This is a genomic window from Desulfuromonas sp. TF, assembly GCF_000472285.1.
Classification (GTDB): domain Bacteria; phylum Desulfobacterota; class Desulfuromonadia; order Desulfuromonadales; family ATBO01; genus ATBO01.
Window position 1 is genome coordinate 153,094 of sequence record NZ_KI421428.1, and the last position, 55,663, is coordinate 208,756.

Below are 55,663 nucleotides of genomic sequence, written 5' to 3' on the forward strand. Positions count from 1 at the left end.
CTGGTGGGGAAGAAGCAGCGGGGGGAGATCAAGAAGGGAAGGGGGAGGGTGGAGGACTGAATTTTTGGTGATAGAATAAGACTCCACTCATTTTCTCCCCGCGGAGGTGAGATGAAGTCGTTTTCCATCCCGGAAGATTTCCCCGACCGCCTGGTGAACAGCCTGGGTGAGTGCCGGCGGCTTTTCGGGCCCGCAATCGGACAGGATGGCGTCTGCCGGCTGACGCTGGCCGAGGAATGGAAAGAGCTGTCCCCCGCAGCCATCCCCCTCATCCCGCCCAAGAAAATGCTCCTGCCGCCCAATGATCCCCTTTGGACCCTGACCGAAGACATCTACCGCTCTCCCGCTCCTCCCGAACCGGCCGCCCTGATCGGCATCCCCCCCTGCGACCTCTACGGACTGGCCTACCTGGACCTCGCCTTCGCCGAAGATCCCCTCTACACGCGGCGCCGCGAAGCCCTTCTGCTGGTGGGCGCAGCCTGCACCCCCGGCCCCGAATGCTTCTGTCCTCCGCGCCGGGAGCCTCCGCCCTTCGACCTCTTTCTGGATGATGGCCGGATCTGGAGCGGCTCCCCGGCCGGGGACGGGATTCTGGCGGCCCTGACGAAGGAGCTCGGCGAGCCGGAGGAGCTGCCGCTTCCGGACGGGGTCCTTGGCGGCGAAGGGGTCCGGCCTCCCGAGGATCTGGAGCGGATTTTTCACGCCTCGCTCCACGACCCCCTGTGGCGCGAGGTGGGAGCGCGCTGCGTCTCCTGCGGAGCCTGCTCGGCGGTCTGCCCCACCTGCTACTGCTACGACGCGGTGGACGAGGCGCTTCCCGGTGGGGAGGTGACCCGGATCCGGCAGTGGGACAACTGCTTTTTCCGAAATCATGCCCTGGTGGCGGGGGGGCACAACTTCCGGCCGACCCGCTCCGAGCGGCTGCGCTTCCGCTTCGAGCACAAGCTGCTCGGGTTCGGGACCCTTCGGGGAGTCTCCTCCTGCGTCGGCTGCGGCCGCTGCGGCAGGGCCTGCCCCGTGGACATCGACATCTCCGAGGTCCTTGCCCGTCTCGTTTCCGGGGAGGGGACATGATCGATTTCCTTCCGATACCGGCGGTCATCGAGCGGATCGACCGCACCATGCCCGACCATCTCTTCGACTTCCGCCTCGCCTCGCCCCTGGAGGCGGCGCCTGGACAGTTCGTGGAGCTCTCCGTTCCGGGTGTCGGCGCCTTTCCTGTCTCCACCGCCGCCTTCGGGCCGGACCGCCACCTCTTCCAGGCCTGCATCCGCCGGGCCGGCAAGGTGACCTCCGCCCTCTACCGGATGACGGAAGGGGACGAGGTGGGCCTGCGGGGACCCTTCGGCAACGGCTTCCCCCTGGCCGATTTTACGGGCCGGGATTTCCTCCTGGTGGCCGGCGGGCTGGGGATCGCTCCCCTGCGGGGGCTGCTGCAGGCCCTTCTGGCCCGGCGCGAGCGGATCGGGGAGATCATCCTCCTCTACGGCGCCCGCGAGCCCGAGACGATCCTCTTCAGGGAGGAGCTGGAAGATCTGGCCGATGCTGGGATGCTCCGCCTGAGCTTCTCCGTCGACTTCTCCTCCGAGCTTCCCTGGGCGGCGGATGCCTTCATCTGCAAGGTGGGGCTGGTCACCGAACTGCTGAAGAACCTGCGGTTCTCCCCGGAGAACACGGTGGCGGCGGTTTGCGGCCCTCCTTCCCTCTACAGCTGTGTCCCGGAGGAGCTCGCCTCGCTGGGGATCGCTCCCGAACGCATCTTTGCGACCCTTGAACGCCGGATGAAGTGCGGCGTCGGCGAGTGCTGCCACTGCGTGACCGCCGGGATCTACATCTGCCGGGAAGGGCCGGTCTTCACCCTGGAGCAGCTGCGGAGGATGGAAAATGCGATCTGAAAAACCTCTGCGCCTCGCCTACGTCCGCTTCACCTCCTGCTGCGGCTGCCAGCTCACCTTCCTCAACTGCGAACAGGAGCTGGCGCGGGTGGCCGAGGAATTCGAAATCGTCTCCTTTGACATGGCCTCCTCCCGCCCCGACGACGGCGGGCCGCTCGACGCCGTCCTGGTGGAGGGGTCGATCTCCCGCCCGGAGGAGCTCACCAGCCTGCTGGCGCTGCGCCGGCGGGCGAAGATCCTGGTGGCCGTGGGGGCCTGCGCCCTCACCGCCGGGGTGAACGCCCTCGCCGGAGGAGACCGGGCGCCGCTCTGCGAGGAGGTCTACGGAGAGACCGCCGTAGGCAAGACCACCTTTCCCCCTCAGCCCCTTTCGCTCTTCGTGCGGGTCGACCTGGAGATCGCCGGCTGCCCTCCCGAGCGCGGCGAGCACCTGAAGACCCTGGGCGCCCTGCTGCGCGGCGGCCTTCCTTCGTCCCTGCCGGAGTACGCCGTCTGCATGGAATGCCGACAGAGGGAGAACCTCTGCCTTCTGCTGGAAGGGAAACAGCCCTGCCTGGGGCCGGTGACCCGGGCGGGATGCAACGCCCTCTGCCCCTCCTTCGGGGTGATCTGCGAAGGGTGCCGGGGCATGGTGGCCGAGGCCGGCCGGGGGGAGGAGTTCCGCCTCCTCCTGGAGCTGGGGCTTTCGGAGCGGGAAGTGAAGGCGCGGATGCAGCGCTTTACGGGAGTCTTCGATGAGAACCGTTAGGATCGAGCCCCTCACCCGGGTGGAGGGTCACGGCCGCGTGGAGCTGCAGATCAGGGGAGGCCGGCTCGCCGGGGCGCGGATCGCCATCACCGAGTCGCCGCGTCTTTTCGAAGGGCTGCTCCTCGGCCGCAGCCTCTTTGAGGTGCCGGCGCTGATCTGCCGCATCTGCGCCATCTGCAGCGCCGTTCACCGGGTGGTCTCCTGCCAGGCCCTGGAGAAGGCTCTGGGAGTGACAATTCCCCCGCAGGCGGCGCGGATCCGGGAGCTCCTGGTTCTGGGGGGGCATATCGAGAGCCACGCCCTGCACCTTTTCTGCCTGATCCTGCCCGACCTGGAAGGGACAGCGAGCATTCTCGACCTGCTGCGCAAGGGCAGCGCCGTCGCCCGGGAGGGGCTGGCCCTCAAGTCCCTGGGGAACCGCATCCAGGAGGCGGCCGGCGGCCGCGTCATTCACCCGATAAACGTGGAGGTGGGGGGCGTCCTTCGGCGGCCGGACGAAGCCCGGATGTATGAACTCCTCGCGGACATGGAGAGCTGGAAGGAGCGCCTTTTCGCCGTTGCCGCCCCTTTCTCAGATGCCGCCCGCTTTCCCGCCTCTCCGAGGGCCGTCGGGACTCGGATCGCCGTGCGCGGCGACGCCGGCTTCTCCCTCATGGGGGAGGATCTGGCCCTCTCCGACGGCCGCATCATTCCGGTGGGTGAGTATCGGGAACTCCTTCGGGAATATCCGGTCCCCTACTCCAACGCCCGGCACTCGCGGGAGGGGGAGACCCCCTTTCTCGCCTCCGCCCTCTCCCGCCTGGAGCTTGCGGGTGACGGGGAATTCGCCGGCGGCATCCACGGCAACAACGCCGCCCAGGCCGCCGAGCTCTCCTGGGTCCTGGCGCGGGCGGGCAAGCTGATACGCGAGATCCTGGAGGAGAGGGAGGGGGAGTTGCGCGTTCCGGTTCAGCCCGGCCCCGGCATCGGCACCGCGGCCATCGAGGCCCCCCGCGGGCTGCTCATCCACCACTACGGTCTGGACGATATGGGGCGGGTCGCCGCCGCCGACATCGTCACGCCCACCGCCATCAACCAGGCCGCCATGGAGGCCCAGCTCCTCGCCGACCTCGAGGGCGTCGTCGACGAAGCCGAGCTCGAGGCCAGCGCCGAGCGCATCGTCCGCGCCTTCGATCCCTGCATCTCCTGCTCCGTCCACCTGCTGCGGCTCGGCTGAACTCGTCCCCCGTCATCGTTGACACCCTTTTCGCCTCTGGTACCTTTTAATGGAGACACCCACCGGAGGTTCAATGATATTCAATGATTTCGATCCCCTGAAAAACCAGAGACTGCAGATCCTTGCTCCTGACGGCACGGCCGACAGCACGCTCCTTCCGGAGATGGACGACGACACCCTGCGCCTCATCTTCCGCCGGATGCTGGCGGCGCGCCTGGTGGACCGCCACTGCGTCGCCCTCCAGCGCGAGGGACGCATGGGAACGTACGCGCCGGTGGAGGGGCAGGAGGCCTGCCAGGTCGGCAGCGTGCTGGCCCTCTCCGAGACCGACTGGATCGTCCCCTCTTTCCGGGAACTGGCCGCCGCCCTGAGCCGCGGCATACCGCTCGAACTCATTCTCCTGTACTGGATGGGGAGCGAAGAGGGGAGCCGCATCCCCCGCTCCTTCCGGGTGCTGCCGGTAGCGATTCCCGTCGGCACGCACACCCTGCACGCCGCCGGCATGGCCATGGCCATCCGCTACCGACGGCAGGAGGATGCCGTTCTCTGCTACTTCGGCGACGGGGCCACCAGCGAAGGGGATTTCCACGAGGCGCTGACCTTCGCCGGGGTAAGCCGGGCGCCGGTGATCTTCTTCTGCCAGAACAACGGCTGGGCCATTTCCGTTCCCCGCAAGATCCAGTGCGCCGCCGAGTCCCTGGCCCTCAAGGGGATGGGGTACGGCATGGCCGCCATCCAGATCGACGGCAACGATCCCTTCGCCGCCTATGCGGCGACGCGGGCTGCCCTGGAGCGGGCCAGAGCCGGGGAGGGTCCGACCTTCATCGAGGCGGTCACCTACCGGCTCGGTCCTCACACCACATCCGACGATCCTTTCCGCTACCGCGACCAGGCCGAAGTGGACCGCATGCGTCCCCTCGAACCGCTCGAGCGCTACCGGCGGTTCCTCGCAGCGCGCGGCCTGTGGAGCGAAGCGGAGGAGGAGAAGCTGACCGCCGAACTCGAGGAGTGGATCGACGATGCCGTCGCGAAGGCGGAGGAGCGTCCCGCCCCCGGCCCCGAGGAGGTTTTCGACCACATGTTCGCCGAGCTGCCGCCGCATCTGGCCGCCCAGAAGGCCGAGCTTCTAGCCGCTCTTGAGGAGGAGGGGTGAGATGGCGCAGATGAACATGGTGGAGGCCATCAACCTGGCTCTGAGGGAGGAGATGGAACGGGACGACGGGGTCGTTCTCCTGGGCGAGGATGTCGGCCGCGAGGGGGGGGTGTTCCGGGTCACCGAGGGGCTGCAGCAGACCTTCGGAGAGGAACGTTCCATCGACACTCCCCTGGCCGAGTCGGGGATCGCCGGCTGCGCCTATGGCATGGCCCTGATGGGGCTGCGGCCGGTGGCGGAGATTCAGTTCATGGGGTTTCTCTACCCCGCCTTCGACCAGATCATCTCCCATATCGGCCGCATCCGCAACCGCAGCCGCGGCGAATACAGCGCGCCGCTGGTCATCAGGATGCCCTACGGCGGCGGCATTCATGCCCCGGAGCACCACTCGGAGAGCACCGAGGCGATGCTGGTCCATACGCCGGGGATCAAGGTGGTCGTGCCGTCCACCCCCGCCGATGCCCACGGCCTGCTCAAAAGCGCCATCCGCGATCCCGACCCGGTTCTTTTCCTCGAACCCAAGCGCATCTACCGGGCCTTCAAGGAAGAGGTCGCCGGAGGCGAGCACTTGACACCGCTGGGCTGCGCCCGGCTGGTTTGCGAGGGGCGGGACGTCACCCTGATCGCCTGGGGGGCGATGGTTCGGGAGGCGCGGCAGGCCGCCGAACAGCTGGACCGCGAGGGGATTAAAGCCGAAATTCTCGATCTGCGCACCCTCTCGCCCCTGGATACCGGGGCGGTGATCGCCTCGGTGGCAAAGACCGGCCGCTGCGTGGTCATTCATGAAGCCCCCCGCACCTGCGGCCTGGGGGCCGAGATCTCGGCCCTGGTCATGGAACGGTGTCTTCTCGACCTCCGGGCGCCGGTGGAGCGGGTCACCGGCTTCGATACGGTGATGCCCCTCCCCAAGGGCGAGCACTTCTACCTCCCCGACGTGCGGCGGATTTTGAGGGGGGTGAGAAAGGTTTTGAATTTTTGATTTCGACATAGGTCCCATAGGACCTATAAGACGTATAAGACCTATGAAAGGCTGTTTATGATTGAATTCAAGTTCCCGGACGTCGGTGAAGGGATTGCGGAGGGGGAGATCGTCCGCTGGCTGGTGCGGGTCGGAGACACGGTCCGGGCCCATCAGCCCCTGGTGGAGATGGAAACGGACAAGGCGGTGGTAGAGCTTCCCGCCCCCCGCGGCGGAGTGGTCAGGGAACTGCGCGGCGAAGAGGGGGAGACGGTGCCGGTGGGGGCGGTTCTGGCGGTCATCGAGGAGAGCGGTGCCGGGACGGAGAAGGCTGAGGAGCGCAACCGGGCGCTGGGCGTGGTGGGAGAGCTGGAGGAAGCGCCGGAGGAAGAGGCGGCGCAGGCGGAAAAGCGGGGCAGACCGGCTGCCGGTCCGCAGGCCCTCCCCCGCGACCGCAAGCTGGCCGAAGAGCTGGGGGTCGATCTCGGCGCTCTGCACGGCAGCGGTCCGCAGGGGCGCATCACCGAGGCGGATATCCGCGGTGCGGCCGGTGCGGCGGAAGAACCTGCGGAAGAGCGGATCCCCCTCAGGGGGGTGCGAAGGGCCATGGCGAAGTCGATGACCGCCTCGGCCCGCAGCGCCGTTCACGTCACCATCATGGAACGGGCCGACGCCCAGAGCCTCCGCGATCTCAAGGAGCGGGAACATGCCCTGGCGGAAGGGAAGGGAGTCCGTCTCACCTATCTCCCCTTCATTGTCAAGTCCCTGACCCTTTCACTGGAGCGTTTCCCCCTGCTCAACAGCACTTTCGATGAATCCGCGGGCGAAATCGTTCTGCACAAAAAAATCAACATCGGCTTTGCCGTGGATACCCCCGAAGGTCTGCTGGTTCCGGTGATTCGCGATATCCGGTGCAGGAGCATCCTGGACCTTGCCGCCGCTCTTCAGGACCTCGCCATCCGAGCCCGGGAGCGCAAGATCACTCCGTCCGAACTCAAGGGAGGCACCTTTACCGTCAGCAATTACGGTGCGCTGGGGGGGGTGTGGGGGACCCCGATCACCAATCCCCCGGAAGTCGCCATCCTCGGGGTGGGGCGCATCGAAGAGACGGCGGTGGTCCGAGACGGGCAGGTGGTGGCGCGCCCCGTGGTTCCCCTCTCCCTGACCTTCGATCACCGGATCATTGACGGGGCGACCGCCCACCGCTTCCTCAATGGCTTGATCGATCACATCGAGAATCCCGACCTGATTCTTCTGGAAACGTGAGATGTGGGGCGAGGGACGCGGGACGAGGGACGTGAAAGGGCGTGAGGCGTGAGGCGCCGCCTTTGCAGGCGGCAACCAGCGAGGCAACGGTATGATCCCAAAACGCACCTTAGGCAAGACAGGCGTGGAGGTGACCCGGCTCGGCCTGGGCGGCGAGGGGGTGCTGCGCACCTACGGGCGGGAGAACGAAGCGCGGGCGGTCATCGCCCGGGCGCTGGAGCTGGGGATCACCTACTTCGAGTCCGCGCGGGCCTATTCGGGGAGCGAGTCCTATTACGGCCTCGCGCTGGGGGAGAGAAGAAGGGAGATCTTTCTGACCAGCAAGTCCCACGAGCGCGGCGCCGAAGGCGCCCGGCGGCACCTCGAAACCACCCTGGCCAATATGAAGACCGACTGGCTCGATCTGTGGCAGGTCCATGATCTGCGCACCGAAGAGGACCTGGACGAAGTCTTCGCGCCGGGCGGCTGTATCGAAACCTTCGAACGGGCCAGAAAAGATGGAAAGGTGCGCTTCGTCGGGGTGACCGGTCACCAGGACCCGGCGATTCTCGTCAAGGCCATGCAGATTTACGATTTCGACACGGTCCTGCTCCCGGTCAATCCCGCCGAGCCGGCCCACCTCAGTTTTATCGATTCGGTGCTCCCCGAGGCGCGGCGTCGGGGGATGGGGATCATCGGCATGAAGGTGCTCTGCCGGGGGCTGGGGCTGCAGGTTCCCGGACTGAACACGGTCGATCCCTGGATCCGTTACGCCCTCTCCCACGAGGTCTCGACCGTCGTCATCGGCTGCGACGACCCGCGGCAGGTGGAGCAGAACGTCGCCGCGGCTACGCTGCCGCCGATGTCCGCTGACGAGATGGAGGAGATGGAAAAAGCGGTTGAGGTCTACGCCCGGAATCTGATGTACTACAAGTAAAACTGATCTCAAAAGTCCTTATCCGCAGATGACGCAGATGAACGCAGATGAATCTAAAAATCTGCGAAAATCTGCGTCATCTGCGGATGATGCTTTTTAACAAAATAGGAGAATGCTATGAGCGAAGAGGCGATTGAGATCGTTCAGGGGGACATCACCCGCATGGAGGTCGACGCCATCGTCAATGCCGCCAACACTTCCCTGCTCGGAGGCGGAGGGGTTGACGGCGCCATACACCGGGCAGCGGGGCCGCAATTGCTGGCCGAGTGCCGGACCCTGGGGGGATGCCCCACCGGCGAGGCCAGGATCACCGGGGGATATGAGCTTCCGGCCAGGCACGTCATTCACACCGTCGGACCGGTATGGCACGGAGGCGACCGGCGCGAGGACGAGCTGCTGGTCGCCTGCTACCGCAACAGCCTGCTCCTTGCGGCGGAAAACGCAGTGGAGACGATCGCTTTTCCCTCGATCAGCACGGGCGCCTACCGTTTTCCCATCGAGCGGGCCGCCCGCATCGCCCTGCGGGAAAGTCAGGACTTTCTCCGCCGCGGCGCCACCTCGGTGCGGAAGGTGTATTTCGTCTGCTTTTCCGAAGGGGATGCCGAGGTCTACCGGGAGGCGTTGCGGGAAATGACGGGATGAAATCCAGCAAACTCTTATAGGACCTATGGGTCTTATAGGACCTATGAAGGTAATCTTAGCCGGTCGGGCGAAAGCGGGCCACGGCCAAGCCGAGCAGCAGGGCGCCGCCGGCGACGGCGAAGAGGGGAGAGAGTCCCGCCAGGTCGCCGACCACTCCGAGAATAAAAGAGCCCAGGAAGTTGCCGGCATCGATGGCTCCCGTGAAGATGCCGGTGGCTTTGCCGCGGACTTCGAAAGGCTCGCCGCGTACGGCCAGGGTGTTGAGAACGGGAAAGAGGAGGCCGTGCCCGCCGCCGGCCAGCAGCCCGGCCAGTGCCAGGGTGAAGCCTCCCGTCACCAGGGTCAGGGTGAGAATGCCGGCCGCCGAAACAACCAGCGCGTAGGGGAGCATCCTGCTTTCGCCGATACGGTCGGTCAGGCGCCCGCCGATCAGGCGTATGCCGATCGCGCCTGCCGAATAGGCCAGGAAGAAGATGGAAATGACGGGGATTCCCCGCTCCTCGGCCAGGGGGGCGACGAAGTTGCCGGTGGCCGCCAGTCCGAAGCCGAAAAGGAGGGAAAGGCCTGCGACGACCAGGAATTTGCGCTGCCGCAGCAGGGCGAAGAAGGAGTGCCGGCTGCGTATTTTTCCGGCCGGTTCCTTTTCCCTCAACGGCAGGACCAGGAAAAATGCGAGCCCTGCGAGGGCGGCGGAAAGCAGGAAAAAAGAGGGAAAGCCGAAACGGCGCAGGACCCCTTCGGCGAGCAGGGGGCCGATGGCGAATCCGGTCAGTCCGGAGATGCCGAAAATGCCGATTCCCTCGTTCAGCCGTTCGGGAGGAATGAGGTCGGCCACGTAGGTGAAGACGGCGGTGAAGCAGATGGCCAGCGCCACCCCGTGGGCGGCCCGCAGAAGGAGCAGGGGGGCATAGCTGATGCCGTTCAGAAAAGGGAGATAAGCCAGCGGGAGGGCCGCCATGAACAGGGCGCCGAGACAATAGCTCTTTTTGCGTCCGAAGCGGTCGATGAGCTCCGCCACCCAGGGTCGGCTGAGGGTCGAGGCGAGGGCGAAGACCCCCATCACCAGACCGATCTCCGCTTCGCCGCCGCCATGTTCGGTGATGAAAAGGGGAAAAAGGAAGAAGGCGGCAAAACTGGCCACCGTGGTCAGGTTGGCGGCGAAGAGAGCCCAGAAGGCCGGGGTATAGAGCATCGCTGAGGCTCCTTGGAGTTGGGCGGAAAGGCGAGTTTAAACCCCGGCGGCGGTACCGTCAAGGCCGAAGGCTTCTCTGGAGGAATCAAATTGATTGGTCGAAACGAGGGGATGGTGCTATGATGTTGCGCTGAATCCAGACGGGGGAAAGCGCATGAAGGAAAAACGAATTCTGGTCGTCGACAATGAATCGCAACGGCGGGACAATCTCAAACGGCTCCTTCAGGAGCAGGGGATGGAGACGCTTGAAGCCGCCTCCTGTGAAGAGGCGCTGGAGATTCTGGGAGTAGACGAAAGGATCGGTTTGGTCCTGACCGAAACGGAACTTCCGAGCATGAGCGGTCTCTTTCTGCTCAGGAGGGTGAAAGAGCTCCGTCCCGAAATCGAAGTCATTCTGATCACCCATAGTGCATCCTCCTACAATCTGCTGCAGGCGTTGCGCAGTGGAGCCTTCGATTTTATCGTCCGCCCCATCGACAGTGGCGAGATCCTCTTCAGCGCCCTGCTGAGGGCCTTCGATCACATGGCCCGGCGTCGGCGGGAAGCCGGTATGATCGAGATTCTGAAGAAAAAGAATCATTCGCTGCAGAGATCACTGAAACTGCAGAAGGCACTCAACGCCTCGGCCAGGCAGGTGGCGGCAACGAACGATATCGAGGAGCTGTTTCGCCTGCTGCTCACCTCCGCCATGCGTGAACTTGAAGCGCAACGCGGCTTTCTTGCCCTCTTTGATCGAGTCTCCGGACAGCTCGGTCTCAAGGTGTGCGAGGGGATTCCATCGGAGATATGCCGGAAGTATGCGGGAGCCCTGCCGGCCGGTTTCACCCGGGCGCTTGCTCAGCGGGGGAAGCCTGTAGCCATTCCGGACTTCCTGCCCGCCAAGCTGACGGAAATCTCGGCCCCGGATGAGCTTGAAAGCCTGCTGGCCTTTCCGGGCGTTTTGGCGGCGCCTCTGCGCCTGAAGGAACGGGTCGTCGGAGTCGTCGTCCTCTCCGGATGTCAGACCGGCCTACCCTACGGAGAGCATGAACTCAATTTCCTGGTCCAGCTTTCCCATCACGTGGCTCTGGCTCTGGAGAAGGCCGGTATCATTCATCAGCTCAAACGGGGGAAGGGGATTACGGCCGCGGCGCCGTGAATGCGAAATGACAGCGAAACTTACAGGAAAGGGCCCTCAGCTATGACGGGCCCTTTTCTTTTGATCGCCTCAGCCCTGCCCGGCCAGCGCGAGCCCAGGGTCGAAAGGTGTCTTGGGGGAGAAAACGATGATCCGGTTCCTGCCGGAGGACTTGGCCCGATAGAGAGCCTGGTCTGCACTGCCTACCAGCTCTTCCGGTGAGGAGGTGCGGTGTGCACGGCGGGCGGCCAGGCCGATGCTGGCGGTGATTTGGATCGTCTTTTGCTTTTTGTGAAAAACATGCTTTTCGATGCCGTGTCGGACGTGTTCGGCCGTCACCTTCGCTCCATCGAGGCCGGTATCCGGAAGAATGATGGCGAACTCCTCTCCGCCGTAACGGGCCACCAGATCGGTCCTTCTTACGATTCCGCGGATCAGGGAGGCGGTCTCCTTCAGGATGGTGTCGCCGCAAGGGTGGCCGTAAGTGTCGTTGATGTTCTTGAAATGATCGAGGTCGAGGAGGACGACGGCCATGTCCGCATCGTTGCGTTCGGCAAGATTATAATCGCGATGGAGGATCTCATAGAAGTAGCGGTGGTTGAAAAGCCCGGTCAGCCCGTCCCGGATGGAGCGCTCTTCCAGAATCCCGTTCAGACGCTCCAGCTCCCTGGCATGGGTGACCAGTTTCGCTTCGGCCTTGCGTCGCTCTTCGGCTTCCGCCATGGCCTGGTTGAGGGCCAGGCGATGGTTCCCGATGGCCTCGGTCAGGCTGGTGACATCCTGGATGGCGAACATCGCATCGAACGATTCTCCGTCTGCTCCGGGAACCGCGGTGACCACCGTATATTGAAAACGGAACTTCCCGCCGGGAAGGGGGGCGGGGATGATGTATCTGTGCAGTTGGGAGGAAAAGACCGTCGGCGGCCCTCCGTTGAAGATTTCAGCGATGCGGCTGGCGTATTTTGGAGCCCCCAGGTGGGGGAAATGATCGAGGATGCGGGAGCCGACGATCTTTTCGCGGGGCACCCCCGTCCAGGCCTCCAGGCAGCGGTTCCAGAAAAGAACCACATGATTCCGATGCAGGATGAACTGACCGATCGGGGCATGATCGAGAATGGCGTAACGCTTGGCCGCGGTATCGATGACGTCAATGGGCCCACCGAGTTCAGCTGGGATCATACAGGTCCCTGATGGTGCGGAAAAGAGAGTCGAAGGACCCGAGTTCGAAAATCATGAAAATATTCCCTTCGATCTGCCTCTCCTGCACCCTGAAACTGGTCCGGATCAGCAGTACGGTCAGCCCGGCGGACTGGCCGCCCATCTTGAGCAGTTCCTCCAGGCTCCCCTCGATGTAATTCGGCAGGGAAAATTCGAAGGGTTTGGCGAGGATGTTGCCGATGGTGCCGATCACGCCGTTGATGACGATATTGCCGACCTCGTTGAGGGTTCCGGCCATGACCGCGTTCAGCGACGGTCCGCCGGGAAGCTCCCCGGTGAGTGCCGCGACAAGCTTTGCCGCACTCTGAGGCGGAAAGACCAGGGCCGCGGTGCCGGTGAAGGAGCCGTAAAAATCGAGCCGGACGCAGGAGATGTCGCTACCGGTGAAGCCGTGCAGGTCTTCATCGAGATCCTCGAGCTCAAAGAGGGTGATAGCTGGAACCTCCAGCTCGATGTGGGCCTCCAGCATCTCGTTCAGCGAAGAAGCCGCTTTGCCGACGCCGATGTTGACGATCTCCTTGAGAGCGTCGAGCTGAAAATTGCTGGGGACGTTCATCATCGATCTTCCCGCGATCCGAGGATTCCGTCGACCAGAGACAGAATTTGCTGTTTCTGTGGGGGCTTGTAGGCAAATCCGACGGCTCCCAGCTCCAGGCACTGCTGACGCTTGGTCTCCTGAATGTCGGCGGTCAGGACGATCACCGGCAGGCGCAGGTTCTTCTCTTTCAGAGCGGCGAGAAATTCGATGCCGTCGAGTTCGGGCATGAGCAGGTCGGAGATGATGCAGTCCGGTCTTATGGTGCCCGCCTTCTCCAGACCATCCCGGCCGTCCGCCGCTTCCACCGTTTCATGCCCGGCGGATTTGAGCATATTGCAGATGTTCAATCGCGCGAACATCGAATCGTCAACAACAAGTATTGTTGCCATCGCCATCTCCAAATAAATAAACAAATTGCAATTAATACCAGAAATAAAATAAAAAGGCGGTAAAACTCATTGAAATTCAATATAAATTCAGTTCGGATAGATATCCGCCGATTATATGTATTTTAATGATTGATTGCAAGATCAGTTTTTTACATGAAGAAGATGAGCAAGGGCTGTTTGAGGTTGTCGACCATGCCGGGAGCCCCTTCCTGATCCGCCCAATCTCCTTGAGGAGGCGGCTGCCGGTAGGGTTGCTCCCGCCCGAGGTATCGAGCACATTCAGCCTGTTGACAGTCCGGAAAGAAAAAATATGATTATGCAGGTCAGTTGCAATTGTGCTCAGTTCCGGCTCCGGCGGGGTCGCGACCGGTGCGAGCCGTCCAGTCTTTCTCGGAATATATCCTCTCCTTTGGAAAAACCTTCGCAGGAAACGGTGGAAAACTTCAGAATACCTGATAATTCTATTATGAAGTCCAATGTGATGGTTTGCATAAACACGACAGGAGATCAACGATGAGAATTCTGCACAGCGCATCCTCAAGCGGGCTTCCAGCCCGGTGGATGGTCGCCATTCTGATTGTTCTGGCCGCATCCCCGTTCAGCCTTCAGCCCCTTAGTGTCTTCGCACAGGAGGAAGCCATCGAAAGCCTGCGCCAGACGGGTGAAGCGTTCCGGGCGGTGGCCAAGAAGGTGACGCCCGCCGTGGTCTTCGTCAAGGTGGAGAAACTGGTCAAGGGCCGTTCAACCGGCGAGATTCCCTTCCCCTTTGGGGGGCAGGGCCCTTTCGACGATGATTTTTTCCGTCGTTTCTTCGGCATTCCCATGCCGCAGCAACCCGACCAAGGTGAACCGCCTCAGCAACGCAGGTACGGGCAGGGCTCCGGTTTCATCATCTCGCCGGACGGTTTTATCCTGACCAACCACCATGTGGTCGGCGATGCCGACAAGGTCACCGTGCAGATGCAGGACGGCAGCGAATTCACCGCCAAGGTCGTGGGCAACGACCCGCGATCGGATGTGGCGGTGATCAAGATCGATGCCGCCAACCTGCCGGTCCTGCAGCTGGGTGATTCCGATGCCCTGGAAGTCGGAGACTGGGTTCTGGCGGTGGGCAGCCCCTTCGGGCTTTCACATTCCATCACCGCCGGCATCGTCAGCGCCAAGGGGCGCAGCAGTGTGGGCATAGCCGATTATGAGAACTTCATCCAGACCGATGCGGCGATCAATCCGGGGAACTCGGGTGGGCCGCTCGTCGACGTGGACGGCCGGGTTGTGGGTATGAACACCGCCATTTTCAGCCGCAGCGGCGGCTACATGGGAATCGGCTTCGCCATTCCCATCAACATGATTAAAACGATCCGCGATCAGCTCATTGAACATGGCTCGGTGATTCGCGGCTATCTCGGGGTGGCTATCCAGAACCTGACATCCGAGCTTGCGCAAAGCTTCAATCTCGAAGGGCAGAAGGGGGCACTGGTGGCTGGAGTCACCAAGGATTCTCCGGCTGAAAAGTCCGGCCTCAAACAGGGCGACGTCATCATCGAATTCGCCGGCAAGCCGGTGACCGAGATCGGCGATTTCCGCAATCAGGTGGCGATGACGCCTCCTGGGACGGAAAAGAAGATGACGGTCGTGCGGGACGGAAAGCGACAAACCCTTGAGGTCACCATCGGCACGCTGCCCGGGGAAGAGGAAGAGGGTAGGAAGGAACCGAGCGCGGTCAGCGAACTGGGCCTCACGGTGCAGCCCCTGACCCGTGAACTGGCCCAGCAGCTCGGGTTCGTCGGGGAAGAGGGGGTGATCGTATCCGGGGTGTCTCCGGGTTCCGCCGCTGGGGAGGCGGGAATCCGTCCAGGATTCCTTGTTCAGGAGGTTAACCGGAGACCGGTGAAAACTCCGGCCGAATTCCGGCAGGCGGTGGCCAATACTCCCAAAGGCGGAACGGTCCTTCTTCTGCTGAGGGACGGAGAATCAAGCCTGTACGTGGCTCTCGAGATGGAATAAGGAAACTCTGCGGGGCGGCTCCCGCGGCCGCCCCATGTCTCTGTCGTCTTCCTGTACTTTCGGCGGGCGTTTGTCTGAAAAGAATTCGATGGAAGGCTTCCCATGCACCAGGAGGAAAAACGAATCTACATAGTCGGCCAGAACCGACTTCAGAATGAAATGATGGCATCCTTCATCGGCAACAGTACGGAAGTGGATTGCCGGGTTGAGGACGACATCTGCAAAGTACCGCCGGGGAAGAGGAACGGACGGGAATTGATACTATTTGACTGCCGTGATCAGGGAGCGGATGCTCTGCTCTCCGGACTCCGTTCGGAAAAGAAATTCACCGTGAACCATTTGGTGGCCCTGTTCAATGTCAGGGAGGCTATGGAGATCGAGAAAGAAACCCTTGCCTTGGGTGTCCGGGGATTTTTCTATGATCATGACGGATCCGCCACCCTTTTGAAAGGTGTCGATGTAATCTTCGACAACCAGCTCTGGCTCTCCCGAAAAAAATTTACCGAGGTCCTTGAACGTGGTTTCGACGGACCCACGGAAAGGAAGAAAACTTCGGGAGGACTGACGGCAAGAGAGACTGAAATCCTGAAGGCACTGGCTCTCGGCATTTCTAACGAGATGATCGCGAAGGAGCTCTGCATCAGTCCACATACGGTTAAGACCCATATCTATCATATCTTCAGGAAGATCAGCGTCAAAAACCGCATCCAGGCTGCCCGCTGGGCGATGAATCATCTCCTCTAATCCCCCTTTTTCCTGATGGACTCTCCTCACATCCTGTGAAACAATATGCGGGATTTTTCGCATTGCTTTCCCGGCTGCAGGAGGTAAGCTGAAATTCAGGAGTTGGGCAGCCGGATTGCCGGGAACCCTCCGCTTGAGCGCTTTCATGTTTTGGCGCGCGCCGGAGATATATCTGCAAGGAGATTTCCATGGGCTTGTTTGTGAGGGTGTTTATCACTTCTGTTTTCGTTCTGTTTTGCGGCTGCGCCCCCGACCCACCGCGCCGCCCCGAGGTGGTCTCCTATCTCGACGTGACCCAGAAACAGCAATATATCCAGAATGCCATGTCGACCCTGAAGATTTTTCACGAGGCAGCCATTGATCTCAGGTCCCGCCGCAAACCTATGGCCCGGAAGGAACTGGCCGAAGAGGTGGATCACTATATCGACGTGCAGGTGAAACCGATCATCGGGGATTTCGAGGCCAACCACAACCTGAAAACCCGTCTGCAGGTGGCCGAGCTGCAACTTCTCTGCGGCCTGGTCTATCTTGAGTTGAAGGAATACGATGAAGCGCTGGCGCTGCTGAACACCATGAAGAGACGCTACAGCGACAGCCCGGAATTACTGAGCGCGGCCATCGACCGCAAATATATAGGTTTCAGAAATCTCGAGGACGGAATGCGGGTACTGAATGAGAGGATCTGGCGAGAATTTCTGACCTTTTCTCCCCCACCGTCTTCATGATTCCAGGAGATTTATCCATGGAGAACAACATTTTCAACGAACTGTCCGAGGCGATCATCAATTCACTCACCCATTTCATCAATAACTTCTCAGGATTGCTCCAGATTATCGTCTATTTCACCATCGGCATCATTTTTTTCTACGCTCTGGTTAAATGCGGACAGGCCCTTCGATCGCTGGCCCGGTTCAACTTCGCACGTCTTGATGAAAAAGGCGTTTCCACCTTCGATTCGCTCGATGATCGGGCTCCTCTGGCGGTGGTGGCCGCCTCTTTCTTCTGCAGGACCAAAAAGCATTACCTCCTGGAGAGGAAAAACGATCTGCACTCCTCAAAGACAATCCCTCCGGACGGATTCATCCGGGATGCGGCTTTTCAGTACAGCGAACGCTACTTTGAGGAAAAATTTCTCGAACCGATCTCCCTGACAGCAAACCTGATGCCTTCTCTCGGCTTTATCGGCACCATCATCGGAATGGTGGTGCATTTCCTCTCCAACTCCGGTTCCCTCAACAGTAATCTCACTGTCGTCGGCATAGCCACTGCCCTCTATACCACCTTTATCGGCCTGGTCTGCTATACGATCCTTGAATTCATGCTCAAGGTGCTGTCTTCTCTCGGCCGACGGCGTATCGACGAGGGGCTTGCGGCGGTGGCCGGCCTGCGGCCGGTTTCGGAAAGAAAGGCGGCCTGACCGATGCGTCGGCGGAAAAACAACATGTGGCTTTTCGCCTTCACCGATCTCGCATTTCTGCTGCTGATCAGCCTGAGCCTGATTCCAAGCGCTCCCGAAGACATCTCCCTGCGTTTTGCTGAAATGAATCTGCCGGTCGTGCCGGACAGCCGGAATCTGCAACCCGTTCGGGAGCAGCAGGAAGTCTGGGAACTTCAAATTTTCGCCATAGGCCCCCAACATTCCGTACCCTTTCAGTTGGTAAGGTCCGGGGAGAAAGAAGGGATGGCCCTCGATGAAGGGAATCTTATTCCGGCTCTGGAGAGATTGCGGGAACGCCAGTCACGGCCGGTGCTGCTGCCTGAGAAGACCTCGCTGAGCCAGGACTTTCTTTTCGCCGCCGCGGCGATGGCGAAGGTCTGGTCTGCGGCGGACAGCCGGACCATTGTCAAGCCGGTTGATACGGGAGCGACCGAGTGATTTCCGGAAACGATCTTTACGGATGGGGGGTATTCGATATCCCGATGGAACGCGAACTGCGCTCCGCTGGATCTGCGGCCTCGCCGCAGGGTCCCCTTAAGGCCGAACCCGTCCGGAAGCTCTTCAACGACGTAAACTGGAAGGCGCTGGGATCGAGTTTTCTGCTGACCCTTCTCTGCCTGGTCGGCCTCCTCATGCTGGGCAGAAATCGGCCTGAGTCTCCGGTTTCGCCCGAGCCGCAACCGGTCGAAGTGGCCGTGCGCATCTTCGAGGAGGTTCCGAGTATTCCCCCGCAGGATGCTTCCGAACCTCCGGCGCCGGCGCCGCAAGAAATCGTGGTGGCTGTTCCGGAGGATTCGCCGACCATTCCTGAAATCCGGGTCACACCGCCGCCGGTGCCTCAAAAAACGGTGCGAGCAGAGCCCGTAAAGCCCCCCGAACCGGCGCGGATCCAGCCCCCTCCGGTGAAGATTCAGATCCCTCCGCCGTCTACTCTCAGGCCGACCCGGGCCGAACCGCCGCAGGAGCGGCCCGCTCTTCCGGAGCAGAAGGCACCCGTAATTTCCCGGCAGGAAACGGTTCTGCCGGAGCCCTCACGAACGGACTATGAGGAGAGAACAGGCACGGCTTCAGAGAGTTTGCCGCAGCAGCAAGCCGCGCTGCGAAAAGAAATGGCTTCCGTCGATCTTGGCGCAGGACCGCAGACGGCGCGTGTCGCCGAGAGGGGAACGGCCGAAGCCGCCTTGCCGGAGTCGCCCGCAATAGCCCTTGAACGGTCGGACGGCACCGATCTGGGAGGAGCGGCGCCCCGGATGAACGACCGATATGAAAAGCTCGCGGATTCATCGTCCGTGCCCCTTCCTTCTCCTCGAAGAACCGCTGTTCCGGACAGCGGCGGAGAGGAGGATATGCTGCCGAAAGCGACCGCTTTCGCTTCACCGGGTTCCCGTAAGATGGTTGCCATGCTTCCTGCCGACCGCAGTGATTCTTCTTTCGGCGGTATCGGTCGGAATGCGGACCCTGATCTTACCGGACCGGCTGTGCGGACGGCGTCATTGCCGCATGACCGGCATGGTGCGGAAGCTCCAGGGAAATCCTACGATTTTCTCGATCTGGTCGGACCGGCGGATCTCGACCGCGCGGTCATGGTGAATCTTAATCAGCTGCAGACCTGTCTCGATCCGGAAGAGGAACTGAAGCTCAAGACCCGGCTGGCCGCCATGCTCAGCCGTCCCGGTCAGTGCCGCGCCGGCGGGGTGGTGTTCGATATCCGGCAGCCTGAATCGGCTTATTCCATCCACATCGACCTCTATAACTACGAACAGAGAGAATTTCAAGATCGCTGCTCGGCCCTCCGGCTTGCGGTCTATTCATGTGACGCGAGGAGATGAAAATCGATGAATATACCTTATCGCCTTATCCTTCTGTTAGTTCTCTTCCTGGGATTCGGCTGCCGGGTTGAGGCCGCCGAGACTCCCGCCCGGATGTGGGACAACCTTCTCGATATCACCCCCAGGTTCAGCTGGTATCCGCGGCAGGATCTGCAGAATCTGCTGGAGATCAAATCCGAAGAGTACGGGCAGAGTCTGGAAGAATACAGGGCGGAACTCCTGCAGGAAGTTACCGGGGGGCGTCCTGCTGCGGCCCGGGTCCGACCCGAACAATTTGTGACCGGGCTGCCGTGGCGGCAGTACTACCGATTGTCGCTGGCGGAGTTCTGCCTCTTTCTCTCAACCGACAGGGCGGAGCACCTGCAGAACGCCCAAAGCGCCCTTTCCTTTCTGGAACAGAAGAGCGATCAGCCGGAGATTGAATTCTGGAATCATCTCTACCGTACTCATCAAGCAGCACTTTCCAAGGATAGAGAAGCCTTCATCGGGCTGGTATATCATCTCTGGCGAAACATCGTCATGCGTTATGAGACCGAAAGCCTGGCGTTCCCTTCGGAAGCAGCGCGCGCCGGATTCGTGAGGCACCTTCCCTATCTCTACGAGAATCTGGCTCACCTTGTGCTCCGCAAGGCCATTCTGGAGCAGGAAATCCCGGAGCTTTATCCTCTTGTGCCCCTTGTCCTCGATATCCAGCAGAAGCTGACGGTCGAAAACGGTTACAAAAGCATGGTCGACCAGATCGTCGAACGGATGCAGGGGTCGAATTCGGACAACAGGAATCTCAATTTTGCCGTGGCCCTTCTCGAAGCGACGGCCAAGAGGTACGAGTTCGAGGACGAAAAGGATGCCTCACTCCTGGCATCCAAATTCAACCTGGCCCGCAGATATCTTCTGCTGGCCTACGACTGGGCCGATACGGACAAGGGACGGACCGTGATCCTGAGTCAGCACATGGGTTTCCTGAATTACGTCGTCCGCCGCCTCAATGATCCTTCAGATCCCGTGGCGTCCAATCCCTTTTTTCGGAACATTCCGGTCATGGCGAACGATCATATCGAGAAGCTGGTCCCCTTCTTTCATCGCCTTGCGGCGCCGGCTGTGAGCTCGGAAGGAGAGGGGCTGGCGGACGGCTTCGAGGACCGGGAAACCTATCTTCAGGCGATGCATCAGCTCCTGGATTCCTTTGCCAAGTTGAGCGTCGTCCTGTCGGAATTCTACAAAGCGGACCGCGCGCAAGAAGGCGCCGATATCTTTCCGGCCGCCAGGCCGCTGGAGCAGTACTGCGAGCTCTTTGATCGCTATGCCCGGATAAATTCGGTAATTCTCCCCGACAGCGCCTACTTCATGGCGGCCTATGCTGCCCGCGAACTGGGTGAACTTTATCGGGAGCGCGCCCGTTACAGCGTCGACAACCACGCCGACGATCTAGCTTTTGCCTATCAGATGCAAGCGGCCGAAATCTTTCCTCTCGATCTTCCCGGAATCCTGCAGATGGCCTTCCAGTGCTCCCTCAACGGGCAGGTGCAGGATTATTTCCGCAACTCGCGTCCGCTGGCGGCCCGCCTGAGAGTCTCCCACGGCGCCGCCACCTGGAGCGCCCGCAATCCCACGGACTTCAACGATCTGGTCGAACTGGTTCCAGTGGTGGTTCCCGAGGTCGTCGACAATGCCTTCACCCTCCTCGGTCATGTCTCCGGCGAAGCGACGGAGGATGTCCTCTTCTCCCGCGCGGTCTCCATGGCCCGGGCGATTGAAAAAGGCCAAAGCTCCAACCCGCACGACAAAACCGAAGAGACCCTGGCGGCGATCGGCCGGGGGCAACCGGGCGAGACGATTCTTCCTTTCTATGAACTGAAAAGCCAGCTCTTCGGCGCTCCGGACAGCCCGGTTCACACGTACATCCGCACTCTCTACAACGAGGTTCCCTACGAGAACCACCAGTACGTTGCCCTTTTCCGCGATCTCCAATAGACTTGAGGTCCGGCTGATACTATCGGTCGGACCTCAGTCAACTCCCACTGGACTGAATTCATAAGGGGGCTGCCCTCAGACACGCCCGGCTGCTTGGGATCGACGCCGCTGCCGACCGCCACCTGTTATCTCTTTCCCGGCAGACGGTCAGGATCAGGGGCATGAAGACCAGAACGGTGGTGGTGACGTAAGACAAAAGGATGGGGCTGAGCGGCTCGGCTTGCTCTGCTTGGGGTGTTGAAAAGACAAAAGGTGCAGGAAAGGGGCTCCGCGCCCGGTGAAGGGCGCGGAGGATCAGCTCGCAGCCTGCGGGTGTGCTTTGAGAAAGACGCCGAACTTTACGTCGATGTCCTTGATATGACGAATGATCCACTTGAGCAGGATCTGATTGGTGGAGATCACGAGGTGGGCCGACACACCCTTCTCCTTGAGGTCGGCCTTGAGAGCGTCGAGCCGCCCGATGAAGTAAAGGTGCTGTGACTTTTGCTCCTCGAGGCCGGGGTAGGCGCAGAGTTCCATCAGACGCTCTTCCTCCCGGAAGTGGATCACGACGTAGCTGTCGAGAAAACCGATCAGTTCCTCGATCCGCTCCTTCCCGCTGGCCCGTCTGCAGGCTTCGATCAAGTTGTCGAAGCGGCGGAAGAGTTCGCGGTGCTGCTCGTCGATTACAGCGTGGCCGACCGCCAATTTTTCAGTCCATTCGAGGGCCATGTTGTTCACTCCCTTCTCTGTTGCTGCTCAAAAGTTACTAAATTAGTCCTAATTGTAGGCATTCCACCGCCGCTGGTCAAGGGAGAATTAGCCCGACCCTATAGAATTATCCCCACCCCTTTTGCATTGCCGCCGCCCAAGCCGCAATTACCGCCGCCGCACTCCCCCACGCCAGCAGGGTGTTGAGGCGCCGTCCGGGGCGGCCGTATTTTTTCAGCAGATGCCCGGCACTCCAGCCGAGTCCGAAACCTGCCGCGAAGCCGAAGAGGTGGGCGCCTATGTCGGTATTCTCTCCGGCGGTGCCCAGCAGGGCGAGAATACCCAGAGCCGCTGCCAGGGGAAGGGGCCAGCGCTTGAGCAGATTGCGCCTGTAGCGGACCTGGCCGAGGGCTGCGAGGAGGCCGACGGCTCCGAAAACGGCCGTGGACGCGCCGACGGAGCGATGGTCGGAGGAGTGGACGAAGGCGTTGAGCAGGTTGCCGAGAGCGCCGGATGCCAGAATGAGGCTCCAGGCCAGCCCCGACCCGAGATCCCGGCAGAGGCGGACGATGAATACGCCGCCGATCGCCAGATTGCCCAGAAGATGCAGCCAGCCGGAGTGGAGGGTAAGGGCGGTGAACAGGCGCCACCACTCGCCGGCCAGGATTTTACCGGCATGGGAGTTGCCGAGGGCGACCCAGTCGATGGGATCGAGCCCGGGGAGGCGAAGATCGAGAAGGGTCAGATTGTGAAAGGTGGCCAGGAGCAGGAGGACCGAAAGGGTCGCCAGAGAGTTCTGTGTGGGCGGGTGCTGCGGGGGCAGGGGAGGGGGCCAGTGCCGGTTTTCCTCTTCAAAAAGGCGAAGTTCCTTCAGCGCCGCTTCCCGGCATGCAGCCGGCACCAGCAGCCGCCAGCCGTCTCCGGAAGGTTCGGCTCGGCAGGGAATTCGCCGGGCCTCCAGGACCAGGGCCCAGCGGCCGGTCCTCCAGCGGGGGAAGACACCGGTCGGCTCTTCATCCGGGTTCGGGGAAATGGCCAGCCACCCTTCTTCCGGCGGCTCATTCTGGTGCGTGATTCCGTCCATCGGCCCGTGTGCCGCCCTTTAATCATTCTGCTTCAGGTGCGCGGCCAGTCTGGTGTCCACCTCCCGTATATGCTCGGTCAGCCAGTAGATCAGCGCCTTGTTGGTCCGGATAATCACCTGGATGGTCGGTCCTGTCGCCGCCAGCTCCTGCTTCAGACCGGCCAGCTGCGCGACAAAGTAGCGGTGTGCCTGTTTGTGGCGCTCCGCCTCAGGATAGCCGGAGCGATCCATCAATCCCTCCTCGTCCCGGAAGTGGCGGTTGACGTAAAGATCGAGGAAGGCGAAAAGCTCCCGCAGGTGATCAGGGCCGCGGCGTTCCTCGCAGGCGACGATAAAGCGTTCGAACTGATCGAAAAGGCTCCTGTGCTGATCGTCGATCAGCGGATACCCGACGGAAAGGTCTTCGGACCACTGCAGTGACATGGCGGAACTCCTTGAGTGAAAAAATATAACGGACATATAATCATTTATTCTCCCCGGAGTCAAAGGTTGACACATTCGATTACATTCGATGTAAAAACTTGAACCATCATCATTGAAATCCCGGGAAAATCCCTTTAGTATCTAGCCGGTTGAAAAACTCAATTCGGGCCCGCACGGGCTTCATAGGAGAACAGCTGTGGGAAAAGAGAAAGAGGCAAAGGTGTGTGTCGAAGCGTGCCCGCCGGTCGACCTGAGCGGTGAGGAGGGGTGGACTCCCTTCGATGCGCCTTCGCTGGTCGGCGCTTCGCTGCGTTTCGTCTCCGGCGAGCCGGACGGCAATCGTTACCGGGTGCGCTATTACCGCGATGAGAATCAGGAGCTTCGGGCGCGGATCTGGTTCGGCCCTGAAACCGAGGGCCCCCCGGGGCATTCCCACGGAGGCGCCATGGCCGCGGTTCTCGACGAGGTGCTCGGCCTGGCCGCCTGGGCGGCAGGCTATCCGGTCGTGGTGGGAAACCTCAACGTCAGCTTCCGCAATCTGCTGCCGCTGCAGGAGGTGGTGACGGTGGAGAGCAGGATCATCTCGACCGAGGGGCGAAAGTTGATGGTGCACGGCCGGATCTGCCTCGGGGAGACCGTCTTCGCCGAGGCGAAATGTCTCTGCATCACCATCCCGGGGAAGTGATCGCCAGGCTTATGAGCTCAAGCTCTCCATCCCTGATCCTTGCGGGCGACCTTTCTCGGATCCATCCGGAAACGGGACGAGCATGATCCGCCTGATAATCAACGCCGATGATCTTGGCTGCTCCCCCGCCATCGACCGGGGCATTTTATGCGCCTTCGAAGCAGGGGGGATAACCAGTGCCTCGCTCCTCGCCAACGGCCGATCCTTCGGTGACGCGGCTCGCGAAATACGGGCGCAGGGGATTCCGGTCGGAGTGCATCTGAACCTGAGCGAGGGGCGGCCGCTGAGCGGCCCCATCCGGGGCCTGACAGACCGTGCAGGCGATTTTCCGGGGAAGACGGCGACGCGCAGGGCTCTGGCGGGGGGAGACGTCGACCGGGCCGGGCTGCAGCGGGAGCTGTCGACCCAGGTGCTGCGGACGCTGGAGGCCGGACTGACTCCCGACCACCTCGATACGCACCAGCACGCCATCCTCTTCCCGCCGGTCTCGGCTGCTGTCCTGGAGGTGGCCCAAGCTTATGGCATCGGCGCCCTGCGCCTGCCGGAACCTGCCGATCCCCCGGTCGCCGATCCGCCCGGTCTCCTGGGGGAAGAGCTAGCATTTTATCGCCGCAGCGCCCCAGCCGTAGCGAAGGCGCTGCGAAATGCGGGACTTGACGCTCCCGACGGGCTATGGGGAATGCCCTTTCTGAACCGGCTGGATGAAGCGGCCCTGTGCGGAATCCTCGGCGCACTTCCGCCTGGCACCTGGGAGCTGATGGTGCATCCCGGCTATTGTGATCCGGCGCGTCCTTTTGCCGGTCCGGAACGGGAACTGGAACTGGAGGCCCTCACCGCCTCGGCCGTTCGCGGTTTGCTAGGTGAACGCGAGATCCGGCTGATCACCTTCGGAGACCTTGCATGCGCCTCCTGATCGTCACCCCCCTTCAGCCCCAGGCCACCGGCAACCGGGTCACCGCCCTGCGCTACCGGGAGGAGATGGAGGCTCGCGGGCACGAAGCCCGCCTGGTCATGACCGACGAGCGAACCCCCGTTCTGCTGCAGCGGGCGCTCGATGATTTCCGCCCAGATCTGGTCCACCTGCTGCACGCCTACCGATCCGGCCGACCCTGGCTGGACTGCACGCCCCCATCTCCGTTTTCCGTAGTGGTGACCCTGACCGGCACCGACATCCATATGGGTATAGACTCCCCCACCCAGGGGCCGGTCATCCGTCAGGTGCTCGAGCGGGCGGATGCCGTCATCACCCAGAACAGCGTGACGTTCGCCGAGCTCAAGGGAAGCACGGACGCCTGGGTTGAACGTCTCACCTATCTTCCTCCAGGCATCGTCCTCGGCAACACCCCGTATCCCCTGAAACAGCTGCATGGCATCCCCTCCGGCCATGTGCTCTTCCTGCATCCTGCCGGTATCCGGCAGGTGAAGGGGAATCTCGAGCTGCTGCGGCTTTTCGACGCCGTGGCGGCGAAGCGCAGCGGCTTCACCGTCGCGTTCTGCGGCCCGGTTCTGGAGGAGAACTACGGCCGGCAGTTCCTCGCCGAGGTCGAAAGACGCCCCTGGGCCCGCTATCTCGGCACCGTCCCCACCCCGGCCATGCCCGCCGCCCTGCGGGAGGCGGGCGTGGTCCTCAACAACTCGAGCTGTGAGGGTCTCTCCAACGTGCTGGTGGAAGCGACGGTCCTCGGCCGTCCCCTCCTCGTACGAAACATCCCCGGCAATGCGGCCGTCGTGGAGGAGGGAGTCAACGGCCTGCTGTTCGGGGATGCCGACGACTTCATCCGGAAGGCCCTCGCTCTGATCGACTCCGCCGACCTGCGGCAGACCTTCTCCCGTCCAGCCCCGGAACGCTTCGACCCGACCGGGGAGGCTCGGGTCCTCGCGGACATCTACCGGGAGGTCCTTTCTTCATCCCGAGGGGCTCATATTGGGGTCTTGAAGACTTGAACGGGACGTTGACCGAGTTGGCAAGCCATGTGGGAAGAGACCCGTCCACGCTCTCCTGTGCCGTCAGGGTTGGAAAAACGGAGGGAGAAAGATCCTCAAGTTTTCGGTAAAATGGAAAAGCTTCGGCAGATTTTGATGGATATTCAGGCTTCAAGGCCTGACCCTAAATTTGGAGTCGCCAATTGTCCCCAGAAGCACCGTTACGACTTCCCCGCGTCCAGGTTTCCGCTGATCGCGTCATTGGAGAGCTCGTCGGACTTCGTCCCTACCGACCCGGTGGATTCGTCGTTCGTCCGGAGGTGATGGACGGAAAACTCGTCATCCACAATTACGGTCACGGCGGCTGCGGCTTGGGGTTCTCATGGGGAACGTCGCAGCTTGCGCTCGAGGAGGCTCTGAAGGCCGAGTCGCGAGAGTGCGCCGTACTGGGATGCGGGGCCGTCGGCCTCTCGGCCGGCATCCTCCTTCAAAGGCACGGCTTTCAAGTCACCATCTATGCCCGGGATTTGCCGCCGAATACCACCTCGAACATTGCCGGGGGGCTGTGGTTGCCCTACTTCGTGGGCGATGAGGGCTCCCTGACCCCCGCCTTCCGCGAACAGTTCCAGGCCGCGGCGCGGCACGCCCACAGGCATTTCCGGAGTCTGGTCGGATCACACTACGGCGTCCGGTGGGTCGACAGCTATTTCACGGCCGAAGAGAGAGTGGCCGTACCGTGTTACTTCGACGATCTACCCGAACTTTTTCCCCGAGCCGCCGCCTTCGGTCCGGGCGAACATCCATTTCCCCGGCGCCACGCGCGCCGGTTCGGAACCATGCAGATCCAGACGCCTGGTTACATGCGGGCGATCGAGCGCGACTTCAGAACGGCGGGAGGACGAATCGTCGTGCGCGAGTTCCGGAACGTGCGGCAAATTCTGGAGCTGGCCGAGCCGACGGTTGTCAACTGCACCGGCCTGGGCTCCCGCGAGCTGTTCGGCGACACGGAACTCCTCCCGGCAAGGGGGCAGATGACGGTCCTGCTTCCGCAGCCGGAGGTCGACTACATTCTCGGAATCGACGCAGAAGCCTTGTACATGATCCCGCGTGAAGACGGGATTCTTCTGGGCGGCACGTTCGAACGCGGCATATGGGATACGACACCCAATCCACATGAGGCCGAACGGATCTTTCAGGGGCACCGCACCTTTTCCGATAACATGGAGAAGCCGTAAACCCCGGGGGATCCTGCATGCCTTCACGCATCCTGATCATCAGCGACACCCACGGCCTCATCCGGCCGGAGATCGCCGAAGCCGCTCCCGGTTTCGATTTTGTCCTGCATGCCGGGGACATCGGGAGCCGGGAGTGCCTGGAAGGGCTCAGGGCCGTCAACCCCAACCTGGTTTCCGTCGCGGGGAATGTGGACTGGTATCTGATTGCGGGCGGATTTCCGGAGCAGGTGGAATGGCGGCACGAGGGGTACACGTTCAAGATCGTTCACGACCTCCAGACTCTTAAGGGCGATTCGTTATCCGGCTGGGATTTCGTGATCTTCGGCCACAGCCACAAACCCGCGGAGTACAGATCCGGCAAGACCCATTTCATCAATCCTGGATCCGCCGGCCCGAGACGGTTCCGGCTTCCGATCTCCTATGCCACCCTGGAATTAGATGCCCAAGGAGGCCATGCCCTCCGGTTCCATGAAATTCCCCCGCGAAAATCCTGAAATCAATCTCCCTACGTTCGTTCCCTTTCCGCCGTCTCCGATATAATTTCGAACAAGAGGAATCATCGAAGGGAGAGATATGAAAAAAACCCGGCATTGGTGGGAGCGGGGGATCGTCTACCAGATCTATCCGCGCTCCTTCATGGACAGCAACGGCGACGGCATCGGCGATCTGGCCGGGATCGCCTCAATGCTCGACTACCTGAAGTGGCTGGGGGTGGACATCCTCTGGCTCTGCCCTTTTTATCCCTCGCCGATGGCCGACTTCGGCTACGACGTCTCCGACTTCACGGACGTCGACCCAGTCTTCGGCACCCTGGGCGATTTCGACCGCCTGCTGGCGGAGGCGCATCGCCGCGACCTGCGCGTCCTTCTCGATTTCGTCCCCAACCACACCTCCGACCGCCACCCCTGGTTCATCGAAGCCCGCGCATCTCGAAGCAGCCGGCGGCGCGACTGGTACATCTGGCGCGATTCGCCGGCGGGAGGGGGGCCGCCGAACAACTGGCTGAGCACGTTCGGGGGGAGCGCCTGGGAATGGGACCGGAGCGGGCAATTCTACCTGCATACCTACCTGAAGAAGCAGCCGGACCTCAACTGGCTGAATCCGGAGGTGCGGCAGGCGATGTTCGCCAATATGCGCTTCTGGCTGGATCGCGGGGTGGACGGCTTTCGACTCGACGCTCTCTGGCACATCATGAAGGACGGGGAGCTGCGGGACAACCCTCCGGACCCCGACTACCGGCCGGGAGGGAAACCGTACCGGGCCCTGCAGGCCCTCTATTGCGGCGACCGGCCGGAGATCCACCCGCTCCTGCGGAGGATGCGCAGGCTGGTCGACGGCTACGGCGACCGCCTGCTGGTGGGTGAACTCTACCTCCCCATCGACCGGCTGGTGAACTACTACGGCAGCGTCGGGCAACCGGAAATCCATCTGCCCACCAATTTCCACCTGATTACGACCCCCTGGCGGGCTCGGGCGGTGGCGGTGACCATCGACCGGTCGGAGGCGGCCCTCCCGCCGGAGGCCTGGCCGCACTTCGCTCTCGGCAACCACGATCGGCCCCGTCTGGCCGGCCGCCTGGGGGAAGGGCAGGCGCGGGTCGCGGCGATGCTCCTGGCGACCCTGCGGGGCACGCCCTCTCTGTACTACGGAGATGAGCTCGGAATGCCCGACGTGCCGGTGCCGCCGGAAGAGGTGAAGGATCCCTGGGAGAAAAACTGTCCCGGGAGGGGACTGGGGCGCGATCCGGTCCGCTCGCCCATGCCGTGGGACGATTCGGAGAATGCCGGCTTCTCGGCGGGGCGGCCGTGGCTCCCCCTTGTCCCGGACTGGCGCTCCCGCAATGTGGCCGCCCATCAGAGCGACCCCGGATCGCTGCTCAACCTCTATCGCCGGCTGATCGTCCTTCGCCGACAGGAGCCGGCCCTGCACTCCGGAACGTACCGTCCGATTCCGGCCGGCGGCGATTTTCTTCTCTTTTTCCGGGAGGCCGGCCGGCGGCGGCTTCTCGTCGCCCTAAATTTCCGCTCCGGAGCGGGGGGCTGGCGGTCGCGGGGAGACCCGGCGGGGCGCATCCTGCTGTCAACCTTTCTCGATCGCGAAGGAGAGCGTTTTCGCGGCAGATTGGAACTGCGGGGGAATGAGGGGGTTGTTGCGGAGCTCGAGTGAAATGCTCATTCCTGATGAGCGAAGAGCGTGATGGGTTTCAGCAGGGGCTGAGCGGCAGCGAAACCGTAATTGTTGTTCCCTTGCCCGGCCGGCTTTCGACCTCTATGCGGCCGCCGTGGCCATCGATAATGGCCTTGGCGATGTTCAGCCCCAGCCCGAGGCCGGAGGCGGTGGTATTGGAAGTATCGGACCGGTAGAACCTTTCGAACATGTTTTCCTGCTGTTCGGGGGACATGCCGATTCCTTCATCCATCACGGAAAACCGATATTCCTGGCCGCTCGCCTGGACTTCCACGCGGATGCGCCCACCGTCGGGGGAATACTTCACCGCATTGCTGAGCAGGTTTTCCAGGACCTGGTCCATTTTTCCGGCGTCGAGGCAGAGGGCGGAGGACATCTCCGGCAGAGCCAGCTCAAAGCGGTGCCTGGGATTGCCGAGACGGAAGTTTTCGGTGATACGGGCTATGCGCCGGGTCAGATCGCAGGGGCCCGTCTCCAGGGGGATGCCGCGACCTGATTCGATGCGCGAGACATCCAGCAGTTGATTGACGATTTGGGCCAGGTCCTCACATTTGGCATATATTTCTGCAAGAAAATTCTGCTTCTCTTCCGAGGTGAACTCCCCGAAATCCTGGGGACCGAGCAGCAGTTCGGCGTATCCCATGATCGAGGTCAGCGGTGTGTTGAGTTCATGGGCCGCGTTCGATACAAATTCGCTCTTGAGGCGGTCGAGTGTCCGCTCGCGAGTAACGTCCCGAAGAACGGTGACGATGTCTCCGGCTCCCGCGCTCCGGCCGAGGACCCTGGCCGATCGGGCTTGATAGTGCCCTGAATTTTCCTGCCCGGGCAAGCGAAGTGTGATTTCCTCGAAGATCTCGGGTGAGGAGCAGCCGACAGCGGATTCCAGATGCCCGAGCAACCCGGACAGGGTGCCGCCGAGGATCCTGTCGGCGTGGCTGTGATGAACCTGATCCAGGGATACGCCCAGCATTCTTTCCGAGGTCTTGTTCATGAATACGATCCGCAGATCCCGGTCGGTCACGATCAGAAAATCACCCACCGAACGAATCAGCGCCTCCATCTTTTCCCGTGCCTGCTCGGCTTCGAGCAGGGCGTCGGTCAACACCCGTTCTTTCCTTTTCCGGGCGGTGATGTCGCGGAGGATCGCCGTATAGGCACGCCGTTCTCCCAGGCGCATCTCACCGATGGAAACGAGGAGGGGAAATTCTTCCCCTCCTCGGCGCCTCCCAAGGATCTCCATGGCTTCACGGGGGCAGGTGGAGGGTTCCTCCTCCAGCATGTCCTGCAGCCAGTTCGGACGGCTGGACGCATGAGGGTCAAAGAGGAAATCTATTTTTTCTCCGATCACCTCCTCCGGCCGGTAGCCGAAGAGGCGTTCGCAAGCCGGATTGAAGCTTTCGGCAACCCCCCGGTGGTCGAAGCTGAGGATGCCTCCGGGAGCCGTCTCCAAAATTGACCGGATGCGGGCTCCGCTCTCCCGCAGCAGATCGACCGCCTGAAGCCTCAGATGGGAGAGTACGGCCGTGGTCCAGATGGCGAAAACCGCCAGGGAACGATTGATCAGAACCTTCCAGAGCTCCCCCCCGTCCGGGGAGAGGAAGTAGCCGGCGACGACCAGCAAGGTGCAGAAGCCGGCGGCCATCAGGAGGAGGTTTTTGCGGGAGGAGCAGAACGCCGCGAGAATCACCGCCACGTATGGAACGCCCCCCGCCACTCCCAGGGGCAGGGAAATATCGATAAGGAAGACCAGGACGGCCAAAATGACCAGGCGCTGTTCCATCGACCCCCTGCGCTTCCCCGGGCCCGTGAGGAATTTCTCAACCCTATGCAAAAATTCACCGGGATACCGCTGCTTGCCGGGTTTATCCCTCAGCGGGGCGGGCTCGGAGGGAAATCTGCGCGATGAACAGCATTCATCCGATCCGTCCAGACATCTTTTCGTGTCAGCTGCCATTTTCATCCCCTTTTGGAAAATATCCGGATTTTTGGCTGAAGGCTGAGGGGGTTCTGTCTTGTTGGGGATGCCGTAAAAAAAGAGTCAGTTCGAAAAGAAGTTTACATTGATTCAGAAAGAAAACAAAGGAAGAAATTCCGGTATCTTGCGGTATTTTAATCATTTGCGGGGAGATAGATTTGAAGAGCATCGGGGGCATGTTTACAGGTCAAGCCTCTGCCATAATCCTAGCCTCCTCGCGTTTTTCCTCCTCGACCTCGACATCAAAATCCATAACCAGCGGGAGATGATCGGAAAAGCGCACCCGCGGCACTCGGAAATCCCGGATGTTGATTCCTTTGCTGTACAGGATGAAGTCGAGGTGCCGGTTCGGCTTGTGGCACGGATAAGTCGGCAGGTGTTGCTCATTCGCATTCTGCAGACCCGAAGCCGCCAGAAAAAGATCGATCTCCCGTTCGCCCCACAGCATGTTGAAGTCGCCTGCCACGATATACGGCTTTTGCGCTTTTTGCAGCAGAGTGTACAGCGAACCCAACTGATGATGCCGCGCCCGCGCCCCCACCGCCAGATGGACGAGGTAGACCACCACATGTTCCAGTTCAAGCTCCATCACCAGCCGCTTCATGCCCTGTTTGAAAAAATGAAAGGTCTCGTTTCGGATACGGTCGCGCGCCAGGAAGGCGTTCCCCTGATGACTCAGCACCGGAACATTGCGCCACAGCGAGCTTTCCTCATACTTGGTGGAATACGAATGGTAGTGTCCCAGCGATTCCGCCAGTAGTTCCGCCTGATTCTTTCCGCCCATCCGATATGATCCTTGATCCACCTCGATCAACCCGACGATGTCGGGTTTCTGTTCGTTCAGAAATGACGTGATCCTCTCAAGATTTTTGATCGATGAGCGCATGAAATTGTGCGTTCTGATACCGGTCCCGTAGCGGATGTTGTAGAGTACGAACCTCATCAGATCCTCCACTCGTGTTGTTCTTTTGGTCCCCTTGGGCCGTGCGGCTCCTTGCCAGGCAATCATTCAGGATTCTTTCAGAATCCGTCCCACCTCCTCATCGCTGACCTGGGAAAAATCCTCGTACCAGAGACCAATAGCGTGGAAGGGGGAAGGACGAAAGGGGCAGATCAGTTCGTCTGCTTCGCGGCTCAGAACCGCGCAGGTATCCGGAGGGGCGACAGGTACCGCAACCACAAGTTTCTGTGCCCCGCCCTCACGCAGTGCCTTGATCGCCACGCGCATCGTTGCCCCGGTGGCGACGCCGTCGTCCACCAGGATGACCGTCTTGCCGGAGATCTCAGGGAAGTTTCGGTCACCGCGATATTGGTTTTCACGCCGGGCCAGCTCGCTCGTCTCCTCAGCGGCCACTTTTTCGATCTGCTCCTCCGAGATGCCCATGGAGCGGACGACATCCATGTTCATCACCCGCACTCCTCCGGAGGCGATGGCGCCCATCGCCAATTCCCGATGGCCGGGAACGCCCAGTTTGCGGACGATGAACACTTCCAGCGGCGCTTTGAGCTCCCTGGCGATCGGTTCCGCCACCGGGACTCCGCCCCGGGGCAGAGCGAGCACGAGGACATCCTTTCTTTCCTTGTAGGCCGCCAATTGCCCGGCCAGCTTTTCTCCCGCCTCTTCACGGTTCCTGATCTTTTCCATTCTCGCTCCTGATCTCTTTTCATAGAAGCCTTGCAGCCTTCAAAGAGATTCGATCACCCGTTGCAGGCTGGCACGAACCTGTTCGCCGATATCCCGCAGTTCGGGATTTTCAACCGCCTGCATCGAAGCGACGGGGTCTATGGCAGCCACCTCGACACGCCCCGGCCCTGCATCCTGAACGATGACGTTACAGGGGAGCATGGTGCCGATCTTATCTTCGACCTGCAGGGCCTGCCAGGCGAAGGGCGGATTGCACGCGCCGAGAATCCGGTAATTGCGAAAGGATTTCCCAAGCTTCTCCCTCATCTTGGCCCGGATGTCGATATCGGACAGGATCCCGAACCCCTCTTCCTTCAATATCCGCGAAACATGGTCGATAGCGGTGTCGAACGGCATCTCCAGTGTCCTGCTGAAATAATATTTCATGGTAATCTCACCTCCTGTGTGATTTGGAGAAAAGGCCGGGATTGATCACCCGGCCCTTTCTTTTGGTTCCTGAGTCATTAATGGTCGCGGCTAGCTCAGCCGGCTCTTGAGAAGTTGCTTTCCTTTCTCCACCAGTCGCTGGTTCTGCTCCCGAACTTCGTTGAAGAACTGTACCGCATCCCGGTCGCCTTCCCTTTCGGCGTCCTTGCAGTACTGGTCGCAGGTCTCGTATCCCTGGGAGGCATGATAGATTACGCTGATCAGGTCATAGTCCTTGTTCTGTAACGGCTCTTTTCGCATAACGAAAACTCCTTTCTCCTGGTTTTTCCCCTCCGCCGGCCGCTCTCTTTCCCCACCGGCCGACACACGTTCCTTTGAAATATATCGGTAAATCGCGCGTCTGCAAGAAGCCGGAGGGGGCTGGTAGACTGCCTCGGCAGTTCTCAGAGGAAATTAGAGCCTGCTCTGTCATCCAGGGTTTCCGATCCCGAAGATTTGTCGGATTGATGAAGCGCCTCGTCCCATTCCCGGGCCTGCCGCTTCTCCTCCGCTGTCTCCTCATGCTTTTCGCGATGGACGAAACTTTCCCTGAAGTGCTGCCAGGTTTCCTTCCATCCCATGGTCCCACCTCCCTTCCTCGTGGATCTACCCTTATTATACTCCCGAGCCGGAGGTGAGAGGGGATAGCAGAAGGTTAAACTGGCCCAGGTACGGCGATAAGGCCGAGGGATTATGGACCGACCAGAGCGGCTGCGCCGATTTCCTCGCCGATGGCGGTACGGTCGCGATCTGGATCGAGGACGGTGTCGGCCTGCAGTAAACCTAGAAAGGGGACAAAAAGAAAAAGGGGACAGCTAGGGGGCTAGGGACAGGCTGTTTCTCGGAAAAAAGGTAGCCTGCCCTTATCCTGTCCCCGGAACACCCAAGAGCATTGTCAAAGGGAAATTCTGCAGTAGTATTTTTTGCAGAAAGGGGGTGATCGCGTGAAACGCTTGACCCTTGTCGCTGTAATTGCAGCTTTGCTGGCGGGGTGCGCCAGCCCGGAACGGAGTGCCATGTGGGCGCCGTATGAGGAATATGGTCCGCTTTGTCGTGAATACGCCAGGCAAGTCCGGGCGCAGGCAGACGAGGAGAGTTATTACCGGGAGTGTATCCATTATTACGTCCCGCCGCCGGAGTCGCCTTTTCCTCTGAAGGGTTCCTTGGCCGACTTACGGTGAATGCCGGTGCCAATGGAAGTGGAGTGATGTGGGCCCTGGAAAGGGCTTTTTTTCTTTCCGGGCAGCAGAGGAGGACACAGTCCATGGGCTCCTGGTTGCCTCCTCAATCTTCCACGTAGGTCTCGCCAGCAAATTCAATGAGACAAAAGCCGTGTCCGAAAGGATCGGAGAACGTGATGCACTTCGAGCCATCCCATTCGACGCATTCGCTCTCCCGAATGCCGCCCGCGGCCGCAACCCGTTCTGCGGCTTTTTCGATGTCGTCCACGACGAAGTCGATGTGCACCGGTGTCCAGTGGCCGGCATACCGACGCGGCGCCGCAAGTCTGCGTCCGGGGTTGGACCCTTCGGCATTTTTAAGAAGATAAATGACGGAAGATCCTCCCGTGAGCTCCGCAACATCGTCGTCCATCGTGCGGCTGAGAGACAGTCCGAGAGCCGAGCGATAGAATTCGATGGCCGGCGCGAGTTCCGGTACGTCGATGTTCACCAGGATTTTCATGGAGTCACTCCGCGGCCCGACAGCTTAGGAAATCCGGGGAAACTCCTCTCGGATCGATCGCCAAAAATTCCTCCTGCGTCATCATGTCCCACCGCATGGATTCATCCAGGGGCTCGGAGGAAACGAACCAGGAGTTTTTCGAGAACGCTTTGTACAGAGAGTAGTAGTCCGGCTCCTTGGCGTAATCGCGATAGGCGAACAGTTTCAGGCCATCGCTGAACAGGCAGTTGAGGGCCGAATAGGTGTGTTTCCGCTTGATGGTCGCGACCGAATCGAGAAAAGCCCGGCCCAGATCACGACAGTGGCCGCTCATGACGTGATAAAAGAAGACCTCCGTGTCGCGGGCATCGGCTCCGAGCCCCGGGATGGTGATGGCGGGGAGAAGGTTCTGGTAGTCGTAAACGACGCCGTTGTGAAAAAAGACGGTGTTGTCGCGGTGGAAAGGATGGGCGTGACGGGCGCTGGAGGTGTTCGTCCAGGCCGATTTGCGTAGATGAAGAATCATCATCGGCGAGGTTTCCACTGCGTTTAATGGACCGAAAACCTTGTCGGTTTCTTCGAGAAGATTGACTCCGCTCTTGTGAACGACCAGTTCCCCGTCCCGGTAGAAGGCCAGCCCCCAGCCATCCTCGTGCCCGGGAGGGTCGCCGGCCATGACCGCGCCGCAACGGGCCAGGGCGCAGAAGCGTTCGACGATTTTCCGATGCCTGGAAGTGTCAAAATTGGTGATACCCAGAACCCTGCACATCTAAAAAAAATACCTCGCAACGCAAACGGCCACAACGATGCCGATCAAATCCGCCACCAGACAGACCGGCACCAGATAACGGGTCTTCCTGATATTGACGGCGCCCAGGTAGACGGCCAGCACATAGAAGGTGGTTTCGGCGCTGCCCATGATCACGGCCGACATCCTGGTGGCCATGGAGTCAGTGCCGGAGGTTTGGACGATGTCCGTAAAGAGCGCGGTCGAGGCGCTTCCGGAGAGCGGCTTGAAGATCGACATGGAAACCGCCTCGATCGGGAGATCCAGAAAAGCAAAGACGCCGTAAAAGGCATCTCTGACATAGTCGAACGCACCCGAGGCCTGGAACCCCTTGATGGCCATGAAGATGGTCAAAAGATAGGGGAAGATCTTCAGGATGATGGCCGGCCCCTCCTTGGCTCCCGCAACAAAGGAGTCATAGACCCTGACCTTCTTGAACGTTCCGTACCAGACCGTGAACAGGATGAACAGCGGGATGATGAGCAGCGAGATGGCTTCGACGGCACGGATCATCCGAAGAACCTCCTGAACGCCGCCAGCACCAGCAGCGCCGTCATGGCGGAAACCGCTGTGGCGATCAGCACGGGGAGGACGATCGCGGCCGGATTGCTGTCTCCGAAGGTGGCCAGGATCCCGATCACGGAAAAGGGGATCAGCTGGATGCTGGCGGTGTTGAGGACGATGAAAACCATCATCTCCGGCGTGATGGTCTCCTTGTCCTCATTGAGCGCATCGAGCTCCTGCATGGCCTTGATCCCGAGCGGAGTGGCGGCGTTGCCGAGCCCGAACAGGTTGGCCAGGACATTCAGGGTGATGGCCGTGATGGATGGATGATCGCCGGGGATGTTTTTGAACAGCCGGGAGATGATCGGCTTGAAGAGATGGGCGATGCGGTAGATCAGGCCGGAGTCTTCCAGGATGCGGGTGATCCCCATCCAGATCGAGACGATGCCGAGGAGAAAGAGGGAGACCTCCACCGCCGATTTGGCGCCGTCGAAAATGGACTTAGTGAACGCCTCCAGGTTGCCGGTAAAAATGGCGAAGACGACACTGACGGAGATCATGACCAGCCACAGGACGTTCATCGGCCCCCCCCGGGGAAGGACATTCTTGTGATCGAGAGCTGCTTCCTGTCCGTATTCAGCTCGACCTCGGCTCCGATCGGCAGGGTGATCTTGTCGGCGACGTGGCCGATGTTGGGGCAGTGGACGACCGGGAAGTCCAGTTCCATCTGCGAGGCGAGGATGTCGTAGACCTTCCGGCTTCTGATCCCCCGAAAATCTCCCAGAATGAGCCCCTTGATCCCCTTGAATTTCCCGGCGAGGATCCACTGGGTCAGGTAGCGGTCCACCTGGTGCAGCTTCTCATCGACATCTTCGAGAAAAAGGATCGAACCGTCCGTGTCGATTTCCCAGTCCGTATCGATCAGGGCGGTCAGGGTGATGAGATTGCCCCCCTTCAGGGTCCCGGCGGCGGCCCCGGGACGGTAGACCTTGATCCGGGCTCCCTTGAGCAGGTTCTTCTCCGGATAACCGCCCAAGGCGTTCGCCAGCGACTTGAGCGTGAAGGCCGTCGGCGTGCCCAGGTTGATCACCATGGGGGCATGCAGGGTCGCCAGCCCCGTGCGCTCGAAGATCGGATTGAGCAGTGCGCAGAGGTCGCTGAAGCCGGCGATGATCTTGGGATGTTTCCCGATGTGCTCGAAGTCGAGGAAGGGGAGCGCTTTCATCGCGCTGTATCCCCCGCGCAGGGCCAGGATCATATCGACTCCGGGATTTTCAAACGCCCCGTGGAGCTGCTGCGCCTTCTCGCGCGGAGAAGGGAGCGCCGTCGGGAATTCCGGATTCAGGACGTTGAAACCCAGCTTCGAGAGCTGGCGGATCCCGCCGGTAAAATCACTCTTTTTTTCGATCAGATAACTTGGCGTTACGATGAAGACGTTCAAGGGAATAATCTCCGAAATGTCTAGAATTCCACCCCGGTTGACCGCCGGGGGGGGGAGAAACTGAAAGAACCGTCTTCCTCAGCCTAAAGAGGCCGGTAGACGACCAGCCCTTTCTTTCCTCCCAGATACGAAGCGAGTTCTTCGTCTGTCACTTTTTTCAGGCGGGAGGAGGCGTGACGGAGAAAGACCTTTCCCTGCCTTTTGACCACGATGCCGCAATGGGACACGTCCAGCCCCGGCAGAGGGGTGTAGATGCCGACGTAGTCCCCGCTCCTCAACCGGGCAAGCACGGACTCGTCGACCGCTTCGGGAGGGATGAAAGCAACCTGCCGCTTCCTTACCGGATACCCGGGCAGGTAAAGCGTGCCCTCCTCCTTTCCGTTCAATTGTTTCTCCCCGCGGCGAACGTCCTCCTCTCCTACCAGGGCGGTCGCTTCGCGCAGATGGCCGGAACCCGCCTCTCCCCATTCGGAGAAGAAATGGTTCCTGATGAAAAAATCGACCCGTTCTTCGCGGTATCGGACGCGACGCAGAGCCTCTTTGAATCTCTCGAAATCGGAAGCCCTTCGGAGCGCTTCCACATAGTCGAGGAGGGTGAAGCAGTCGACCCCGTCCAGGCGGAGAACAAACACCTCGGCTGTCTCGGCGCTGCCGATCAGGGTGCCGGCCAGATAGGGTGTTTCCAGAAAGGCCGCGGAAATGAACTCGACCTTGTCGCCCGGCTTCGGGATGCGTCCGGCATCGGCCAGCAGGCGGTCGATTTTTTCCCGGCTCCAGCCGCCCAGGTCGACGACTTCCTCCCCAAAAGCCGGGAGGGGAAGCAAAAACGTTGGGAGGACAAGGAGAAAGACCAACCCCATGACCAGGCAGCGGGTGGCGCCAAACTTCATTTTTGCAAAGATCCAGGTCAAAAAATGTTTCCTCTCTCGCGGCGGACTTCTGCCCGATGCCCCCCAAACCTGGAGGCCTTGGAGCGCGAAGCTCAGGCGGGGATATTCTCAGACAGGATAATATGTGAACCGCGGGCAGATTTCCAGTCGTTTTTCAGCAGGTTCCATCACGCAAGGACGCATAAAAAAGGGGAAAGGCTACTTTGCTGACGCATAAAAGAGCATAAAAGCGGGAGTCGTCAGCACCGAACGAAGGGCTCTGCGGCAATGGCTGGCTGAGTTGCCTGGCCTCTGGATGGGTGCAATGGAAGCAAAGATATTCACCGGTACCTGGCTCCGGTCGCCCGCCTTACCTGAGGCAGTCGTCCGGGGACCTGGATCTGCCGGGGGAGCGGGGATATTACTCAACCGCCCTTCTCTGCACGGCGGGGGTGTTCGGTCTGGGGATCATTCCGGAGGGGCGATGAGGGTAGTCAGGGTGATTGCCTCGATTCTGCCGTAAAAGGAGTTTTCACCTATGGGGGCGAGCTGCCGCTATCCCGCGCCAGGCTGCTAGCCAGTCATTGCGCCGAGTGTAAAAATACGCCGCCATGAGAAAGTCGTATGCGGCGCAAAAGAATCCGTAAGCCAGTGGCACGGATGTGGTCCGCCCAGAGCCCAATAGAGAGCCGGCATGGGCGTTGAACTCGTGGACCCCGTCCCAGAGGCCATGCAGCAGGTATCCGATGATGAGAGCAGAAGGGACTCGAATTCCCACCAGGCCGAAAACAGCAAACACTGCCACTGCGGTCGCCTCTAACTGCCACGCACCCTTATCTCCGAAGTGAGCCGTGAAGGCCAGGTAAAAGCCCGCGATGGGGATAATGAACAATCCGAAAAATATCTGCTCTGCCTTCGCGCTGAAAATTGACTTCGATATGTACACCGTTCCAGCGGCCGACATGAACCCGATACAGAGGTAGAGAACCACGATCACAATGAGTCCGATTGCGCTCGACGTGGGTTCCATCTTTGTTCTCCTGATTGGCAAAGGGTCCACCATTCTCCTATCCCCTCCATTGTACCTTTCGCTCCTGCCTTCTGCAGAAAGGTGAAGGGGCGTATTGAAAAGCCGCGCCGTTGTGATTTAGTGGCTCTAAGAGGATTTTACGTTTTCTGCTTACGCCATTGCGGAAACACACCAGAGAAACGGAGGTATCATCATGGCTCTTTGGAAACCCGATCCATCTTTTTACCCCTCGCCGAGAATGGCCATGCAGGGCCCACCCGAACGGCATGCGTACGTCGTGGCTCTCAACGTGGGGCGCAACGAGCGCCCCGATGTCCTCAACGTTGTCGATCTGGATCCCCATTCCCCCACCTACAGCCAGACCGTCAACACCCTGGAGATGCCCTATGCAGGAGACGAGTTCCATCACTTCGGCTGGAACGCCTGCAGTTCGGCCCTATGTCCCTACGCGCCGCATCCCCATCTCGAGCGGCGCTACCTGATCGTGCCGGGGATGCGCAGCTCCCGGATCTACATCATCGACACCAAACCCGATCCCGTCCGCCCCAAGATCGTCAAGATCATCGAGCCCGAGGAGATCTTTTCCAAAACGGGCTACAGCCGCCCTCATACCGTCCACTGCGGTCCGGACGCCATCTATATCAGCGCCTTGGGCTCGGGGCCTGACGGCAGTGGTCCAGGAGGGATTTTCATGCTGGACCACTTCAACTTCAACGTCATAGGCCCGTGGGAACTTCATCGCGGCGATCAGAGTCTGGCCTACGACTTCTGGTGGCACCTGGCGGACGACATCATGATGACCAGTGAGTGGGGCAAGCCCGCTCAGTTCGAGAACGGCCTGGTACCGGAAGACCTGCTGGCCAACCGGTATGGTCACCGGGTGCACTTCTGGGACCTGCGCAAACGCAGGCTCGCGCAGACCCTCGATTTCGGCGCCGAGCACCAGATGGTCTTGGAGCTGCGCCCGGCCCATGAACCGAACAAGACCTACGGCTTTGTCTGCGTAGTGATCAGCACCGCCGACCTGTCCGCTTCGATCTGGACCTGGTACAAGGAAAACGGAAGTTGGGCAGCCAAAAAAACGATCACCATTCCGGCGGTTCCGGCCGAGGAAAAGGACCTGCCCCCGGCCCTCAAGCCCTTCAAGGCGATCCCTCCGCTGGTGACCGACATCGATCTGTCTCTGGATGACAAGTTTCTCTACGTCTCCTGCTGGGGAACCGGGGAGCTGCACCAGTACGATGTATCCGACCCCTTTGCTCCGAAACTGGCCGGAAAGGTCGCCATCGGCGGGATCGTCGCCAGGAAAGGACATCCCAAATGGCAGGGAGAGCTGGCGGGCGGTCCTCAGATGGTGGAACTGAGCCGCGACGGGCGGCGGATCTATTTCACCAGTTCCCTCTACAGCACCTGGGACGATCAATTTTACCCGGACCGGAAGCTGGAGGGATGGATGGTCAAGGTCAACGCCAAACCGGCGGGCGGGATCGAAATGGACCCGGATTTCTTCGTTCACTTCGGTGAAACCCGATCCCACCAGATTCGTCTCGAGGGCGGCGATGCTTCCACAGACACTTTCTGCTATCCCTCTTGAGGAGTTAGGCCCGTGGCTGGCGATGATCGGTTTCGGCGCCTACCACGGGATCAATCCGGGAATGGGGTGGCTCTTCGCCCTCTCCCTGGGCCTGCAGCAGAATAGCGAGCGGGCGCTGCGGATGGCGTTGCTGCCCATAGCGGCCGGCCATGCCTCATCCGTGGCGATATTCGCCCTGCTGGTCTATGCCGGCGCCCACGTCATTCCGGTTCGGCCGCTGCAGATTCTCACCGCGGCGCTGCTCATCGCCTTCGGGATTTTCAAGCTGTTCAACTACTACCGCCACCCCCGCTGGGTCGGCATGAAGGTCAGCCTGGGCGATCTGTTCGGATGGTCCTTCCTGATGGCAACGGCCCACGGGGCGGGGCTGATGGTCGCGCCCGCCATGGTCGGCATGACGCACGGCCACGGGGGGCATGAGATGCCCATGCAGCCTGGAATGAACCTGTTTTTCGCCGTCATCCTGCACACCCTGGTCATGCTGACCGTCATGGGCCTGGTCGCCTGGATTTTTTACAGGAAATTCTCTCTGGCAGTCCTGAGGAGAAACTGGATCAACTTCGACCTGATCTGGGCGGTTGCTTTGCTGGTGGTGGGAGGGATTGCACTGTTTATCGCATTATGAGACGTTTATTTGATTGTTTTCTCACAGATCCCCCTTTTTGGCCGGGGAATTTGTATGTGAAAAAGAGGATCCCCGCAAAGCCCCCTTCCAGGATTTATCCCCAGCTCGCGGCAGCCGGTTCATTGGCCTCTTCAATCGGTAATATCTGCTTGAAGTGGCGGACGGTTCGTGAGGTTCCGAAACGAGCGGTACAAAAGGGGAGAGGCTGCTATTGCTGTAAAGCAGCCTCTCCCCCTTTTTGACGCCAGTTTTGCCATAGGCCCATTTTGGGCCTAAAAAATCGAGCTATAGGGAGGTTTTGGTAGAAAATTTGGCCACGTTTTTTAACGGTTTCAGCTCGTTGGCTTGGTCCGACCCCACGGCTATTATCCCCGCTGCAACGGCAGCCAGATCGCGCACAGTACGCTCCCTATCCAGTCGGGATCGTCCATCTTCTTTGAGAGAGATAAGGTAGAGGTCAGCGGATGAAGTGCATGTAAGCCTTCTGTTCCTGCATCGGCGGCGTCACAGCCCCCCTGCCGTGCTCCACCAGCTTCAGCAGCCACGCCATGTTCCTCCCCAGGACCCGCATGATCTGCGCCCCTTCCTCATCCTGGAGCACCTCCCCCGGCATCCGGCCGTGGATCACGTTCCAGTAGTTGGAGGTGGGGATCAGCATCTCGGAGTACATCAGGAAGTTGTTCAGCTGCTCGAAGGCGGGGATGCCGCCGGAGCGGCGCACGGCCACCACCGAGGCTCCCACCTTATGGCGGAATAGTCCGCCGTTCTTGCCGGCCACGTAGAACGCCCGGTCGAGGAACGACTTCATCGCCCCCGACATGGCGGCGTAGTGGACCGGCGAGCCGAGGAGGATTCCGTCCGCCCCCTTCATCCGCTGGATCCACTCGTTCACCTCGTCGCCGGGAAGGACGCACTTCTCGTCGAGGTTCTTTCCGCACATGCCGCACGCGATGCACCCCCGGATCGCCTTGTCCCCCACCGTGACGATCTCCGTCGCGATCCCCGCCGCCTCCAGCTCTGCCGTGACCATCCTGAGGGCGTGCCAGGTGTTTCCTTCCCTGTTGGGACTGCCGTTGAATGCCACCACCTTCATATCCGTTTTCCTCCGTGCGTTGGTTCGAAAGGCAAGAAGGGCGGCCTGGTCGGCCGCCCTTCGCGATTCTGATCAGGGAGATTTATTTCCCCCACTTCTCCCGGATGCGGCGCACCGCCTCCTCGACGTTCTCCCGTTCGCCGAAGGCGCTGAGTCGGAAGTACCCTTCGCCGCTGGGGCCGAAGCCGCTGCCGGGGGTGCCGACCACGTTGCACTCCTGCAGGAGCTTGTCGAAGAAATCCCAGCTGCTCATCCCCTCGGGGGTCTCCAGCCAGATGTAGGGGGCGTTGACGCCGCCGTAGCATTTAATGCCGGCCGCGGTCAGCCCTTCGCGGATGATGCGGGCATTCTGCATGTAGTAGTCGATGACCTCGCGGACCTGCTCCCACCCCTCGTCGGAGTAAACGGCCTGGGCGGCCTTCTGCACCGGGTAGGAGACGCCGTTGAACTTGGTGCTCTGGCGGCGGTTCCACAGCTTGTTGAGAGCAACGGTCTCCCCCTTGGCGGTTTTGGCGGTCACTCCCTCGGGGACGACGGTGAGGGCGCAGCGCACGCCGGTGAAGCCGGCGGTCTTGGAGAAGGAGCGGAACTCGACGGCGCACTTCTCGGCCCCCTCGATCTCGTAGATGGAGTGGGGGATGGATGGATCGGTGATGAACGCCTCGTAGGCGGCGTCGAAGAAGATAACCGCGTCGTTCTTCAGGGCGTAGTCGACCCACTGCTTCAGCTCATCCCGAGTGGCGACGGCGCCGGTGGGGTTGTTGGGGTAGCACAGGTAGATGATATCCACCTTCTCCGCGGGAGGGGCGGGGGTGAAGTTGTTCTCCGCGGTGCAGGGCATGTAGACGATCCCCTCGTAGTACCCCTTGTCGTTGGCCTCGCCGGTGCGGCCGACCATGACGTTGGTGTCGTTGTAGACGGGGTAGACCGGATCGCAAATGGCGACCTTGTTGGAGAGGTCGAATATGTCCAGGATGTTGGCGCAGTCGCACTTGGAACCATCGGAGATGAAGATCTCGGAGGTCTTCAGCTCCACGCCCAGCGGCTTGTAGGACTTCTCGATGATGGTGTCGATCAGCCAGTCGTACCCCTGCTCCGGGCCGTAGCCGTGAAAGTTCTCGGTGCCGCCGAGGTCGTCCACCGCGGCGTGAAAAGCCTTGAGGACCGCCGGAACCAGCGGCCGGGTGACGTCCCCGATGCCGAGGCGGATGACCCGCGCGGCTGGGTTGGCGCTGGTGAATTCCCGGACCCGGCGCCCGATCTCGGGGAAGAGGTAGCCGGCCTTGAGTTTGAGATAGTTGTCGTTGATGCGTGCCATGCAAAAGCTCCTTCCTATGTTGATTCTCGAATGATTGAAAGTTCCATCTGCGGCAATCGAAGGACCAACGGACCGGCAGATTTAAGATTTTAAACTCAACAACCCGTCCGCAGAGAGGTTGAGAGCTCGACGACTGTTCAAGGCTGCTGATCGTTCGCGCAAGGGGAGTCGCCACGGAGCACGGCAGGTCAATCCTGTACCCTACTGAAACAGAAGAGCAATCTCCGGGGCAGAAATGCCGTCCGCAGGACAACGCCCTTTTCTTGCCGACTTCTTTTGGGCGAGCAAAAGAAGTCGGGCGGGGTGCGGGGCGCAGCGCCCGCGATGAACGAGCCCAAACTTGTCGGGCTTGCCCCTGCGGTCTACTTCAGCCCCAGCACATCCTGCATGTCATACAGCCCCGCCCCCTTGTCGCCGGTCCAGGCGGCGGCGCGGGCGGCGCCTCGGGCGAACATGTCGCGGCTCATGGCCCGGTGGGTGATCTCGATGCGCTCGCCCATGCCGATGAAGTAGACGGTGTGCTCGCCGACGATGTCGCCGCCGCGGACGGTCTGCATGCCGATCTCCTCGTGAGTACGCTCACCGCACATCCCCTCGCGGTGGAAGTTGGCCACCTTGTCGTAGTCGCGGCCCAGCTCTTCGGCGACGATCTGCCCCATGCGCACGGCGGTGCCGGAAGGGGAGTCCTTCTTCTTGTTGTGGTGCAGCTCCACGATCTCAACGTCGAAGCCGTCACCGAGAATCCGGGCCGCCTCCTTGAGGAGCTTGAAGCAGGCGTTGACCCCGACGCTCATGTTGGGAGCCATCACCACCGGAACGGCCGCGGCGTGGCGCTTCATCTGCTCGCGCTGCTCGGAGGTGAACCCTGTGGAGCCGGTCACCAGCTTCTTTCCGAGTCGGGCGCAGACTTCGGCGTTATGGAGCGTGACTTCGGGAAAGGTGAAGTCGATGAGGACGTCGGCGTCGGCGAGGGCGCCATCGAGGGAATCGAGGATGGGGACCCCCAGCGGGCCGCAGCCTGCGACTGAGCCGGCGTCCTGCCCGATCAGGGGATGACCTGCGCGCTCGACGGCGCCGGTGAGTTCGACCCCCTCGGTCTCCTTGACGGCGGTGATGATCCGCCCGCCCATCCGGCCGGCGGCGCCGGTAACGGCAATTTTGATCATGTTTTTTCCTTCATAGGTCTTAGCGGTCCCATAGGTCCTATGAGACCCATGTTTTCTAAATCAGCTCGTACTTTTTCATCATCGCATTGAGCGTCTCCAGGCTCCCCGACGAGAGTGGAGCCAAGGGGAGGCGTACGCCGGCTTCGCACTTGCCCATGAGGGAGAGGGCGGCCTTGACCGGAACCGGATTCGACTCGATGAACATGGTGTTGTGGAACTCGAGGAGGCGAAGGTGCATCCGGCGGGCTTCCTCCCACCGTCCTTCGTCGATCGCCCGGACCATCGCCTTGACTTCCCCGGGAATGGCGTTGGCGGAAACGGAAATGATCCCCTTGGCGCCGATAGCCATCAGCGGCAGGGTGAGAAAGTCATCGCCGGAGAGGACGTCGATTTTGTCACCGGCGGCTGCGAGGATCTCGCCTGCCTGTGTGACGTTGCCCGAGGCTTCCTTGATGGCGACGATGTTGGAGAATTCGGCCAGACGGATGGTGGTGGCCGCCGTCATGTTCATTCCCGTGCGGCTCGGAACGTTGTACAGCACCTGGGGAATGGCGACAGCTTCGGCGATCGCCTTGTAATGCAGGTAGATTCCCTCCTGTGAGGGCTTGTTATAGTAGGGCGAGACCAGCAGCACGCCGTCGGCCCCCATCTCCTTGGCATGGCGGGAGAGCTCGATGGCCTCGGCCGTGGAATTGGAGCCGGTGCCTGCGATGACCGGAACGCGTTTTTTCACCTGGTCGATGCAGGTCTGAATGACCCGGTCGTGCTCCTTGTAATCGAGGGTGGCCGACTCTCCAGTTGTCCCGCAGGGGACGAGGACGTCGGTGCCGTTCTCGATCTGAAATTCGATGAGTTCGCGGTACTTCTCCTCGTCGAAACGACCCTCCCTGTCAAAGGGGGTGACGATGGCGACCATGGATCCCTTGAACATGATTTCTCCTCCGGAATGGTTTGAAAATTGATCCAGTTTCTTGCGGGCGCATACCCGCTATAAATGTCACGAATGTGCTGAAAATATCTGAATCGTAAGGGAGTATTGGTAACATACCCGCCGGTGAATGTCAAAGAGGCTTCTAAAGACCCTCCCGGGGAACGGCTTCCGCGATATTGGAAAGGAGGCTCTCAACGGGATGGTCCATGATGCTCACAACTGTGCGTACGGCATAGACATAAGTCGTACCGTTCTGCACGTCGAAATCCTCGAAGGCGTTATTCATCAGCGGTTCGCGGTTCAGCGGACGAGGGGGGAACGCCTCGCCGGGCGTGCGGCGGTAAAGATTATAGCCGAGCAATCCCGCTCCCTGACGATCTTCCACCGCCGGTTCCCAGGCGAGGCGCACCAGCCGGTCGTGGGCTGTGGCAGCGAGTCGGTCGGGGGGGAAAGGGGGGATCAGCATGGGGCGCCGCACCTGAGCCGGGTCTCCCTCGCGATTGCGTCGATTGTAGGGAACGACGGTGTATTTGTAGCCGAAATCGGGCTTAAGTTCGGTGTCCCAGAAGTAGAGACGGTCGCCGCGCCGGATCACCTCCCGCAGAAAGTCAAGATCAATTTCCTCGAGCAGTACGGAGGTATCCCGGCACTCGGGGCAATCCTCGGCCAGATCGTACCTCATCCTCAATACCTTGAAACCCTTCAGGTCGGTCAGAGGGGTGCCGTTCTGGTTCACCTTTGGAATATCCCAGGCGAGGACGAAGCGCGTCCCCATCTGCCGCAGGGCGAGTTCCTTGGGGGCGGCGGGAAGAGGCTGCTTGAGAGGCTGCACCGGGCCCTTCTTGCCGCACCCGGCAAGGAGGACGAGAAGGACTGCGAGGATCGTCAGGAGGGGTCTGAGCACAATGAGTCTCCAATCTATGACGCCGTTTTTCTTATTTGCTTTTTTGCCGCTCCGCCCTCGCTCGGGCGATCTCCCGCTCGACCGCCTCGCGGGCGGTGCCGCCGGTGGCGCGGCGGGCATTGACGGAGGCTTCCAGGGTGACGAAGTCGTAGATGTCCTCCTCAATGGCGTCGGAGAACTGTCGGAATTCCTCCAGGGACAGCGCGGGGATGTCCTTCCCGCTTTCGATGCAGTAGCGCACGGTTTTGCCGACGATTTCATGGGCGTTGCGGAAGGGAATCCCCTTGCGCACGACGTAGTCGGCCACATCGGTGGCGGTTGAGAAGCCCCGGGCGGCGGCTATCCGCATATTTTCGGCCTTCACCTTCATCTCGGCGATCATGTCGGCAAAGATCTTCAGACTCCCCTTGACCGTGTCGATGGTGTCGAAAAGGGGCTCCTTGTCCTCCTGCATGTCCTTGTTGTAGGCCAGGGGGAGCGATTTCATCAGGGTGAGCAGGCAGATCAGATTTCCGTAGACCCGGCCGGTCTTTCCGCGGACCAGTTCGGGAACGTCGGGGTTCTTCTTCTGCGGCATGATGGAGGAGCCGGTGCAGAAGGCGTCGGTGAGCTCGATGAAGTCGAAATCGGCGCTGGACCACAGAATCAGTTCCTCGGAGAGGCGCGAGAGGTGCATCATCAGGATGGAGGCGGCGGCGCAGAACTCGATGGCGAAGTCGCGGTCGGAGACGCTGTCGAGACTGTTGCGGGTGACCCCGTCGAAGCCGAGCTGCTCGGCGACGAACTCCCGGTCGATGGGGAAGGTGGTTCCGGCCAGGGCTCCGGCCCCCAGAGGGAGGAAATTGAGCCGCCCGAGGACATCCCGGAGGCGGCCGGCGTCCCTGCGCGCCATCTCGTAATAGGCAAGCATATGATGGGCGAAGAGGATCGGTTGCGCGGTCTGCAGGTGGGTATAGCCCGGCATGATCACCGCCAGGTTCATCTCGGCCTGGTTGAGCAGGGATTCCTGCAGGGCGTCGAGATAGCCGAGAATCTCCTTGAGCTCGTCGCGCAGGTAAAGCCGGACGTCCACGGCGACCTGATCGTTGCGCGAGCGCGCGGTATGCAGCTTTCCGCCTACCGGGCCGATGCGCTCGATGAGGCGCGCCTCGATGTTCATGTGGATATCTTCGAGGCTGACCTTGAACTCGAAGCGGCCCGCCTCGATGTCGCACAGGATCGCCTCCAGTCCTCCGATGATCTGCTCGGCGTCTTCGGCGGCGATGATTTTCTGTTTCGCAAGCATCCGGGCATGGGCTATGGACCCCTGGATGTCATAGCGGTACATCCGCTGGTCGAAGGCGATGGAGGCGGTGAATTCCTCGACGAACTTGTCGGTGGGCTGGGTGAAGCGGCCAGCCCAGGGTTTGTCGCTCATGATTCGGTTTCTCCTGTATCCGTGTAGTGGTATTCCTCATCCTCGATGCGGATCCAGCGGTTCCCGGCCGGACGGAAGATGCCGTGGATCTTCAGCGGCACCCGGGTGGTGCGGGGATCGAGTTCGTGGAAAAGAGGCAGGTTGAAATAGTAGAGCCGGGTCTTTGGGCCGAAGCGCAGGCGACACACCGGCAGGCCGTCGAAATCGTCGCTGCTGAACTCGGGGTATTGGAAGGGACCTATCTTGTGGCTCTCGTGAATGATCACCGAGGAGTAGCCGAAGGTGCAGGTGTCGGCGCCGGGGAGCCCGCTGGTGCGGTCCGAGGAGTTGCAGAAGACAGTGATCGTATCCCGCACGCCGGGGGTGTAGGCCAGGTACTCGCCATAGAAGCCGTTGATGACGTCGCGGAAGGCCTTGTGCTCCGGCTTGGGGTTGCATTCCAGGACGATCAGCAGGTCGAGGCGCTGGCGCGTTTCGTAAAAAAGTTCGTTGGCCTTTTCGATGACCACGCTGATGTTCGACTGGTAGAGATCGCGATAGACGTAGTCGAGGCAGATCACCGACATGAAGTTGAAGCAGGTCGGATGACAGCGGAAGAGGGGAAAGATCTTCCCCCTGTAGAGGTCGTGGACCGAATCGATGGCCTCTTCTCCCACGAAGGGATGGCTCTTGGCCTGGAGAAAGACCCTGAGCTTGCCGTTTGCCTCCTTGACCGCGGTAACGCTCCAGTTGACCGCCAATTCATCGATGTCGCCGGCATCCAGGTCTTCCTGTGCTGAGGCCAGAGCCTCCTCGTTGTCGGACCGGTAGAGCTTGAGAAAATCGAGATATTCGCTGAGACGGATGTGTTCGACGCCGAAGGTGGTGATGGTGTTGGGCCGGAAATGTCGATCGATGAACGTCAGCGCCTTGTCCACCGAGCGGGCCGGCATGGCCGATTCGGGGAGAAGCAGGAAGTGACATTTTTTCAGGTTGCCGGGACCTTCGGCCACCAGTTCGAGAATCGTGCGGATCTGATTCCATTTGCTCTCGGGGTCGGCCAGGCGGCAGGCGAAATCCTCCATGGCCAGATGGTTGGGAATCTGGGCGATCAGACAGTGCTGGTGATGTCCCCGGGGGAACTCGATGGAGAGATCTTTTTCGACGATGCGGATCATGTCTGCTCAGGGTCCGGGCGGTTTGAAGCCGCCAGGGATCTCGCTTTCGGCGGTGCGCTCCGGCGGAGCGCCGTTGCCCCAGCCCAGCTCGGGAAAGACCTTGGAGAGGATGTGGCGGGTGCCGGCCGGAATGTCGAAATCCGGCAGCCGTTCCTTGGGCACCCAGCTCGCCTCGGTGCACTCCTGGCCGTTGGGGGTCAAGTCAAAAGTCAGAGGGGTGGTCCGATAGTAGAGGATGACGAAATGATCACTCCTCTTCCCGACTTCAAGGTGCTCGAACACGTCGATGAGTCCCTCGACATGGATCTCGATACCCACCTCCTCCTTGACCTCGCGGTGGAGAGCCGCAAGGATCGGCTCCCCCAGGTCGATCTTCCCCCCCGGCATCACCCACTGGTCGCAGAACGGATGTATGCAGCGTCGAGTCAGAAGGACCCGCTCTTCGGCATCGATGACGCAGGCGACCACCGAGGTCTTTATATGCTGTTTGGTGTAGTCCATTCGGAAACCGTAAAGCGTGAGGGGTGAGGAGTCAAAGCAAAGCAGAGTTAATCCCCTCACTCCCCTCCCCTGACCCCTCACTTGTTCTTAAGCATCATGCTGCGGATGCGCAGGCGCAGGGCATTGAGCTTGATGAAACCTTCGGCGTCGGCCTGGTTGTAGACCTGGTCGGCTTCAAAGGTGGCGAACTCGACGTTGAACAGGGAATCGGTATCAGATTTGCGTCCGACGGTGCGGCAGTGCCCCTTGTAGAGCTTGACCCGGGCCATCCCGTTGACGGTCTTCTGAGTTTCATCGATGAGGGCCTGCAAGGCGAGGCGCTCGGGAGCGAACCAGTAGCCGTTATAGATCATCTCGGCGTAGCGGGAGACCAGGGAGTCGCGCAGGTGCATGACTTCGCGGTCCATGGTGATCGACTCGACCGCCCGGTGCGCTTCCTCGAGGATGGTGCCGCCGGGGGTCTCATAAACGCCGCGGCTCTTCATCCCGACGTATCGGTTCTCCAGCAGGTCGACCCGTCCGATGCCGTGTTTACCGCCGAACGCATTGAGTCTGGCCAGCAGGGCCGCCGGGGCAAGTCGCTCGCCGTTGACGGCCACCGGATCTCCGCCCCTGAATTCGATTTCCACGTATTCGGGCTGGTCGGGAGCGTCCTCGGGGCGGACGGTCAGGGCGTACATCTCTTCCGGAGCTTCGGCCCAGGGATCTTCGAGAATCGCCCCTTCGAAGGAGATGTGCAGCAGGTTGCGGTCCGAGCTCCAGGGGAACTTCTTGCTGGTCGGCACCGGGATATCATGCTGACGGGCGTACTCCTCCAACGCCGTGCGGCTGTTGAGATCCCACTCCCGCCAGGGGGCGATGACATGGATGCTCGGGTCGAAATGGTAGTAGCCGAGTTCGAAACGGACCTGGTCGTTACCCTTGCCGGTGGCGCCGTGGGAGACGGCGTCGGCCCCTTCGGCCTCGGCGATCTCCATCTGCTTCTTGGCGATGAGCGGCCGGGCGATGGAGGTGCCCAGGAAATAGCGTCCCTCGTAGATGGCGTTGGCGCGGAACATGGGGAAGACGAAATCGCGGACGAATTCCTCACGCAGATCCTCGATGTAGCACTTGCTGGCGCCGGTCTTCCGGGCTTTCTCCGGGATGAAGTCGAGTTCTTCCCCCTGACCGAGATCGGCGGAAAAGGCGATGACTTCACACCCGTATTCCTCCACCAGCCACTTGAGGATGATGGAGGTGTCGAGTCCGCCGGAGTAGGCGAGAACGGCTTTTTTGACGGTACCTTTACGCGACATTTCAATGTTCTCCTTATCAAGGATACAGGGTCAAGGAAACCTTGAGCCTAGAGTTTTATGACATACGTGTCGGCTATCTTGTCGTGCAGCCCCTGTTTCTGAAGGTCGAAGGCTACCATGAGATAGCCGATGCCGAGAAGGATTACCGAGACGAATTTTCCGAGGACCTCCCGCAGGGCGGCCTTGCCGTACCCGATTTCCATGCCGTTGGTGCGGATTACCTTGATCCGAAGGGCCATCTTTCCGGGAGTCTGGCCGCAATAACCGGTAAAGAAGACGTAGTACGCCACAGTCAGCACCGTGCCGAAAAGCCAGATGACAATGGAGATCATGCTTTGTCCCGACCCGTTCAGGCCGCCGTCGAAACGGGCGGTCGCCAGTCCCAGCAACAGACCGAGCGTGACCTCGACCGCCGTGACCAGCACCCAGTCTACAATAGCGGCAATCATCCTGATCCAGAACCCGGCCTTCGGGAGCGTCGTCGGCGAGGGGTGCGGAACTTCTTCCGCCTCCGACTGCAGTTCCGGTTCAGCTGGCCCGAATACCGGAGCTGCTACCATCCCGCGGGGCAGAGGAAAGCTCTTCCGGCATCGTGGGCAGCTCGCCCGGGTTGCCCGAGAGGGAATCCGGTCAGAATCGACATCCCGGAAAAAACCGCAATGGGGGCAGGTGATGGTCATAAGTGCCTGGCTATAAGCTGTAAGCTATAAGCTGTAAGCTGTAAGCTGTAAGCTGTAAGCTGTAAGCTGTAAGGCGGCATTTTACTTACAGCTCGGAGCTTGCAGCTGGTTTCAACCCATTAATGTCGCCAAGATCGCCTTCTGCACGTGCAGCCGGTTTTCCGCTTCGTCGAAGACCACCGAGTGGGGGCTTTCGATGACTTCGTCGGCGATCTCCTCCCCCCGGTGGGCGGGGAGGCAGTGCAGCACGATGCAGGCGGAATCGGCCACTCGGAGGGTGTCGCCGTTGATCTGGAAGCCCACAAAGGCCTTTTCACGTTCTTTCTGCTCGGCTTCCATCCCCATGCTGGCCCATACGTCGGTGTTGAGGACGTGGGCTCCGCGCGCAGCTTCAAGCGGGTCGGCGGTGTAGGTGATTTTCGCTCCTGCCTGCCGGGCGCGCTCGACCACCTCCGGGTTCGGGGCGTATCCCCCGGGGGTGGCGACCTTCAGTTCGAAGCCGAAGACGGCGGCGGCATTGATCCAGCTGTTGGCCATGTTGTTGCCGTCGCCGATCCAACAGTAGGTCAGGTTGCGGTAATCGCTCTTGTGCTCGATGACGGTGAACAGATCCGCCATGACCTGACAAGGGTGAAAGAGGTCTGTGAGGCCGTTGATCACCGGGATTCCGGACCAGTGTGCCAGCTCCTCCACACCTTCCTGGGAGTAGGTGCGGATCATGATTCCGTCGACGTACCGGGACATGACCCGGCCGGTGTCTTTGATCGGCTCCCCCCGGCCGATCTGGGTGGTCCCCGATGAAAGGAAGAGGGCATGCCCCCCCAAATGGTACATCCCGACTTCGAAGGAGACACGGGTGCGGGTCGAACTCTTCTCGAAGATCATCCCGAGGGTCTTGCCCCGCAGGAGAGGATGGGGCTCTCCCCGTTTCTGCCTGGACTTGAGGTCGCGGGTCAGATCGAAAATCGCCTCGAGGTCGTCACGGCTCCAGTCGGAGAGGGAGAGAAAGTCTTTTTTCACAAACAAATCTCCTGAAGTCGAATTGTGTCCTTTGTCATTTGTCCTTGGTCATTGGTTCTAAACAAATGACAAAGGACGAATGACCAATGACAGATTATATTTCAGCCAAGATGCCGTCGAGGATACCGATCATCTCGTCTATTTCCGCGCGGGTTACCGTGAGCGGCGGCACGAAGCGAAGCACGGTGTCGTGGGTGACGTTGAGGAGGACGCCGCGCTCATGTCCCTTTTTGACGATGTCGCCGGCGGGAACGGAGAGCCCCATGCCGACCATCAGCCCGATGCCGCGCACCCCGGTGACGAAAGAATAACGACTCTTCAGCTTCTCCAGTTCACCGGTCAGGTAGGCGCCCATGGCGACGGCGTTCTCCAGCAACCCCTCCTCCAGGATGACGTTCACCGCCGCCAGCGCCGCGGAGGCCATCAACGGATTGCCGCCGAAGGTGGAGCCGTGGGTGCCGGGGGTGAAGGCGGCCGCGTATTCCTCCTTCGCCAGCATGGCGCCGATGGGGGCGCCGCCGGCCAGTGCCTTGGCCAGGGTCATGATATCGGGAGCGACGCCGAAATGCTCGTGGGCGAAGAGTCTGCCGGTCCGTCCGAGGCCGGTCTGCACCTCGTCGAGGATCAGCAGCAGGTCGTGCCGGTCGCAGATTTCGCGTACCTGCCGTAGATAGTCGGCATCCGGAACGTTGACACCGCCTTCTCCCTGGATCGGCTCGAGCATGACGGCGCAGGTATTGGCGCTGACCGCTGCCGCGATGGCCTGCGTGTCGTTGAAGGGAACGTGCTTGAAGCCGTGCAGCAGCGGGTCGAAGAAACGCTGCACCTTCTCCTGTCCGGTGGCCGAGACGGTGGCCATGGTGCGGCCGTGGAACGACTCGGCGGCGGTGATGATCTCGTAGCGCTCGGGGCCGAACTTTTCCCGGCTGTACTTGCGGGCGAGTTTGATCGCCGCCTCGTTGGCCTCGGCCCCGCTGTTGCAGAAAAACGCCCGGTCGGCAAAACTGCGGTCGCAGAGAAGCTCGGCGAGTTCGATCTGCTGAGGGATGTGATAGTAGTTGGAGCAGTGGATAAGCCTAGCCGCCTGCTCCTGTATGGCCTTGACCACCTTCGGGTGGCAGTGCCCCAGATTGTTGACCGCTACTCCGGCAAGAAAGTCGAGATAGCGCCTGCCGTCGGCGTCCCAGAGCACCGACCCCTCGCCCCGCACCGGAACGATCGGGTAGCGCCCGTAGGTCTTCATGATGACCTTCTCGGCCCGGTCAATCCACTGCTGTGAGTCTTTCATAAGTTATCCCTGATAGAATTATTCAGCCCCCTCAGAACCGCGCAATTGCCGTTCCGATCCCCTTGTCCGTAAAGATCTCCAGCAGACAGGCATGCTCCATGCGGCCGTCGATGATATGGGTCTTGGTGACTCCCTCCCCGATGGCGTCGACGCAGCAGTTGACCTTGGGGATCATGCCGCCGGAGATGGTGCCGTCGTTGATCAGGTCCGGCACCCGGGACACGTCGATGGTGGAGATCAGGCGCCCATCCTTGTCCTTCACCCCTTCGACATCGGTGAGGAGGATGAGTTTTTCCGCCCGTAGCGCTCCGGCCACCCTTCCGGCGACAAGGTCGGCGTTGATGTTGTAGGTTTCGCCTGCCAGGCCGACGCCTATGGGGGCGATGACCGGAATAAAGTTGCTCTTTTCCAGTGCGTCGATAATGGCCGGATGCACCGACTCGACCTCGCCGACCATGCCCACGTCGATGATCTCCGGAGTGAGGGTATCCGGATTGACCGCCTTCATCTCCAGCTTGCGGGCCAGGATGAGACCTCCGTCCTTGCCGGAGAGGCCGACCGCCCTGCCGCCGTGGCGATTGATGTTGCCGACGATCTCCTTGTTGACCTTGCCGCCGAGCACCATCTCCACCACGTCCATCGTTTCGGAATCGGTGACCCGCATCCCCTGGACGAAGCGCGACTCCCTGCCCATCTCTTTGAGGACCCTGCCGATCTGCGGTCCGCCGCCGTGCACCACCACAGGGTTGAGCCCGATGTACTTCATCAGGATGATGTCCCTGGCGAACCCTTCCTTGAGCCGCTCCTCGACCATGGCGTTGCCGCCGTACTTGAT

At 60.9% G+C, this 55,663-nt stretch carries 58 protein-coding genes (1 of these 58 cut by a window edge); 25 read left to right on the plus strand and 33 right to left on the minus strand.

Annotation, left to right across the window (positions count from 1 at the left end):
* Positions 1–111: 111 nt before the first annotated feature.
* The 9 genes from DTF_RS0120210 (at position 112) to DTF_RS0120250 (ending at position 8,794) form a co-directional block, all read left to right on the plus strand.
* Positions 112–1,074: a 4Fe-4S dicluster domain-containing protein gene (locus DTF_RS0120210; RefSeq protein WP_051361514.1), complete on the plus strand. Its 963-nt coding sequence runs from the start codon at positions 112–114 to the stop codon at positions 1,072–1,074.
* Positions 1,071–1,895 (plus strand): FAD/NAD(P)-binding protein, encoded by an 825-nt coding sequence (locus tag DTF_RS0120215; protein WP_027716791.1) that lies wholly within the window; start codon positions 1,071–1,073, stop codon positions 1,893–1,895. The genes DTF_RS0120210 and DTF_RS0120215 overlap by 4 nt, the downstream gene beginning before the upstream one ends.
* Positions 1,885–2,643, plus strand: coding sequence for a hypothetical protein (locus tag DTF_RS0120220; protein ID WP_027716792.1), 759 nt, complete (start codon positions 1,885–1,887; stop codon positions 2,641–2,643). Before DTF_RS0120215 ends, DTF_RS0120220 begins: the two co-directional genes overlap by 11 nt.
* A complete protein-coding gene (locus DTF_RS0120225) occupies positions 2,630–3,859 on the plus strand; it encodes a Ni/Fe hydrogenase subunit alpha (RefSeq protein WP_027716793.1) in 1,230 nt (409 codons plus the stop codon). Before DTF_RS0120220 ends, DTF_RS0120225 begins: the two co-directional genes overlap by 14 nt.
* A 73-nt stretch (positions 3,860–3,932) precedes the next feature.
* Positions 3,933–5,012, plus strand: a complete 1,080-nt coding sequence (pdhA, locus tag DTF_RS0120230) for a pyruvate dehydrogenase (acetyl-transferring) E1 component subunit alpha (RefSeq protein ID WP_035058396.1) — start codon at positions 3,933–3,935, stop codon at positions 5,010–5,012.
* A gap of 1 nt (position 5,013) precedes the next feature.
* Positions 5,014–5,991, plus strand: a complete 978-nt coding sequence (locus tag DTF_RS0120235) for an alpha-ketoacid dehydrogenase subunit beta (protein WP_027716795.1) — start codon at positions 5,014–5,016, stop codon at positions 5,989–5,991.
* Between the two features lie 57 nt (positions 5,992–6,048).
* On the plus strand, positions 6,049–7,236 hold the full coding sequence (locus tag DTF_RS0120240; RefSeq protein WP_035058399.1) for a dihydrolipoamide acetyltransferase family protein: 1,188 nt from the start codon (positions 6,049–6,051) through the stop codon (positions 7,234–7,236).
* Positions 7,237–7,327: 91 nt separating this feature from the next.
* Positions 7,328–8,152: an aldo/keto reductase gene (locus DTF_RS0120245; RefSeq protein ID WP_027716797.1), complete on the plus strand. Its 825-nt coding sequence runs from the start codon at positions 7,328–7,330 to the stop codon at positions 8,150–8,152.
* Positions 8,153–8,269: 117 nt separating this feature from the next.
* A complete protein-coding gene (locus tag DTF_RS0120250) occupies positions 8,270–8,794 on the plus strand; it encodes an O-acetyl-ADP-ribose deacetylase (RefSeq protein WP_027716798.1) in 525 nt (174 codons plus the stop codon).
* A 55-nt stretch (positions 8,795–8,849) separates the two neighbouring features.
* Here DTF_RS0120250 and DTF_RS0120255 read toward each other — a convergent pair whose 3' ends face one another.
* The gene (locus DTF_RS0120255) at positions 8,850–9,986 is read right to left on the minus strand and encodes an MFS transporter (RefSeq protein WP_027716799.1); all 1,137 of its coding nucleotides are present in this window, start codon (positions 9,984–9,986) and stop codon (positions 8,850–8,852) included.
* Positions 9,987–10,140: 154 nt separating this feature from the next.
* Between DTF_RS0120255 and DTF_RS0120260 the strand changes: the two genes are divergently transcribed.
* Positions 10,141–11,124: a response regulator gene (locus tag DTF_RS0120260; RefSeq protein WP_027716800.1), complete on the plus strand. Its 984-nt coding sequence runs from the start codon at positions 10,141–10,143 to the stop codon at positions 11,122–11,124.
* 69 nt (positions 11,125–11,193) lie between these two features.
* On the opposite strand, the gene DTF_RS25855 is transcribed toward DTF_RS0120260, so the two are convergent.
* The 3 genes from DTF_RS25855 to DTF_RS0120275 are packed head-to-tail and all read right to left on the minus strand — an operon-like array spanning position 11,194 to position 13,248.
* Positions 11,194–12,282: a sensor domain-containing diguanylate cyclase gene (locus DTF_RS25855; protein WP_051361515.1), complete on the minus strand. Its 1,089-nt coding sequence runs from the start codon at positions 12,280–12,282 to the stop codon at positions 11,194–11,196.
* Positions 12,269–12,880 (minus strand): chemotaxis protein CheX, encoded by a 612-nt coding sequence (locus DTF_RS0120270; protein ID WP_051361516.1) that lies wholly within the window; start codon positions 12,878–12,880, stop codon positions 12,269–12,271. The genes DTF_RS25855 and DTF_RS0120270 overlap by 14 nt, the downstream gene beginning before the upstream one ends.
* Positions 12,877–13,248, minus strand: coding sequence for a response regulator (locus DTF_RS0120275; RefSeq protein WP_027716802.1), 372 nt, complete (start codon positions 13,246–13,248; stop codon positions 12,877–12,879). The genes DTF_RS0120270 and DTF_RS0120275 overlap by 4 nt, the downstream gene beginning before the upstream one ends.
* 513 nt (positions 13,249–13,761) lie before the next feature.
* Between DTF_RS0120275 and DTF_RS0120280 the strand changes: the two genes are divergently transcribed.
* The 7 genes from DTF_RS0120280 (at position 13,762) to DTF_RS24830 (ending at position 21,234) form a co-directional block, all read left to right on the plus strand.
* Positions 13,762–15,252 (plus strand): DegQ family serine endoprotease, encoded by a 1,491-nt coding sequence (locus DTF_RS0120280; RefSeq protein WP_226989435.1) that lies wholly within the window; start codon positions 13,762–13,764, stop codon positions 15,250–15,252.
* Positions 15,253–15,354: 102 nt separating this feature from the next.
* Positions 15,355–15,996 (plus strand): response regulator transcription factor, encoded by a 642-nt coding sequence (locus tag DTF_RS25860; protein ID WP_051361517.1) that lies wholly within the window; start codon positions 15,355–15,357, stop codon positions 15,994–15,996.
* 188 nt (positions 15,997–16,184) lie between these two features.
* Entirely contained in the window at positions 16,185–16,721 is a 537-nt protein-coding gene (locus DTF_RS0120290; RefSeq protein WP_027716804.1) for a hypothetical protein, read from the plus strand.
* A 17-nt stretch (positions 16,722–16,738) separates the two neighbouring features.
* Entirely contained in the window at positions 16,739–17,413 is a 675-nt protein-coding gene (locus DTF_RS0120295) for a MotA/TolQ/ExbB proton channel family protein (protein ID WP_027716805.1), read from the plus strand.
* 3 nt (positions 17,414–17,416) lie between these two features.
* Complete coding sequence (locus tag DTF_RS0120300) at positions 17,417–17,872, plus strand: hypothetical protein (RefSeq protein ID WP_027716806.1); 456 nt, start codon at positions 17,417–17,419, stop codon at positions 17,870–17,872.
* Positions 17,869–19,263, plus strand: coding sequence for a hypothetical protein (locus DTF_RS0120305; RefSeq protein ID WP_027716807.1), 1,395 nt, complete (start codon positions 17,869–17,871; stop codon positions 19,261–19,263). The genes DTF_RS0120300 and DTF_RS0120305 overlap by 4 nt, the downstream gene beginning before the upstream one ends.
* Positions 19,264–19,269: 6 nt before the next feature.
* Positions 19,270–21,234, plus strand: coding sequence for a hypothetical protein (locus tag DTF_RS24830; RefSeq protein ID WP_027716808.1), 1,965 nt, complete (start codon positions 19,270–19,272; stop codon positions 21,232–21,234).
* 294 nt (positions 21,235–21,528) lie between these two features.
* On the opposite strand, the gene DTF_RS0120315 is transcribed toward DTF_RS24830, so the two are convergent.
* The 3 genes from DTF_RS0120315 to DTF_RS0120325 form a co-directional block, all read right to left on the minus strand.
* Positions 21,529–21,945: a bacteriohemerythrin gene (locus DTF_RS0120315; RefSeq protein ID WP_027716809.1), complete on the minus strand. Its 417-nt coding sequence runs from the start codon at positions 21,943–21,945 to the stop codon at positions 21,529–21,531.
* A gap of 106 nt (positions 21,946–22,051) precedes the next feature.
* Positions 22,052–23,008 carry a rhomboid family intramembrane serine protease gene (locus tag DTF_RS24835; RefSeq protein ID WP_035058409.1) on the minus strand — a complete coding sequence of 319 codons (957 nt, stop codon included), beginning with the start codon at positions 23,006–23,008 and terminating at the stop codon, positions 22,052–22,054.
* A gap of 18 nt (positions 23,009–23,026) precedes the next feature.
* Entirely contained in the window at positions 23,027–23,431 is a 405-nt protein-coding gene (locus DTF_RS0120325) for a bacteriohemerythrin (protein ID WP_027716810.1), read from the minus strand.
* A 196-nt stretch (positions 23,432–23,627) separates the two neighbouring features.
* Between DTF_RS0120325 and DTF_RS0120330 the strand changes: the two genes are divergently transcribed.
* From DTF_RS0120330 to DTF_RS0120355, 6 genes are all read left to right on the plus strand, one after another.
* Positions 23,628–24,116 carry a PaaI family thioesterase gene (locus DTF_RS0120330; RefSeq protein ID WP_051361518.1) on the plus strand — a complete coding sequence of 163 codons (489 nt, stop codon included), beginning with the start codon at positions 23,628–23,630 and terminating at the stop codon, positions 24,114–24,116.
* Between the two features lie 82 nt (positions 24,117–24,198).
* Positions 24,199–25,029: a carbohydrate deacetylase gene (locus DTF_RS0120335; RefSeq protein WP_027716812.1), complete on the plus strand. Its 831-nt coding sequence runs from the start codon at positions 24,199–24,201 to the stop codon at positions 25,027–25,029.
* Positions 25,017–26,060, plus strand: coding sequence for a glycosyltransferase (locus DTF_RS25865; protein WP_051361519.1), 1,044 nt, complete (start codon positions 25,017–25,019; stop codon positions 26,058–26,060). Before DTF_RS0120335 ends, DTF_RS25865 begins: the two co-directional genes overlap by 13 nt.
* Before the next feature lie 182 nt (positions 26,061–26,242).
* Positions 26,243–27,274 (plus strand): FAD-dependent oxidoreductase, encoded by a 1,032-nt coding sequence (locus DTF_RS24845; protein WP_155890890.1) that lies wholly within the window; start codon positions 26,243–26,245, stop codon positions 27,272–27,274.
* 17 nt (positions 27,275–27,291) lie between these two features.
* A complete protein-coding gene (locus DTF_RS24850; RefSeq protein WP_035058411.1) occupies positions 27,292–27,768 on the plus strand; it encodes a metallophosphoesterase in 477 nt (158 codons plus the stop codon).
* A gap of 79 nt (positions 27,769–27,847) precedes the next feature.
* Entirely contained in the window at positions 27,848–29,440 is a 1,593-nt protein-coding gene (locus DTF_RS0120355; protein ID WP_027716813.1) for an alpha-amylase family glycosyl hydrolase, read from the plus strand.
* A 37-nt stretch (positions 29,441–29,477) separates the two neighbouring features.
* Here DTF_RS0120355 and DTF_RS0120360 read toward each other — a convergent pair whose 3' ends face one another.
* From DTF_RS0120360 to DTF_RS0120435, 13 genes are all read right to left on the minus strand, one after another.
* The gene (locus tag DTF_RS0120360; RefSeq protein WP_162148676.1) at positions 29,478–31,241 is read right to left on the minus strand and encodes an ATP-binding protein; all 1,764 of its coding nucleotides are present in this window, start codon (positions 31,239–31,241) and stop codon (positions 29,478–29,480) included.
* A gap of 382 nt (positions 31,242–31,623) precedes the next feature.
* Positions 31,624–32,379: an endonuclease/exonuclease/phosphatase family protein gene (locus DTF_RS24855; protein ID WP_035058515.1), complete on the minus strand. Its 756-nt coding sequence runs from the start codon at positions 32,377–32,379 to the stop codon at positions 31,624–31,626.
* A 66-nt stretch (positions 32,380–32,445) separates the two neighbouring features.
* Positions 32,446–33,081 (minus strand): phosphoribosyltransferase, encoded by a 636-nt coding sequence (locus tag DTF_RS0120375; protein ID WP_027716816.1) that lies wholly within the window; start codon positions 33,079–33,081, stop codon positions 32,446–32,448.
* A 39-nt stretch (positions 33,082–33,120) separates the two neighbouring features.
* Positions 33,121–33,507: a DUF302 domain-containing protein gene (locus tag DTF_RS0120380; RefSeq protein ID WP_027716817.1), complete on the minus strand. Its 387-nt coding sequence runs from the start codon at positions 33,505–33,507 to the stop codon at positions 33,121–33,123.
* 90 nt (positions 33,508–33,597) lie between these two features.
* Entirely contained in the window at positions 33,598–33,807 is a 210-nt protein-coding gene (locus DTF_RS0120385) for a hypothetical protein (protein ID WP_027716818.1), read from the minus strand.
* Positions 33,808–33,950: 143 nt separating this feature from the next.
* On the minus strand, positions 33,951–34,127 hold the full coding sequence (locus DTF_RS26760; RefSeq protein ID WP_155890891.1) for a hypothetical protein: 177 nt from the start codon (positions 34,125–34,127) through the stop codon (positions 33,951–33,953).
* A gap of 703 nt (positions 34,128–34,830) precedes the next feature.
* The gene (locus DTF_RS0120405) at positions 34,831–35,229 is read right to left on the minus strand and encodes a VOC family protein (protein WP_027716820.1); all 399 of its coding nucleotides are present in this window, start codon (positions 35,227–35,229) and stop codon (positions 34,831–34,833) included.
* Between the two features lie 4 nt (positions 35,230–35,233).
* Positions 35,234–35,977: a class II glutamine amidotransferase gene (locus DTF_RS24860; RefSeq protein WP_051361522.1), complete on the minus strand. Its 744-nt coding sequence runs from the start codon at positions 35,975–35,977 to the stop codon at positions 35,234–35,236.
* Positions 35,978–36,508: a spore maturation protein gene (locus tag DTF_RS0120415; protein ID WP_027716821.1), complete on the minus strand. Its 531-nt coding sequence runs from the start codon at positions 36,506–36,508 to the stop codon at positions 35,978–35,980.
* A complete protein-coding gene (locus DTF_RS0120420; RefSeq protein ID WP_027716822.1) occupies positions 36,505–37,080 on the minus strand; it encodes a nucleoside recognition domain-containing protein in 576 nt (191 codons plus the stop codon). Before DTF_RS0120420 ends, DTF_RS0120415 begins: the two co-directional genes overlap by 4 nt.
* Positions 37,077–37,940 carry an LD-carboxypeptidase gene (locus DTF_RS0120425; RefSeq protein ID WP_035058416.1) on the minus strand — a complete coding sequence of 288 codons (864 nt, stop codon included), beginning with the start codon at positions 37,938–37,940 and terminating at the stop codon, positions 37,077–37,079. The genes DTF_RS0120420 and DTF_RS0120425 overlap by 4 nt, the downstream gene beginning before the upstream one ends.
* 83 nt (positions 37,941–38,023) lie before the next feature.
* Positions 38,024–38,851 (minus strand): N-acetylmuramoyl-L-alanine amidase-like domain-containing protein, encoded by an 828-nt coding sequence (locus DTF_RS24865; protein ID WP_081703123.1) that lies wholly within the window; start codon positions 38,849–38,851, stop codon positions 38,024–38,026.
* A 490-nt stretch (positions 38,852–39,341) separates the two neighbouring features.
* Complete coding sequence (locus DTF_RS0120435) at positions 39,342–39,839, minus strand: DUF6010 family protein (RefSeq protein ID WP_027716824.1); 498 nt, start codon at positions 39,837–39,839, stop codon at positions 39,342–39,344.
* Between the two features lie 193 nt (positions 39,840–40,032).
* Between DTF_RS0120435 and DTF_RS0120440 the strand changes: the two genes are divergently transcribed.
* A complete protein-coding gene (locus tag DTF_RS0120440) occupies positions 40,033–41,433 on the plus strand; it encodes a selenium-binding protein SBP56-related protein (RefSeq protein ID WP_027716825.1) in 1,401 nt (466 codons plus the stop codon).
* Positions 41,399–42,058 carry a hypothetical protein gene (locus tag DTF_RS0120445; RefSeq protein WP_051361523.1) on the plus strand — a complete coding sequence of 220 codons (660 nt, stop codon included), beginning with the start codon at positions 41,399–41,401 and terminating at the stop codon, positions 42,056–42,058. The genes DTF_RS0120440 and DTF_RS0120445 overlap by 35 nt, the downstream gene beginning before the upstream one ends.
* A 457-nt stretch (positions 42,059–42,515) precedes the next feature.
* Here DTF_RS0120445 and DTF_RS0120450 read toward each other — a convergent pair whose 3' ends face one another.
* From DTF_RS0120450 to argB, 13 genes are all read right to left on the minus strand, one after another.
* Entirely contained in the window at positions 42,516–43,151 is a 636-nt protein-coding gene (locus DTF_RS0120450; RefSeq protein WP_027716827.1) for a flavodoxin family protein, read from the minus strand.
* Between the two features lie 82 nt (positions 43,152–43,233).
* Positions 43,234–44,469 carry an LL-diaminopimelate aminotransferase gene (locus tag DTF_RS0120455; RefSeq protein WP_027716828.1) on the minus strand — a complete coding sequence of 412 codons (1,236 nt, stop codon included), beginning with the start codon at positions 44,467–44,469 and terminating at the stop codon, positions 43,234–43,236.
* Between the two features lie 362 nt (positions 44,470–44,831).
* Complete coding sequence (dapB, locus tag DTF_RS0120460; RefSeq protein ID WP_027716829.1) at positions 44,832–45,635, minus strand: 4-hydroxy-tetrahydrodipicolinate reductase; 804 nt, start codon at positions 45,633–45,635, stop codon at positions 44,832–44,834.
* 55 nt (positions 45,636–45,690) lie between these two features.
* Positions 45,691–46,566, minus strand: coding sequence for a 4-hydroxy-tetrahydrodipicolinate synthase (dapA, locus tag DTF_RS0120465; RefSeq protein ID WP_027716830.1), 876 nt, complete (start codon positions 46,564–46,566; stop codon positions 45,691–45,693).
* A gap of 142 nt (positions 46,567–46,708) precedes the next feature.
* Positions 46,709–47,470, minus strand: coding sequence for a hypothetical protein (locus tag DTF_RS0120470; protein ID WP_027716831.1), 762 nt, complete (start codon positions 47,468–47,470; stop codon positions 46,709–46,711).
* Between the two features lie 31 nt (positions 47,471–47,501).
* The gene (gene argH, locus DTF_RS0120475) at positions 47,502–48,890 is read right to left on the minus strand and encodes an argininosuccinate lyase (protein ID WP_155890893.1); all 1,389 of its coding nucleotides are present in this window, start codon (positions 48,888–48,890) and stop codon (positions 47,502–47,504) included.
* Entirely contained in the window at positions 48,884–50,044 is a 1,161-nt protein-coding gene (locus tag DTF_RS0120480; RefSeq protein ID WP_027716833.1) for a hypothetical protein, read from the minus strand. Before DTF_RS0120480 ends, argH begins: the two co-directional genes overlap by 7 nt.
* A gap of 6 nt (positions 50,045–50,050) precedes the next feature.
* Positions 50,051–50,545 (minus strand): NUDIX domain-containing protein, encoded by a 495-nt coding sequence (locus DTF_RS0120485; protein ID WP_027716834.1) that lies wholly within the window; start codon positions 50,543–50,545, stop codon positions 50,051–50,053.
* 77 nt (positions 50,546–50,622) lie between these two features.
* The gene (locus tag DTF_RS0120490) at positions 50,623–51,840 is read right to left on the minus strand and encodes an argininosuccinate synthase (protein ID WP_027716835.1); all 1,218 of its coding nucleotides are present in this window, start codon (positions 51,838–51,840) and stop codon (positions 50,623–50,625) included.
* A gap of 47 nt (positions 51,841–51,887) precedes the next feature.
* Entirely contained in the window at positions 51,888–52,520 is a 633-nt protein-coding gene (locus tag DTF_RS27490) for an RDD family protein (RefSeq protein WP_081703124.1), read from the minus strand.
* Between the two features lie 111 nt (positions 52,521–52,631).
* A complete protein-coding gene (gene argF / locus DTF_RS0120500; protein WP_027716836.1) occupies positions 52,632–53,540 on the minus strand; it encodes an ornithine carbamoyltransferase in 909 nt (302 codons plus the stop codon).
* 94 nt (positions 53,541–53,634) lie between these two features.
* Positions 53,635–54,828, minus strand: coding sequence for an acetylornithine transaminase (locus DTF_RS0120505; RefSeq protein ID WP_027716837.1), 1,194 nt, complete (start codon positions 54,826–54,828; stop codon positions 53,635–53,637).
* A 31-nt stretch (positions 54,829–54,859) separates the two neighbouring features.
* Positions 54,860–55,663, minus strand: the 3' portion of a protein-coding gene (gene argB, locus DTF_RS0120510) for an acetylglutamate kinase (protein ID WP_027716838.1). 81 nt of this gene lie beyond the right edge of the window; only the last 804 of its 885 coding nucleotides appear in the window; its start codon lies off the right edge, out of view; the stop codon is at positions 54,860–54,862.

What these genes read in the sequence shown, in the direction of transcription:
- DTF_RS0120385 (WP_027716818.1), bottom strand. Translation starts at nt 33,807, where the DNA reads ATGCGAAAAGAGCCGTTACAGAACAAGGACTATGACCTGATCAGCGTA.
- DTF_RS0120275 (WP_027716802.1), bottom strand. Translation starts at nt 13,248, where the DNA reads ATGGCAACAATACTTGTTGTTGACGATTCGATGTTCGCGCGATTGAAC.
- DTF_RS0120490 (WP_027716835.1), bottom strand. Translation starts at nt 51,840, where the DNA reads ATGTCGCGTAAAGGTACCGTCAAAAAAGCCGTTCTCGCCTACTCCGGC.
- DTF_RS0120235 (WP_027716795.1), top strand. Translation starts at nt 5,014, where the DNA reads ATGGCGCAGATGAACATGGTGGAGGCCATCAACCTGGCTCTGAGGGAG.
- DTF_RS0120300 (WP_027716806.1), top strand. Translation starts at nt 17,417, where the DNA reads ATGCGTCGGCGGAAAAACAACATGTGGCTTTTCGCCTTCACCGATCTC.
- DTF_RS0120415 (WP_027716821.1), bottom strand. Translation starts at nt 36,508, where the DNA reads ATGATCCGTGCCGTCGAAGCCATCTCGCTGCTCATCATCCCGCTGTTC.
- DTF_RS24850 (WP_035058411.1), top strand. Translation starts at nt 27,292, where the DNA reads ATGCCTTCACGCATCCTGATCATCAGCGACACCCACGGCCTCATCCGG.
- DTF_RS0120290 (WP_027716804.1), top strand. Translation starts at nt 16,185, where the DNA reads ATGGGCTTGTTTGTGAGGGTGTTTATCACTTCTGTTTTCGTTCTGTTT.
- DTF_RS0120505 (WP_027716837.1), bottom strand. Translation starts at nt 54,828, where the DNA reads ATGAAAGACTCACAGCAGTGGATTGACCGGGCCGAGAAGGTCATCATG.
- DTF_RS0120255 (WP_027716799.1), bottom strand. Translation starts at nt 9,986, where the DNA reads ATGCTCTATACCCCGGCCTTCTGGGCTCTCTTCGCCGCCAACCTGACC.
- DTF_RS0120295 (WP_027716805.1), top strand. Translation starts at nt 16,739, where the DNA reads ATGGAGAACAACATTTTCAACGAACTGTCCGAGGCGATCATCAATTCA.
- DTF_RS0120480 (WP_027716833.1), bottom strand. Translation starts at nt 50,044, where the DNA reads ATGATCCGCATCGTCGAAAAAGATCTCTCCATCGAGTTCCCCCGGGGA.
- DTF_RS0120245 (WP_027716797.1), top strand. Translation starts at nt 7,328, where the DNA reads ATGATCCCAAAACGCACCTTAGGCAAGACAGGCGTGGAGGTGACCCGG.
- DTF_RS0120325 (WP_027716810.1), bottom strand. Translation starts at nt 23,431, where the DNA reads ATGTCACTGCAGTGGTCCGAAGACCTTTCCGTCGGGTATCCGCTGATC.
- DTF_RS0120355 (WP_027716813.1), top strand. Translation starts at nt 27,848, where the DNA reads ATGAAAAAAACCCGGCATTGGTGGGAGCGGGGGATCGTCTACCAGATC.
- DTF_RS0120225 (WP_027716793.1), top strand. Translation starts at nt 2,630, where the DNA reads ATGAGAACCGTTAGGATCGAGCCCCTCACCCGGGTGGAGGGTCACGGC.
- DTF_RS0120220 (WP_027716792.1), top strand. Translation starts at nt 1,885, where the DNA reads ATGCGATCTGAAAAACCTCTGCGCCTCGCCTACGTCCGCTTCACCTCC.
- DTF_RS24855 (WP_035058515.1), bottom strand. Translation starts at nt 32,379, where the DNA reads ATGAGGTTCGTACTCTACAACATCCGCTACGGGACCGGTATCAGAACG.
- DTF_RS24830 (WP_027716808.1), top strand. Translation starts at nt 19,270, where the DNA reads ATGAATATACCTTATCGCCTTATCCTTCTGTTAGTTCTCTTCCTGGGA.
- DTF_RS0120215 (WP_027716791.1), top strand. Translation starts at nt 1,071, where the DNA reads ATGATCGATTTCCTTCCGATACCGGCGGTCATCGAGCGGATCGACCGC.
- DTF_RS0120380 (WP_027716817.1), bottom strand. Translation starts at nt 33,507, where the DNA reads ATGAAATATTATTTCAGCAGGACACTGGAGATGCCGTTCGACACCGCT.
- dapB (WP_027716829.1), bottom strand. Translation starts at nt 45,635, where the DNA reads ATGATCAAAATTGCCGTTACCGGCGCCGCCGGCCGGATGGGCGGGCGG.
- pdhA (WP_035058396.1), top strand. Translation starts at nt 3,933, where the DNA reads ATGATATTCAATGATTTCGATCCCCTGAAAAACCAGAGACTGCAGATC.
- DTF_RS25865 (WP_051361519.1), top strand. Translation starts at nt 25,017, where the DNA reads ATGCGCCTCCTGATCGTCACCCCCCTTCAGCCCCAGGCCACCGGCAAC.
- DTF_RS27490 (WP_081703124.1), bottom strand. Translation starts at nt 52,520, where the DNA reads ATGACCATCACCTGCCCCCATTGCGGTTTTTTCCGGGATGTCGATTCT.
- DTF_RS25855 (WP_051361515.1), bottom strand. Translation starts at nt 12,282, where the DNA reads ATGATCCCAGCTGAACTCGGTGGGCCCATTGACGTCATCGATACCGCG.
- DTF_RS0120420 (WP_027716822.1), bottom strand. Translation starts at nt 37,080, where the DNA reads ATGAACGTCCTGTGGCTGGTCATGATCTCCGTCAGTGTCGTCTTCGCC.
- DTF_RS0120360 (WP_162148676.1), bottom strand. Translation starts at nt 31,241, where the DNA reads ATGGAACAGCGCCTGGTCATTTTGGCCGTCCTGGTCTTCCTTATCGAT.
- DTF_RS0120375 (WP_027716816.1), bottom strand. Translation starts at nt 33,081, where the DNA reads ATGGAAAAGATCAGGAACCGTGAAGAGGCGGGAGAAAAGCTGGCCGGG.
- DTF_RS0120315 (WP_027716809.1), bottom strand. Translation starts at nt 21,945, where the DNA reads ATGGCCCTCGAATGGACTGAAAAATTGGCGGTCGGCCACGCTGTAATC.
- DTF_RS0120405 (WP_027716820.1), bottom strand. Translation starts at nt 35,229, where the DNA reads ATGAAAATCCTGGTGAACATCGACGTACCGGAACTCGCGCCGGCCATC.
- DTF_RS0120445 (WP_051361523.1), top strand. Translation starts at nt 41,399, where the DNA reads ATGCTTCCACAGACACTTTCTGCTATCCCTCTTGAGGAGTTAGGCCCG.
- DTF_RS0120450 (WP_027716827.1), bottom strand. Translation starts at nt 43,151, where the DNA reads ATGAAGGTGGTGGCATTCAACGGCAGTCCCAACAGGGAAGGAAACACC.
- DTF_RS0120250 (WP_027716798.1), top strand. Translation starts at nt 8,270, where the DNA reads ATGAGCGAAGAGGCGATTGAGATCGTTCAGGGGGACATCACCCGCATG.
- DTF_RS0120455 (WP_027716828.1), bottom strand. Translation starts at nt 44,469, where the DNA reads ATGGCACGCATCAACGACAACTATCTCAAACTCAAGGCCGGCTACCTC.
- DTF_RS0120240 (WP_035058399.1), top strand. Translation starts at nt 6,049, where the DNA reads ATGATTGAATTCAAGTTCCCGGACGTCGGTGAAGGGATTGCGGAGGGG.
- DTF_RS0120485 (WP_027716834.1), bottom strand. Translation starts at nt 50,545, where the DNA reads ATGGACTACACCAAACAGCATATAAAGACCTCGGTGGTCGCCTGCGTC.
- DTF_RS0120435 (WP_027716824.1), bottom strand. Translation starts at nt 39,839, where the DNA reads ATGGAACCCACGTCGAGCGCAATCGGACTCATTGTGATCGTGGTTCTC.
- DTF_RS24835 (WP_035058409.1), bottom strand. Translation starts at nt 23,008, where the DNA reads ATGGACGGAATCACGCACCAGAATGAGCCGCCGGAAGAAGGGTGGCTG.
- dapA (WP_027716830.1), bottom strand. Translation starts at nt 46,566, where the DNA reads ATGTTCAAGGGATCCATGGTCGCCATCGTCACCCCCTTTGACAGGGAG.
- DTF_RS26760 (WP_155890891.1), bottom strand. Translation starts at nt 34,127, where the DNA reads ATGGGATGGAAGGAAACCTGGCAGCACTTCAGGGAAAGTTTCGTCCAT.
- DTF_RS0120335 (WP_027716812.1), top strand. Translation starts at nt 24,199, where the DNA reads ATGATCCGCCTGATAATCAACGCCGATGATCTTGGCTGCTCCCCCGCC.
- DTF_RS25860 (WP_051361517.1), top strand. Translation starts at nt 15,355, where the DNA reads ATGCACCAGGAGGAAAAACGAATCTACATAGTCGGCCAGAACCGACTT.
- DTF_RS0120260 (WP_027716800.1), top strand. Translation starts at nt 10,141, where the DNA reads ATGAAGGAAAAACGAATTCTGGTCGTCGACAATGAATCGCAACGGCGG.
- DTF_RS0120270 (WP_051361516.1), bottom strand. Translation starts at nt 12,880, where the DNA reads ATGATGAACGTCCCCAGCAATTTTCAGCTCGACGCTCTCAAGGAGATC.
- DTF_RS0120210 (WP_051361514.1), top strand. Translation starts at nt 112, where the DNA reads ATGAAGTCGTTTTCCATCCCGGAAGATTTCCCCGACCGCCTGGTGAAC.
- DTF_RS24860 (WP_051361522.1), bottom strand. Translation starts at nt 35,977, where the DNA reads ATGTGCAGGGTTCTGGGTATCACCAATTTTGACACTTCCAGGCATCGG.
- DTF_RS0120280 (WP_226989435.1), top strand. Translation starts at nt 13,762, where the DNA reads ATGAGAATTCTGCACAGCGCATCCTCAAGCGGGCTTCCAGCCCGGTGG.
- DTF_RS0120440 (WP_027716825.1), top strand. Translation starts at nt 40,033, where the DNA reads ATGGCTCTTTGGAAACCCGATCCATCTTTTTACCCCTCGCCGAGAATG.